Genomic DNA, 57,671 nt, shown 5'->3' on the forward strand with positions numbered 1-57,671 from the left:
AATGAATTTAAATCTAAGACGAAAGCGAAAACGAAGATTGCCGGCTCGCGAAAAAGAATCGTTAAGCCGGCCACAAGAGATAAATAATACCTGGTCAATGGATTTTATGAGCGACAGTTTGGTTTTTGGACGAAAATTTCGGGTATTGAATGTTATCGATGATTATAATCGAGAAGCCTTGGCCATAGAGGTTGATTTTTCAATGCCCGGAGAGCGCGTAAAACAAATATTAAATGAGGTTATATACAGTCGAGGGAAGCCTAAAAAAATACGAGTAGACAATGGTCCTGAATTTATATCAAAAGCCCTTAAACAGTGGGCGCAAAAGAATGAAATTGAATTGAAGTATATACAACCCGGCAGTCCTACGCAGAATGCCTATATAGAAAGATTTAATCGTTTGTTCAGAGAAGATATTTTGGATGCTTATCTGTTTAGTGATTTACATCAAGTCAGAGAATTAGCCTGGGAGTGGATGGATGATTACAATGAAGCTCATCCCCACAAGTCACTAGGTGGCATAAGTCCAATTGCATATTTAAAAAAGATGAAACGAGCATGACCAAGTAGGTTTCCCACAACAAAAATTATGTATAAAGATTAGGTCATGCGAGTTCCATTCGACCATAGTGTTGGTAATTTTTATTCGAATGAAAAACAACCAAACTCTAAATAGCAAAGGAAGTTCGCAACCTGAACCTGTCAAGGGTATATAAACGGCTTCGTGCCTCAGCCGCCCTTGACAGAACCACCTTGCTCACTGAATATGCATTTAGAATTTTGGTTTCAAAAAAAGAAAATGTCTATTTTAGAGCTGTCTTATAAAGGGTAAGTCTACAGTAATGGTAAACAACTGCATGGCTTCACCTTTTTCTCCAAGGATTCGAACCTCCACATCCGCCAAAGCTTCCCGAATAACAGAACCTTGTGTAGCTGCCACATAAAGACTGTGTTTTTCAGGGTCCCATACAGTATCATAAAACCGACCCTTAACCATGGGCCGCAGATAAACCAGACCGGTATTGACATTCCGACCTGAGGCGGCCAACTCAGCAGACTTCTTATTAAAACGAGTGATCGAAGACTTCAGAGTAGCTTCTGAGGTCTCTACCCCGTCTTCTTTAATGAGACGAATAATGTCGTCCACATTGTAACTCCCGTTGCTCACAGGGTAACCACGGAAGTCATCGGGATCCTCTGTCATGAAATTAGGTCCCAGCTGCACATTTAGAACATATTTCATAACATATGAGATTTAGTTATCGGGCTCTTCAACCTCCGCCACCACCACGTGCCGGTACAGCTGAAGCTTACCCGCCGTTAGCTTTAATATGGGTGGTCATTGGATTATTAAAAACCTGATCCTATTATCTGCCAATATAAAGAACGTTTCTCCTATAAAAGGACAATTATTACGTCAATTTTGCTTTTATAAATGATCCCCGAATCATTTCTTTCATTAAAACCTTATCATCGACTGATCATCTTTTCTATTTATCATCTTTAATCAATGTTTTAGCAATTCCGGTCTAATAATAAGGTTTTGTTAATCCATAAATTATTTATATCACTATTTGTATCACACCGCGACTATAGCAAATTAATCAATTACCTCTTTGAATTACAGCCATAGTCAACAACAAACTTTTTAAAAACACAATGTAAATTTAATTCATCTCTAAAATTTTGTCAATACTTTTTGAGTATTTTTTTTATTCTATTGATGATAACCATTTACATTTAAAAATATATGAAGCGTTATTCCTACAACTTAGAAAAGTAGAATTAAATTGGAGATTAAATTATATTGGAAATTTCTCTTCACTTGAATCAAATTGATCAGAAAGACATTTAGAAATAATTCCTGTCTGTTTCCATATAAAAAATTGTTACTAATCAATTGAGAAATATTAAAATATTTCCATGTAAGAATTGCATATCTTTAATGTTTTCAAAGAATTGCAACAAAAAGAGGATTGCCAAATAAATGACAATCCCCTTCCATATTCTAAACGGTAAAATTAATCAATACTCATCTTCAGAAAAACCAGTATAACGGGTTCCTGCAAGAATCACAATAGAATCAGGCTCGGAGTAATAGGAAAAGCTACCTGAATCCCATACATATTCATCGTTTTCATCATCATAAACACTATTGTAAACAATTTCTCCAGCAAATAATTTCATTTTTAAATAAATGCTATCTACCGCTGAACCAGATTTAGAAGAACCTGCACCTTCCAAAATTTTTCCTTCCATAATAAAACCTTTATTAAAGAAATTTGGAATTACTTTGGTATCACCTTCTCCTGAAGGATCTGCATTAGGCAAAGGAAACGAACTAACATTTTCCAAGGCATCTTCAAACGTTTGGTCGACAGAGCTAAATTCGGCAGCAGAACCAACAATAATGTTCATAATTTGAATCCCTTTAACATTAACTGTTGGCGCTCCATCTAAATCCTCAACAGCTGCAAAAACATTATTTGCATCGTAAATCCAAAGTTCGTTTGGAACATCAGCTGCAGAATTAAAGGTATGAAGTAAATGACTGCCATATTCTTTTACAACATGGCCATCTTCACCCGTCACTTTAAAGTACCATCTACCAGCATAGTCATACGTAGCACTATCCCAAATATCCAAGTCTTCCTGACAGGAAAAGAAGACACCGGTAAATAATATTGATATAATTAACAAATAGTTTTTCATAATTAAAACCTTTTAAGATTTACTCTAGTTTCAAAGCAACATTATAGGACCAACCATAACTCCCTTCAATTGTAACAATATACGACAGAGTGTTAGTTTCCGGATCAAAAGTTATATTTTCAGTTGTAATATCTGCTAAAAATCCATCACTATACCCCAATTCGGTTCTTAAGTTACCATTTTCGTCTATAATAAGGATACCAGGCCCCCTAAGATCAGGTCCATAACCGGCATATTGATCATAAAGACCAGCAATTAAATCACTTACGCTATAAATACCCGTCGTCAATTTCTGAATTTGAATACCAGTACCAAGAATTCTATTATCCCGATCTGTCCACAAACCAGTATAACTACCTGTTGGGATTTCAAACACATCGTAACCAGTATAATCAACAACACTTACAGTTCTGTTAATATAAAAGGATACGCCTTCCGTATTTTTAACTTCATAAGTCAATTTATAAGTACCTGGAACCTCAGGATTAACAGAACCTAAAACTTCATATTCTGCATCCTTTGTAGTATCACCCGTTGAAGTATAAATTTCTGCATAAATCCCGGGATCTACAAATTCAGCTCCCTTAATGACAACAATTGGATTAGCACCCTTTAATTCAAGATGGGGGGCTAATGTAGTCCAAGAAACATCCTCTGTTTCCTTATCTTCACAAGAAAACAGGATGGGGAATATTAAAAGTAAAAAATAATATATTTTCTTCATAACGATATTAGCTTTAATTATTTACCTTGTTTTTGATTCCACCAAACTTTCTCAAGTAAATCTGTTTTCTGATCAGGAGCATTAGAGTTCCTAGTCATAACAGAAGAAGGATAAATTGGAGAAGCTGGTAATTGACCATTGGTTTTGGCCCGGCCGTTAACGGAAACAGTTAGTTCTCCAACCGGAAAATTATCATTAGCAAAAACCCTATTTGCAGCAACATCAATATTACTTACAGAAGGATACTTGGTTCTATTTCTTTCTAGAAAAGCTTCAATATGTTGATATTTTGCAAACGCTACCCAACGTTGCATAGATATTTGTTTAATTTCCTCTTCAATAGTTCCATCAACCCACTCAGCATAACCACCAGCATCTATGATATCGGTTACATCAATACCATGTTGGGCTAAAGATTCTTCAACACCATCGTCATAAAATTCCTTAGCTTCTGCATGGCTTCCAGCTCTCGCATAAACTTCAGCAATATTAAAATTAACTTCCCATGAAGACATCAACACAAGTGGTGTTTCGCCATCAAAGTTGGCGGTACAGTAATCTTCTTCATCATCGTAGGTCCCATCCATATCTGAATCCTCCTTGGAATCAAAATCGCCAAAAAAAGCGCCTATAAACCCTGCTCCTTCATCAACAAAAAGGGCATCCAACCGAGGATCATTATTTATATTCAAATAATCAACAAAGGATTTACAACCAATAACATTGGTTGATAAATAGGATGCTCCTCCCTCTTCAAATTCCAACATAGGATGTCGTTTCCCTTCTTGATCATTAGTCCAAGTAGATCCAGAAATGGCAGCCGAAGAACTGGTCAAAAAGCCATTTGGATTAGCTTCGATAAAACTAATAACCGCAGAATTATTATACTCATCAGTTTCTGATAATCTGAGCATTAACTTCAGCTTTAAGGAATTGGCAAATTTCATCCAATTATCTAGATCCCCGGAAAAAACAAAATCAAAATCGGAATCCAAAGAAGCATCGGTAAGATCAACCTTTAATAAGTTATCAATTCTGGTTAATAAATCAGAATAAATATCTTCCTGAGGATCAAAAACAGGGGAATCAATTCCTTCATCCCCTCTTAGCGCTTCAGAATAAGGAATATCACCCCAAACATCTGTCAGTATCTGCCAGGTAAAAATCGAAAGCGCTTCAGCCACAAAATATTTCCCAACACTTTCTTCATCATCTGCAGAAAGATCTTTGATCCGCTCAAGATCATTCAATACCCCTGCGGTAAGTTCAGTGTAGGCTGTACCAAACTCAGTTTCACGATACTCACACAAAGATTTGAACTGGGAGGCAGTATAATTTTGGGTCCAATACTGCACCCAGTATGCACCACCAAAACCAAAATCCCATCCCATCAGCTGATTGCCAAGACCAACCTGAGCAGCAGGAAGTAACACCTTCGCATCCGGGATATCACTCAAGACGTTGGGGTCTTTATTAACATCAAGATAGTCATCGCAGCCCCACAATGATACAACAAAAAAGGCCAGTGCGATTTTAAATATGTTAGTCTTCATAGTATAATCGAATTAATATGTTACAAACTAAATGCAAGACCAAAGGTGTAATATTCATTGGTAGGAATAGCACCAAACTCACCAAATTTCGCAGAAATATCATTCCCAAATGTAGTCGTTTCAGGATCGATATAAGGATTTTCGGCCGGTGTCCATAGCAAAATATTACTTGCATTGAAAGAAATTCTCACGGTATTAAGTTTTAACCTATTGGTAATTGCTTTAGGAATCTCATAGGACAAACTCAAGTCACGAAGTTTCAAATAAGATCGATCAATGACAGCATAATCATCGCGTTGCATCCCCCCATTACTATAAAAAGTATGCAGCGCTGTTGGATTAACAGGAATATAATTCTCACTATACGTTCCATCGCCATTATCAATCACTGAATTGGGCACGATAAAAGGTCTCCGGTCATTTAACACACTTTCAGGAGAACTACCAGTCCAATGCAAATAATCTTTGGTGTAGGAGAAAATATAGCCACCATATCGTAAATCAAAGGTCGCTCCAAGTGTTATACCCTTAAATGAAAAGGTATTGGTAAACCCTAACCTAAAATCCTCATTGATATCTTTATCCAAATATACTTCATCAGCGGTGGCTTGAGGCATACCACTTCCGTCAACAATGGTTTTCTCTACGCCATCAATTACCACAGTTTTGGCCTTAGCAAATTTGAATTGACCCAAAGGTTGTCCTTCCACGGCATAAATACCACCTCCGCCAAAACCAGCGAGAAATACTTCGTCAACATCAAGGCTCTCAACCATATTATCATTGGTCGCATAATTCACAGACATATGCCATTGAAAATCTTTTCCTCTAATGGGGTATCCATCAATCGTGATTTCATAACCTTTATTCCTCACATCCCCAAGATTGGCTTGCTGTTGCGTGTAACCAGTCGAAGGATCCTTAGGAAGCGTCGCAATCAAACCGTCAGTAAAACGATTATAATAGGAGAAATCTACCCCAATCCTATTATTTAGGAATCTACCTTCAAAACCAACTTCAAATTCACTGGTAAGCTCTGGTTTCAATTCTGAATTTCCAAGCCTGTTAGAAACCATGTATGAATTGGTCCCAGCTAATGGAAAATCTAAATCATCAACTTCCGGATAACCAGGATTATCTGAAAAAGCGGAGACATACCGATCATACACATAATATGGATCAGTGTCACTACCTGTCATACCATAAGCTGCCCTAATTTTAGCAAAACTAATGAATGATGGCAGAGAGCCTCTTTCCTTAAGAAAATCAGATAATATAAAACTGGTAGTTACCCCAGGATAAAAATATGAATTATTGTCTATTGGTAACGTTGAAGACCAGTCATTTCTGGCAGTAAGGGTAAGAAATAAATAGTTCTTAAAACTAAAATCCGCATTTCCATACACCCCGACCAAACGTCGTTGTTCAGAGTACTGACTAGAAGTGGATGGTGATAAACTATTGTATAATCTGTAAACACCAGGAACATCAATAGAGGTAATACCACCTGACAACCAATTATATTTCCGTTCGTTAACGTTTAATCCGGCCACAAAATTTAATGAAAAATCAGAAGAAAAATCATGGTTAAAATTAGCCATAAAATCATGATTGAGCTGAGTCCGTGTTCTTCTAAATTCTGTATAGCTACCGGGATTGGCGGTACTTGAACCTGCATTGGGAGCATCTTCACTAAATTCAATAATGGCCGTATGGGACTCTGAAGTAGAAGTTTCATAATCACCACCGAAACGATAGGTCAGTTTAAGATTATCCAGCAAATCAAAGTCCAGTTGGAACTTACCAAAGATTTTATTTTTTCTCTGTTCAGCTCCATCCTCGTTTAACACATAGTATGGATTCACACCATAAGGTGTAAAATAGTTATCCAAGTTGTAAAAGGTACTTTCATAATCTTCCATATCGACTACAGAAATATCTTCCGGAATCTCATACAGAGATCGAAAAACGGAAGTTCCTTGCCCGGATGGGACAGTTGAAGTCTCTTCCGTACTGAAATTAACCGAAGTGCTAACCATTAATTTCCCTGCCTTATGAGAACCATTGGTGGCAATGGTATAACGATCATAAGAATCGGCGTCTGTAGGAAATACACCATCCACGGCATTTTGAGACAAAGAAAGGAAATAGTTGGTCGTAGCATTACCACCACTCAAAGAGAGAGAATTCTGTAAATTAGTACCGTAGTCGAAAAAATCTCTTACTCGATCTTCTAAAAACACATAAGGCTTGATCAATTGGGAATTATCAATAATATTTCCCCAAACACGATCTTTGCCGTCATATGCTGGTCCCCAGTTTCCGTTTTCGTCCAGAGCTCTGTCTCCGCTCCAACCTTGACCAAACTGATCTTGAACGTCCGACAAACGACCGACTCGTGAGATGGTATACCCCCCATCATAACTTACCATCATTTTGCCATCCGTATTTTTCCCGGATTTGGTCGTAATCATCACAACGCCGTTGGCCGCTCTAGAACCATAGAGTGCCGTAGCAGCAGCCCCTTTCAAAACAGTAAGTTCTTCAATATCATTAGGGTTAAGCGCATTAATACCAGAACCAAAATCAACTTGGGAATTCAAATTATCCCCGCTTCTGTTTTGCTCATTGGTAATAGGCACTCCATTTACAATAAATAATGGCTGATTGCTTCCAAAAGAAGAAGCCCCCCGAATAATTACGTTTTGTGTAGCACCAGGTCCCGGGGCAGTGGAAATATCAACTCCGGCGACTTTTCCCTGAAGTGCATTCATAGGATTTATGGCCTTAGATTTGGCAATTTCTTCACCATCGACTGAAGTAGTGGCATAACCCACAGCCTTTTTATCTCTAGAAATTCCCAAAGCAGTAACCACAATTTCATCCACCATCAGTGCATCACTTTCCAGCTGCACATCAATAGTTTCCTGTCCTGAATAGGCAATTTCTTGAGTTTGCATACCTACAAAAGAGAAGACGATGGTTTGCGCATCTTCAGGTACGCGTAATGAGTAGGTACCATCAGGTTGGGTAACGGTTCCTACAGTAGTTCCTTTAACGAACACAGAAACACCGGGTATCGGCATTCCGTCTTCACTTCCCGTAACAGTTCCTGTGACAGTTCCGGACTGAGCAAACAAATGCCCTAGTCCGATAACCATAAGGAACGAAAGCGCTAAAAGTACTTTCTTCATAGATTAAAGGTTTAAAATTAAAAAATAGAACAACAAATAATTATAACATCAAAATCACACCTAAATTAATAAATATTTTGCATTGTTATACAATATTAACAGTGTAATTTTCTTTTAAAATTCCCGATCAAAAGACTTACATGACATTTATCATGCAAATTAAAGCCTTTCTTTAAGGGCGAAGGGGGTTAAATCGAAATTCTGTTACAAAGATAATACTTTTTACTTTCAAAAAATAACCTCACTCATATTTTTTTGATTTTTATCAGTCATCCACCCTCATGACACTCCGGGAACACACCTCAAAAGTAATATATTTTTCCCAATACCCCCCATTAGAGATAGGGTCACTATATTTTTTTATATTTTTTTAAAAGTATATTCCCCAGATATACCTATTCTTGAGTAACAGCAACCATATTTTCAGAGATTACCCCCCTAAAAATAAAGCAGGAGGAATGTCATTCAATTGTGGCATGCCGGTAGCTAAAAGTTTATAATTTCCAGAGGGTAAGAAATAGGTTTGTCTAGTTCTACAATTTATTTCTATCTACATCGTCCTGTTTTTACTTATTTTAATTTATCACTCCTCAAGTATTTATATTTTAAAAGATGAACCTTACAGTTTTTCTCAACTGTTATATGAATTGTATTTATGCACATCAGATTTATTTCTATTATATTTCTCAAATTCAGCAATCATTTATTTATTCATCATAAATCCCCTCACAAAAAATTATGGAAAGAGACTGATATCTGGTGCATAGGTCAACAATTTATTCCCACATATATTAACATTCATCGAGTCTATTCCGACTTATTAGCGTGGCCTATAAAATCCCGTCTACTATCCCCATCAGTCTAAAACCAAATGAACTTCATCCTTCCAATATATTTTATTTTATATCTATTTCTTTTCGGGTTGGAATATCAGTTACAAACCAACCAAGTGCAAACTTTCACTTTCTGCCATATCGCTAAAAAACGCTTTGTATCGTTATATAATATCCCTTATATTTGCAGGTCATATTAATATATAGTGTAAAAACAGATCCAATGATAAAAATAACACTCCCCGATCAATCGGTGCGTGAATATCCGGAAGGTATCACAGGAGAAGGTATTGCCCGAGATATCAGTCCTCGGCTGGCAAAAGAGGTGCTGGCCATCACCGTGAATGATCAGTTGTACGATCTTCACCGACCGATCCAAGAAGATGCCACCATAAAACTTCATAAATGGGAAGATGATGAAGGGAAACATGCCTTTTGGCATTCCTCGGCCCACCTGATGGCCGAAGCACTGGAAGCCCTCTATCCAGGCATTAAATTTGGCATTGGTCCAGCCATTGAAAACGGATTTTATTATGATGTAGATACAGGCGACCGAACGATCAGCGACACCGATCTTCCTGAAATTGAGAAGAAGATGCAGGAGCTGGCCCGACAAAAGGAAGTTTATCAACGACGGGAAGTATCCAAAAAAGAAGCTCTTCAATATTTTGAAACAAAAGGAGATCCTTATAAAGTGGAGTTACTCTCCGAACTGGAGGATGGCACCATCACCTTTTACGAACAGGGCAATTTCACCGACCTGTGCCGTGGGCCCCACTTGCCTGACACTTCTCCCATCAAAGCCATCAAACTGCTAAGTATTGCGGGAGCCTATTGGCGTGGCGATGAGAAGCGCAAACAGCTGACCAGGATATACGGCATATCTTTCCCGAAACAAAAAATGCTGACAGAATACCTTCAAAAGTTGGAGGAAGCTCAAAAGAGAGATCACCGTAAGCTGGGCAAAGAGTTGGAACTGTTCGCCTTTTCGCAACGTGTAGGACAGGGATTACCATTGTGGCTTCCCAAGGGTGCCAAACTAAGAGAAAGACTGGAAAATTTCCTCAAGAAGGTTCAGCTACAATATGGATACGACCAGGTCATTACGCCCCATATTGGCCAAAAAGAACTTTACGAGACATCCGGTCATTACGCCAAATATGGTGCCGACTCGTTTCAGCCCATCAAAACACCGGCCGAAGGGGAAGAATTCTTACTGAAACCGATGAATTGTCCTCATCATTGTGAAATTTACCGAATAAAGCCTCACTCCTACCGAGATCTTCCGGTACGTCTGGCCGAATTTGGCACCGTTTACCGCTACGAGCAAAGCGGCGAATTACATGGCTTAACCCGAGTGAGGGGATTCACTCAGGATGATGCTCACATTTTTTGCCGTCCGGATCAATTAAAAGAGGAATTCAAAAAGGTTATCGATATTATCTTTTACATTTTTAAGGCCTTAAAATTTGATGATTATACAGCCCAAATTTCATTACGTGATCCGGGAAACAAAGAAAAATATATCGGTAGCGATGAAAACTGGGAAAAAGCTGAACAAGCCATCATCGAGGCATGTGAAGAAAAAGGACTTCAGACCGTAGTAGAAACCGGCGAAGCCGCATTCTATGGACCAAAACTAGACTTCATGGTACGTGATGCGATTGGTCGTAAATGGCAGTTGGGAACCATTCAGGTGGATTACAATCTTCCCGAGCGGTTTAATCTGGAATACATTGGCAAGGATAACCAACCACATCGCCCCATCATGATCCACCGGGCTCCTTTTGGAAGTATGGAACGTTTTGTGGCGGTATTAATAGAACATACAGCAGGGAAATTCCCGCTTTGGCTAACTCCCGAGCAGGTAGTCATATTACCTATTAGTGAAAAATTCAACGAATACGCGAAAAATGTTTTAAATTTGCTGAATAATTCCGATATTCGCGCTGTAATTGACGACCGTAACGAGAAGATAGGTAAAAAGATACGCGACAATGAATTAAAACGGATCCCTTACCTGTTGATCGTAGGCGAAAAAGAAGCCGCAGATCATTTGGTCGCAGTACGTCGTCAAGGCGAAGGGGACAAAGGGGTAATGAGTATTGATCAGTTCATAGAATTTATCCATGAAGAAGAACGAAAAAGTCTCCCCTGACACTTTAAAGAGCAATAAGAAAGATAGACTTTAAAGCATGAAGTGTTAGCAGACACCAAGCTCTGCAAAACCAAGTTTAATGAAATAAATCAAATGTTTAACTAAATTAAAGGAGGGTAAAGATATAGGAAGACCAAGAACACATACCGGACGTCACCAAAAAGATGAACTAAGGTACAGGATAAACCATCAAATAAGAGTGCCACAGGTACGTTTGGTTGGAGAAAACGTTAACGAACCGGGGATCTATCCGACAAATGAAGCGTTGAAACTGGCAGATCAACAAGAGTTGGATCTGGTAGAAATTTCTCCCAACGCCGACCCGCCGGTTTGCCGGATTATCGATTATCAAAAGTTTCTCTATCAACAAAAGAAAAGGCAAAAAGAGCAAAAGCAAAAGCTAGCTCAAGTTTCGGTAAAAGAGGTTAGGTTCGGACCAAATACCGATGATCATGATTACAATTTTAAATTGAAACATGCGGAAAAATTCCTGAAAGAAGGGGACAAGGTGAAAGCATATGTCTTTTTTAAAGGACGCAGCATCCTGTTTAAGGAAAAAGGCGAAATATTATTGCTGCGCTTGGCTCAGGACCTTGAAGAAGTTGGGAAGGTAGAACAACTCCCTCGTCTGGAAGGAAAACGAATGACCATGTTTCTTTCACCCAAAAAGAAAAAGTAATTTGTCATTTTTTATTACCAAATATATAGTAAGATGCCAAAAATGAAGACCAATTCCAGTGCCAAGAAGCGTTTTGTGTTGACCGGTACAGGAAAAATCAAGCGTAAACACGCTTTCAAAAGTCATATTTTGACGAAAAAATCTAAAAAAAGAAAACGGAATCTCACCTACTTTGGAGAAGTACATGAGGCCGATCGCAACAATGTAAAGTTGTTACTCGGAATGAAGTAATTTCCCGATTTTCTTTAAAGATTAAAAAAAAATTATTTTAACAAACCTGAATGACTTAGCAGTAAAGATCCTCAAAAAGGACGCTAACCATTCGAAAAAACAGTAGAATCATGCCAAGATCAGTAAATGCTGTTGCTTCAAGAGCAAGAAGAAAAAAGGTGATGAAACTCACCAAAGGTTATTTTGGCCGTCGCAAAAACGTATGGACCGTTGCCAAAAATGCCTGGGAAAAAGCAATGCTTTATTCCTATCGCGACCGTAAAGCTAAAAAGAGAAACTTCAGATCTCTCTGGATTCAGCGTATTAATGCTGCTGCACGTCTCGAAGGCATCTCCTATAGTCGCCTGATGGGACTTATGAAACAGCAAAACATAGATATCAATCGCAAAGTTCTGGCCGACCTGGCAGTGAATCACCCGGAGGCTTTCAAAGCAGTCGTAAAAAAAGCAATGAGTAAGAACTAAGCATTTCAGATAATTTTTTCAAAAAAGCCGTATCAATTCATTTTGATACGGCTTTTTATTTATGCGACCATCCTATCTTGGTCTCAATTCTATAAAAAAATAAATTACACCTCCTACCCCCCAAAGGTTATTGCCGCAGCAACTTATCCGTCAGACAGTGAGCGTCGCCCAAATATTGAGGTAAAAGATCCGGGTGACTCGCCCTTACCGGACAAATGTCAATTCCTCCCCGCCTAGTATAAATACATGCCACCATCAATTGATCAGGCGAAAAACGATCCCATAATCTTTTAAAAATCATTTCACAAATCTCTTCATGAAAATGATTTTCATTTCGAATAGAAACCAAATATTTCAATAATCCAGTTTTATCCGGCATCTCCGCACCTTTAAAAAATATAAATGCGCTGCCCCAATCAGGCTGAAATGTCACCTTACAATTGCTCCGCAAAAGATTAGTAGCCACTTTAAGTCCAGTGTTGGATAATTCCGAATCGGTAATAAGCAGCCCCGGATCTTCTGTGAATTGAGAATATACGGCCCTTTCCATTCCGTCTAGATCTTCAAGAAACACATATTCCGCAAAATCAAATTGATGACACGGCTGATTAGTAAAGAAATGCAAGTTGATGGAAGTCTTCAACACTTCTTCAAGGTCTCGATGAATAATATCCAATACCATCTTCACCCCTTCTCTGGGCGAAGCGCCAAACCGCTCCATATTGAGCGAATTAAGGTACAATTTCAGGGATTTACTCTCTACCAAAAAAGGACTGTCGGCAGAATATACTACTTTAAGAAGACCGGTTACAGGAAGCCCATTTTGGGTGAGAAAGCTTAATTCGTAGGCATGCCAGACGTCAACCCCCACAAATGGTAAACTTTCGTCTCTAAGCCCGTATTGTTGACGATTAAGATGACGTGGGACGGGCACCAAAACCTCCGGTGCATATTGCTTCGGGTATTTCGTTGGCTTACCAAGAAATTTTCCTTCATCCATAATTCAATGCTTTTATATGCGTCTGCAACAATAAACTCGTCCTAAACACCTGCCCCTGCGCCAAACAAATCTATATGCATTCGAGGTGCAAAGCGCCATCCGTTTTTTATGGCCATTTCTACTACCATTTTGGAAGTAGTAATCAATTCCTTTGCATTTGCACCCAGGGGCATCAGCAAGATATCTTCCGGTTGCCAATGCGCAAGATGCGCAAGAAAATCATTTTTTATTTCTGAAAAATCATTAGTCTGGCCTATGACAAACTTAAGCTGGAAATCTTTCCCTGTATCTCTGCAATAATTGATAAACCTTTGCAGTACTTCAATATTTTTCCGTTTCTGAGCGTGATAAATGAGAGGTCCGGATTGTCTGAGCTTATAATGCTTCATTTTCGCACCGGACGGATTGGAATTGGATAGTTTTGGAGAAATACTAAAAAGGTCAATATACTGCGCAAAATCTTCATCGAAAAGTGTTCCATTGGTTTCTACAGACAGATGTAAATGTTCCTTTTCCTTCAACCTTTTACATAGAACCTCCAATGCATTGTGCTGAAGAAAAGGTTCGCCCCCACTGATGACGACATGCCTCATGTCTCCCAGGTTTTGATGGACCAGAGCAGCAACGTCATCTGTTTCCGCCAACAATTGATTATCAGTATTAAATGAAGCATAGGGTGTGTCACAACGACAGAAGGAACCGTCAGGAAGCGTCCAGATACATCTCAAATTACAACCGGACAACCGTATAAACAAAGAAGGTATCCCGGCCCATTTTCCCTCTCCCTGGATGGTCCCCGGTATGGACAATCCTGTGGCCGGGGGTTTCGATAAAGGATGGCCAAATTTATCTTTAGTAATTGGAAAAACCCCTTCACCAGCCAAGACTAATTTACTCATACTGTCAGTGCTTTATCTTCAACACCGGCTTCCGCAAACGCTTTGGCTCTTAAAAGGCAGCTATCACAAGTGCCACAAGGTTTTTCTCCGCCCCGGTAACAACTCCAGGTCAGATGGAAAGGCACTCCCAGTTGTTGGCCCAGACGAATCTCATCTGCTTTCGTTTTGTAAACAAACGGTGCATGAATACGTAAAGGACGATTTTTCTCGGCCCCCATAACAGTTCCCTTGTTTATGGCCTTTTCCATAGACTCAATAAACTCTGCCCTACAATCCACATAACCTGAATAATCGACCTGACTAACACCAATGAAAATATCCTGAGCATCTATTGCCTCGGCATAAGAGGCGGCTACCGACAGAAATATCATATTCCGTGCGGGTACATAAGTATCCGGGATGTCCTCGCGATCTACATTCCCATCCTCTACAATTTGAGTACGATCGGTCAAAGACGAACCGCCCCATTGATCCAGCTTCATGGAAACCACTTGGTGTTCTGTAACACTAGCCTCTTCAGCAATAGCTTTAGCAGCCTTTAGTTCTCTGGCATGTCGCTGCCCATAATCAAAAGAGAGGACATATAGATCAAAGCCTTTCGATTTTGCCAAATATAGTGCAACCGCACTATCCAAGCCTCCAGAAAGTAATACAACAGCTTTTTTCATTTCTAAAACATTTGGTTAATTAATGAGTCCCCGAGACAATCTGTATGGTTAAAAACCAGGACGAACTCTAAAAATGATAAAAGCCACAAAAACAACAAAAGGGAAACCAATCCGACAACAAAACAGAGGAGTCAATAGAAACAGAATAGAAAAAACCTTATTTTGATGAATTTACCGGCTTCGCCGAAAAACACCAAACAGGCATTTTTGCACATGTATTCCACGGCCCATAGTTTTGTTTATAGACAGGATGGTTTCGAACTGTCTTTGGGTTTCGATCGCAAAGATACTAAATTTCGTACCCCAATGGATGAGATTCGGTCGAAAATGTGCATTTTTGCATAATTAACAAGACATCAAAAAGAAGTTCAAAATTCAGGTTTCCAAAACTCTAATCTAAATACGCCCATAAAGTGAAAGAAAAACATTTCATTACTATAAGGTTTATCGTATTTTTTGGTCTTTTAAAAAGCACAAGACAATATTTTCATAGTCTCCCAAAAGAATCGGAACAAGGAATAACATTTTGCCTTAGTCGTGTTCGATTCATGTATTTTTTGATACTTTCCGCGTTGTCAAATTACATTACCCCGTTAAACGCTCAAGAATCGCAAGGTGAAATACCTCCACCTCAACAAGATGTGACTGTATTATACCACCATGGGATTGTAATTCCTCACCATGCCAATATGATCTATTTTTTAAATGACTACTCCCGCGGTGTGGAAATCAATTATGGTTTACTGAAATTTGAGTCCGATGGATGGCAACAATATTATAACTTCCCCGAAGCTGGCATAGGTTTATTTTATAATTCATATGGCAATCCTGATATTTACGGCCAAGGCATAGCGGTGTTTCCCTATCTTCATTTTCCCATAATAAGAACTTCCAAATTTTCTCTAAAAAATAAGGTAGCCATGGGAATTGGATACACCAATAAACCCTTCGATTATAAAGAAAACCCGTGGAATCAGATTTTTGGTGCCCATTTAAATGTGTATGTCGGTTTTGGATTATACACGGGCTATCGCATTCTGGATAACTGGTCAATTTATGGGTCTGCATCGTTGAACCATATGTCCAACGGCGCTCTGCGAAAACCCAACAATGGAATAAATACCCTGACATTTAGCATTGGAACCCGATATCATTTTCAGAAAGAACTTTTACCGGATTTAAAAAAAATTCCGGCACCCCCATCCAATGCAAGAGACTTTCAGGTATTCATAAATTACGGACGAAGCCAGGCCAACGATTACAATTTCAACATTTATTCGTCCGGCAGCTTAACGATCAATCATTTATGGTACCGATCGGCTAAGTCAGCCTGGAGTGCAGGTATTGACGTTCTTTATTTTGGTGCAGCACCATATGCTTATCCTGATAATAATGAGTATATTACGCACAGTCACAGAATGTTTTATGGCCTATTTGGAGGACGCCATTGGATAATGGGCAAAACATCTCTCTTTGCACAGGTTGGTGTTTACCTATATTCTTATATTGACCCTCCTCAGCCAGTATATCCCCGGCTGGGGATTAGACGTCAAATCACGGAACGTTTGCTATTTAACTTCAGTGTCAAAGCAAGTTTTTTCCGGTCAGAATTCATTGAGATAGGACTGGGATACAGAATCCCATATAAGAGAAATATCCTGTGGATTATTAACCATAGAAGAACAATGATCAATCAACTTTGTCTAAAAATGATTTAGATCTTGAATATTATGTCAAAAGAATCAAAAAATAAAACGACAAAATTTAAAGTGGTCCGAAAGGATCTCATCAATCGTTTATTCATTTCTCTGACCCCCTTAATAACCCTAATATTAGGTGCATGTGATTATACCGATGCGTTATCAAAAACAGGCGAGATAACAACCAAAAAATTTTCGGTAGATGCTTTTGACCAAGTAATAATTGAAACTTCGGTGCAGTTGGTACTAGCCAATGACACCATTATGAGTGCAAAGGCTGAAGGGCTTGATTTTATATTACCACGTCTCGAACTTAATCAGGATGGCAAAACACTAATAATTGAATCGAAAGGCGCAATAGGTTTTCGAAAGGAACAGATGCCCCGCCTCCTTCTTTCAGCCCCCAATAAGCTTCTAATCACATCCAATTTCCCCGCAGAAATATCTACCCTCGACACGCTCTCCATCGAACAATTATCCATTTTGGTGAATGGGCGCGGCACTTTCACACAATGCAATATGCTGGTGAATGCAGAAATGATTTCGATTTCCATATACGGCAGCAACGTTGGCAATCATATTTTTAAAGGTAAGGCAGATAAATTGCACGTCGTAGCCGAAGGATTATCAAGTGTTAACGCATCAGCAATGGAAACCAAGGAAGTTAAATATATTCAAAGGTCAGTGAATAATTCATATGTGAAAGCCGAGGAACAACTCTATGTAGAGATCGCTTCTTCCGGAAATCTTTACTATTATGGCTCCCCAGACACCACAATAATAAAAGGAGAAACATTATATGAAGTGGATTTGGGGAGAGTCATTCATGCCGACTAGCCGATCAGTCTTCCTTAACGACTGACACATTGGCTATTTTTTCCAGTTCAACCTGCTTGTCGAGTAAATCCTGCAAGGTGCTAGATTTAAAATAATTGACAATTAAGTCATTCAATTTTTCCCAAAATAGCTTAGCCGCGCAAAAGCTTTCCCGATTGCATTTATAGTTCATCAGACAATCGGTAATACATATTCCGGGCTCAAAAGCGTTATAGATATCCAAAATAGCAATTTCAGATGCCGATTTAGCCAGAATGTATCCACTCTTTTTGCCTTTCACATTGGTAATAAGGCCGGAAACTTTAAGCGCATAGATAATATGATCAAGATATTTGTTGGATAGATTTTGCCTTTTTGCAATTTCTTTCTGAAAGATACCGTTGTTTTCAGTTTCCCTGGCAATTTCAATCATTGCCCTAAGGCCATATCTTGTTTTGGTATTAAATTTCAAAATAAAGTGTATTTTATTGTTCCAAAGTAAGGGCAAAGTTAATAAAAACCTCATTGCTTACCTTTACCATCCCAAGAAATTTAGTGGGTGGTTCCAGCCCAAAGTCTTTCAGATCGATATTTACCCTACCTTTTATGTGTAGCTCTTTATCCAGGCATTCTTCCAGGTATCCGGGTATTTTGTAGGTTTTGGTTTGCCCGGCAAGACCAACTTTAATTCTCGGAACAACAGCAGTGGCATTTCCAGCCGGTAATCTGAAATTATCGAAAAAAATGGTTATGTCAATATAAGGAAATTCGTGTGCTTTTATAAAATCAAGAAAATCTTTATACATCATTGGATTGGATGGCTCAAAGTCGTGAGCAGGGATTTTCAAGACAAGGGTCTCTCTTGACGGATCTCTGCTTATAACAACGTTTGGATTCTTATCTAGTGTTTGAATAAAATAGAAATGATTAACATTAGTAGATCCATCAATTTTTATATAATCATCGCAACCCTTGTTTTCCAGTTGAGAATGATGTGGTATCCGCTTTTCAAATTTAGGCTGACCGGAAGCAGAAAAAGCAAAAAAAACAAAAACCATAGCGATCATCCCTCCTGAAACGTTACTAAAAAAAACAAGTAGCATTCCCCAAAAGTCTGAATAACGGTCAGACAACCATGGTTTTTGTTTTTCTATATTACTTGCCATCATAATAGTTTAATATAATGGACGAAGATTAAACACGATCAGAAACTTATCACCGCTTCAAGTATCAGACCGTTGAATTTTCCTTCATGAAGAATGTTGTCGGAAGGAAATCCATCGTATGTCTGGTTCACATATTCGAGCTTCGCTAAAATGTTGTTGGTCATAAACCATCCACCTCCAAGTTGAAGTCGTTTTATATCCACGTCATCACCAGTATTGGTCTCGCCTGAAACGGTATTGTATCGCGTACCAACATAAAAGTTCTCGTCACTCCCAAAGCGATAAAGCAATTCTCCGGAATATTGATTGAATTTTCTGTTGGATGTCTCACCATCTGCTTTTCCTTTAGATTGTTCCACCACACCAAAGAATTCCAAACCTTTATATTTAACAAAAGGATTCAACATGAAGGATGTGAGCTCATTAGTAAAACCAGGATCCCATCTTCCGGACCGAAAGTTGGATGAAGCGGAGGCGCCGGTTGGTTCCATAATATAATAGTAACGTGATCCAGCTCTATCTCCACTATAAAGGTAAGTTCTGGCACTTTCCCCTGTGGTATAAATTGACGCGGTCAATCTTAACCGGAAATCGGGATTTATATAATCGTCGTACCCAAGTTTCGCAAGAAATGAAGCTTTTGTAGCACCCGGCGATGTAACGGCTTGATTCAATTTACCATTGGTTAATCCTATCATACTGATAAATCCGTTTTTTCGATAGTAAACCTCACCTCCCACTTCTGTAGTGAACCCATCCATAATCAGATTTCCCACAAAAGGATTATAAAAAGCTTGTGCATTATCAGATCTGCGAAAATGTGCATCTCCGTAATTGTTTTCCATATGCCCGATCCGAACGGTAACATATTGCATTAGGTCTTGCAGAAATCCTTCCCGAATAAAATCCAACTTGTCAATTTGAAAATATCCACCTTTCACATAAGTCTCAGTATGATGACGAGAAGAAAGATACGTTCGTAGATGCATTCTCACTCCATCATAAAGCTGAACATCCAGATCCAGGTTGGCTGTTGCCAAATTGAAATTGTCACCAATCTCTATTAATTCAACACTCCCTGAATTTTCATGATCCAGAGCCTGAAACTGAAGCGTGGAAGCTCCACCGATACGCACCTTAACGCCATCAAAAGACGTAGAACTCTCTTTAGGGGCTTCAAACAGGCTGATCCCTCTTTTGTCGGTAAACTTGTAATTATTCAAATCTCGCTTCCCCTGAGCAGTTAAAGAAACAGCAGGCAAAACCAAAAAAAGAACTATGTACAAAAAATTATTTCTCATAACAGTAGCCATTTGAATTTAAATTATTGATAACTAACTCTATTTTAAGGTCAAATTAAAACTAACTTTTACCAAATCATCGGTATTAATGGTACCAAACATCACCGACGGTGGCTCCATGTCAAAGTCAGTCATTTTCAATGAGGTTTCGCCACTTATTGACAATTCATTTTGAGCGGTTAATGATATTTTCAAAGGAATGGTTACCGACTTTCTTTTTCCGGCAAAAGAAAGCTCTCCCAAAATGGAATATTCATCTTCACCTTCCTTGATTTCAAAAGCCTCTTTCTGATAAAATGAAATTTCCGGAAAGTCATCTACTTTTAAAGCTTCATGGGCTTTATTATTCATCATTGATTTGTCGCCCTTCAGGTCAGCTCCTTTTGCCGTAAACTCTGCCTTTGAAAGAAAATAAGTACCATCGTCTTTCTTATCTAAATGGGCAGAAGCTTTAAATGTTGTGAGACTCATTTCCCAGTCATGGAGTGTTGAAGTACCCGATACTTTTACGGAACTGGCTTCACCCGTAAGATTAACAACCTGTCCTAAAACCAGTTGACTTCCCAGCATTAATATCAACACCAGAAGAGCCATTAATGCATTTTTACTCATGTTTTATTTTTTTTAATTCCTTTCCTATCGCAAAGGTAGTATAAAATACCAAAGTACAAATATTTCAGCATTAATTTCTTAGGTTTTTTACTCCTCACCAGAAACACCAAATAACAACCTAATAATTACATTTACAGATTATTACAACACAGACATTAACAAATAAAAGCAGAAAAATAAGCTACCCCATGAAGATTAAGGCATATCCTTTCTTTCCTAATTTCTTTCAGTTAAGCCTCGGATCATCGAACACAAATTAGGACATCCTGATAAGATTCAATTAAGATCCACAAATTAACTAAAGAATGATGCCTTAAGCTAAGTGCCGCGAACAACTATCATCAAAAAAATTACTGAAAACCATGTTAAATCCCTAAGGGAATCATTTCCATTATTGGCTGTAAGAGATGAGTAGTTTCTCGTAAATCATCGGGAGGAATAATCACATTGAGAGAAAGTGGCAATATTTCGATATCAGCGTCTCTCCCAAAATGAACAGGTTCTCCATCAATATGACCAAGCAAAGGACTTGGATGCTGGATTTTTATTTTACGAGCCTTAAGAATAGTATCATATTTACTCTTATCGATGGATTGATCCAATAAACTGAACAATAAAGCCGGTGCAGAAAATTTCGGAAAATCCTTAATCAGGCAAACATCAATAAGCCCGTCATCAATGAGGGCCCCTGGTGCAATATGAACGTTATTCCCATATTGACTGGAATTGGCAAAGCTGATAAGAAAAGCATCCATTTCAATAGATTCACCATCTACTGTTAGTGAATAGTGCTCAGATTTGTATTTGGGAAACTCTTTGGAGATTAATTGCAAATAAGCCAACGGTCCACGCTTTTTCTTATGGGCAAACTGGTGACTAATATAAGCGTCGAAGCCAACTCCAGCAACATTAAAAGAATAAAAATTATTAATTCGAATGACATCTATTGATTTAACCGACCCTTTCCGGATTACTTCCATGGCCCGATTGACTTTCAAAGGAATTTGGAGAAAGCGAGCCAACCCGTTACCCGAACCGACAGGTACTATTCCAAGCGAAGTGGAAGAATGAAGAAGCCCTCGGCCCACTTCATTCACCGTTCCATCCCCTCCAACAGCCACCACAATATCATACTCTCCAGCAGCTTGTGAACTAAGACTAAAAGCATGTCCCGGTTTTTTAGAATAAACCACATCAAATCCCAAGATTTCAGCTTCCTTTAACAATGCATTTTTTAATTCTTTACGCCGTCCTGGCCCTGAAGCGGGATTTATAATAAACAATACTTTTTTGGTCATTCTTCTATCGTTACTTTTGAAAGGCAAATTTATACATAATATCTTTGATACGACACGAGTGGTGCTGATTGAAAAATTTTTATTTTCTTTGAAATAAAAAAAGTGGAAACAATAATTCAATTTGATCAAGAACTGCTTCTCTATCTCAACTCATTTACCTCACCGTTATTTGATAATTTTTTTTGGGTGATAACCAGCAAAATCATATGGGTCCCCATGTACCTTACGCTCCTATATGTCATATTCAAGGACCAAGGTAAAAAAGGAATTATCACACTTCTTGCTCTAACTCTTTTGATTGTTTTATGTGATCAGATTTCTACGAATATTTTCAAAGAAGGTTTTGAACGTTTAAGACCCTCTCGGGAACCGGCCTTATCGGGTTTGGTAGATCTTCTCAACGGCAAGAGGGGGGGGAAATATGGTTTTGTGTCATCTCACGCTACTAATTCTTTCGGTTTAGCCGTATTTTCATTATTATTATTCAGAAACCGTTGGTATTCCATTTTCATTCTATTTTGGGCTACGCTAAACAGCTATTCCCGGATATATATGGCACTTCATTATCCAGGAGATATTATGGGCGGGCTTATACTCGGTTCATTGTTGGGATGGTTTGTTTTCTGGCTTTACACGAAAGTGTCAAAACGTTTCACTATTGAAAAAGAAAATGGATATTCAAAAAGTAACGGAACTGATAACCGATCATCAAAAACCACCCCGATAATATTTACGGGAATTCTAACCATAATTCTTGTTTTTATTTCCGCGCGCCTGATTCTTGATTTAATGTAAAACCCCAAGTTTTTTTTCATTTTCAACTTAGTATCAAACAATTGACAAATCATCTTCCTCTTTGATCAAAACAGCAGAATATAATAATTGTTAAAACCCATAGCTTGAATGTTAATTCTATTTTAAATCTATTTTTTTATTCCTATTTTTAAATTCTATCAATAACCTTTAAAAACATTTTCAATTATGGGTACAACAATAACGTTCAATCAGCTCAGGAAGATCAAGGACAGTCTTCCTGAGGGAAGCATGAGAAGCATTGCTGAGGCCTTAAACCTCGATGTAGAAACGGTAAGGAACTATTTTGGAGGTGCCAACTACGATCGGGGTAAAAGTATTGGAATTCATTTAGAACAGGGCCCGGATGGTGGAATCGTTGAACTGGATGACACGACCATTCTTGAAATGGCCCGGGAAATAATAGAGGGCAAAAGAGAAGTCAATATGACTAATTAATTTAACTCCTTATCTAAGAACAGATAGGGATTTGTTTTTTATGGACCATCAAAAAGGGTGTTTTCTTTAACGGAAACACCCTTTTTTTTCCTCTTTAAACAGAGCCTTGTCAGAATCCTTGCGTTAAACAATATTAAAATGCCCCAATCAGGAAATAAAAAAAAATCTAAGATGTACATTTGCCTCCCTGAAAATAAATCCCTGTTAAAAATTATACTATGATTCTTTTTTACGCCATGATTGTAGTCTTTGTGATAGGCTACGGGTTTATTGTCTTTGAGCACGTTAATAAGATTGACAAAGCTGCTTCCGCCCTTGTGACCGGGGCATTACTGTGGACCTTATTAGTAATTGATGGACCAGCCATTTTGCAATTGGGTTTAAATACCAATTGGCTAGATTATTCGGCAGAATTTGGTAAAGAAACAGCGAAGACTGCAATGGACTTCATTACCCATCACGCGGCCATTGAGCATTTGGGTGATGTGGCATCCATCATATTCTTTCTGCTGGGCGCCATGACAATAGTTGAGGTAATCGACCGTTATCAGGGCTTCAGAATCATTACTGACCGCATTCATACCACCAACCGAATTAAATTATTATGGATCATTAGCTTTATTACTTTTTTCATATCAGCGGTATTGGACAACCTAACCACGACTATCGTCATGATAACCCTTTTACAAAAGCTATTAAGTAAGCAGGATAACAGATGGTTATTTTCAGGAATGGTAGTCCTTGCGGCCAATGCAGGAGGAGCCTGGTCGCCTATGGGAGATGTAACAACCATTATGCTATGGATTGGGGGGCAGGTGACGGCAGCAGGAATTGTTAAATCACTTTTGCTGCCAAGTTTGGTATCAATGGTTGTTCCTTTGAGCATTTTCTCATTAGTAATGAAAGGAGCCACTTCAAGACCCTTACTTGAAGCAGAAGAAACGGCTGAATTCATCCCCTATAAAGATCGGTTAAAAATTTTAATCATTGGAATTTCAGCCCTGGTAGCTGTGCCCGTATTTAAAGGCCTCACCCAACTTCCTCCCTTCCTCGGCATGCTATTGGGACTCGGTGCGCTTTGGATATATACAGACCGACATTTGAAACGTAAACATTTTCTGGACAAAAGGAAATTAAGTATTGTTAAGATACTAGAAAGAGTGGATGTGGCATCTATTCTTTTCTTTTTGGGGATATTACTTGCAGTTGCAGCATTACAAACGGCCGGTCATTTAAATTTGTTGGCTCAATGGTTGGATAATAATATTTCCAACATCTTCGGAATAAATTTAATCATTGGCTTTCTTTCATCGGTGGTTGACAATGTTCCGCTCGTAGCAGCCTCCATGGGGATGTACGACATTTCTCAAGTATCAGATCCGGGCTTTATGGCTAATTTCGCTATAAATGGACATTTTTGGTCATTCTTGGCCTATTGTGCGGGTACCGGTGGAAGTATATTAATTATAGGTTCTGCAGCCGGAGTTGCAGCCATGAGCCTAGAGGGCATTCCCTTCTTCTGGTATCTAAGGCGGATTTCTATTCCGGCACTGATTGGTTATTTGGCAGGAGCAGGGACCTACATTTTAATGTTTTCCTAAGTAAAATTAAGCATCAAAAAAACGTTTCCATTCACCAGGTGAAAGTAATTCTATTCTTTCCCTGGTATTTTCCAATTTTTCGGGCGTACCTATATCAAACCAAATATCATCTTTGGTTTCGTATCCTTTTATTATACTTTTTCTCCCAAGGTTCAGATAAAGTTGCATAATGGAGAAGACCTCTTTTTTCGCAGGGAAACCAAATAATTCCGGACTCACTATATGAATCCCTTGAAACCCGAAAGGTTTAACTATAGGTTGAGGCCGAACAACAATTTTTTCTCCGGTGTTAGCATTTTCCCACCCAGACAAGACCATCTTTTCATTAAATAATAAATATCGACTTGTTGGTCGATGCTTTACCATTAGGCAAACAAGAGGTTTCTCCTTTTCGTAGAAACGAATAAAAGGAATAAGGCTCGCATTGGTAACAATATCAACATTGTAAAGGAGCACCGGCGTATTGGCATCGAATAAATTTTGCGCTTTAAACAACCCACCCCCCGTATCAAGAAGTCTTTCTTTTTCATCAGAAATAACTATCTCCATATCGGATGACTCGTAATTTTTTAAAAAATCAATGACCTGTGTCCGATGATGATGAACATTAACAATGGTTTTTGAAATTCCTGCATTTTCAAGTTTTTTCAATGCAAGTTCAAGCATCGTAATTCCTTTAATTTCCATCAAAGCCTTGGGCTTATTATTGGTTAGGGGACGAAGACGGGAGCCGAGTCCGGCGGCAAATATCATTGCGTTCATGGAAGATTTTTTCTTGTTCATTTCGGGGAAACAACCCCCTTCAAAATAAATACTATAGTTCGTGTCTGACAGCATCCAAAGCTCTTAATTATACATTAAGCAAAAAGGAGCTATGTCATTTCAATAGGCTCTATCGACCACTGCCAAAAGAATTCAGACGCAGGCAATTTTCAAGCGATATAATCCTATCAGAAATCTATTCAGTCCGGTTAGTTGTTCCGGGAATTTTTACAATTCGAGCCGCTCTCGCTATAACATGTACAGCCACAGGAGATAAGAATACCAACACCCCAAAAATAATGGCCGACTTAAAAAATATATACCAGTCACGAAACAACAAATTTACCCCTGCCAGTAAAAGCAGCAAACCTAATGAAGACACTTTGGTGACCACATGCATACGAGCATAAAGATTTTTAAACCTCCATATACCCACAGAAGCAATTAATACAACCAAAGCACTCAAAAACAAAATAATTCCAACAATTATTTCTATCATTATTCTTCGTTTTGCTTATACAAGTATCTAGCTATAATCATTGAGCTAAAAACTAATATAACTGATACAATCATCACAACATCCAGCAACAATTTCTCTCGAGTGTAAACAACCTCACATATCATCATCCCTACAATAATTACTCCGATCTGATCGAGAGCCACCACCCTATCGGGTAATGAAGGTCCTTTAAATAATCGATAAAGAGGAAAAACCAAACTGAAAGCAAAAATATATAAAGCCAATTGAGCTGCATACTCCAAAAAAAATTCAGAATTTTCCATATCACATGGTTTTTAATAATAAACGTTCCAATTTCCCAGTGGCAGCCATAAATTGTGATCGATCCTTCCGATTCAACAAATGCACCAGAATCGTATTGTCTTCTCTTTTGATATCAACACTCATTGAACCTGGCGTCATACTGATAAGATTAAAGAGCAACACCACCTGCCAACTCTTTTTTACAACCGGATGGTATTCAATCAGAATGCCATCAGCCCCTCTACTCCCCTTGAGAATCTGAAAGGATACGGCAAACCCCGATTCCACCACCTTATAGGCATAAAAAACAAAAAAATATAAAATATAGAAAAGCTTCATCCGTCTACGATTTATCTAATTCATAGGTCTGAGAAACACGCAAGGCTTACCTAAATTTGACACATATTCCTTTGGGGGAAACGTATGGCCATGCTCGTTTCATTTCTTCAAGTTTACTCGCAGTATTTTTTCATGGTAAAATAAAATCAATATACTGCTGAGGATTTAACAGGCTTTCGGATGCCAATGTGCAATATTGCACTATTGGAGATGCAAAGATGCCTCCCAAAACGATAATTAAAGCCATTGCTCCGGTAGCCAGAGTCATCCATACCACCTTAATCCCATCACCATTCTTATATTCATTATTTTTTTTGACTGCCCCTTGGTTTTCCGTTTGAGGTTTCCAAAATACCTCCATCCATATTTTTATCATGGAAAAAAGCGTAAAAAAACCTACGAAAAGAGCCACCAAACTAATGCCAATCATCTTTGCTTCAATCCCTGCCTTGATAAGCAAAAATTTTCCAACAAAACCACTCAACGGGGGTAATCCTGCCAGACTAAATGCTGAAACAAAGAAAAACAACGCCCAAAGTGGGTGATCTTTGTAATAACCCCCAAGGTTTTTCAAATTGAGCGTTCCCTTTTGGTGGTGCACATAACCCGCTACCAGAAAAGCATTGGTCTTGGAAATCATATTATGTGCCAGGAAGTAGATAGCTCCGGCCAAACCTGCAATGGTAAAAAGGCCCAACCCCATGATAACATAACCCATTTGGCTTATGATATGAAAAGAAAGAATTTTACGAAATTCAAACTGCGATGTAGCAGTTATCACTCCAATAACCATGCTCAATCCTGCCCCCCATAGAATTAATGGTTGCCAAAATGCATCAAACCGAAATAAAAACAACGTATAAAAACGTATTAACGAATAGATGCCTACTTTGGTCAAAAGTCCGGCAAAAAGAGCTGTAACAACCGGTGGAGGCGTATGATACGACGCCGGAAGCCAAAAGAAAAAAGGTACCAACGCACCTTTTATGGCAAATCCTACAAAAATCAGAATAAATGAGGGATTTATTTCTGTAGAAAAATGAGCATCGTACTTCATCAATTTTGATGCAATATCTGCCATATTTAAAGTCCCTAATTTTCCGTAAAGTAATCCGATTCCGGCAACAAAAAAGAAAGAGGAAATAAGATTTAGAATAAGATATTTGACAGATCCTTCAAGCTGGATGCGCTCACCACCATGGCTCATCAATATAAAGGAGGCCATAAGCATTACTTCAAACCAAACATATAAATTAAAAATATCTCCTGTTAAGAAACTGCCGTTTACCCCCATTAGGATGCCAAATGAAAACAGATAAAATCCAAAACTTTTGTGTTTCCACCTTAGAGAATTGACAGAATAGGCCATGGAGGCCAAAAAAACAATCGCCGCTACCAAGACCATCAATGCGCTAAAACGATCTGCTACAAGCGTAATACCGTAAGGTGCAGGCCAATTCCCCATTTGTAGTTTCAACATTCCTGCTTGGTCGGTTTTTGAAACCAAAACAATTGCAACAACTAAATTCAAGGCAGCAGCGCCAACAGCAACATACTCTCTCCCATGGTAATGTCTAAACAGAAAAGCAAAGATCATAAATGCCAAAGGCAAAAATATAGGTAACGATATTATCATTTTTGGTCTGTCTTACTAAGTTGATCTAAATCGTGTGTTCCTGTTTTCTCAAAATATTTGTATTTCAATGCAAGAATATAAGCAGCAATTCCTAGTCCAATGACAATAGCAGTTAGCACCAAGGCCTGCGGCAAAGGGTCTGTCATCGTCTCAGTTGTTGCTTGTTGTGCATCTGTACCAATGAAGCTAATTCCACTCCGACGGACAGCTCCGGCCAAAAAAATAATGAGATTGGTGGCATTGCTAAGCACAAAAACACCTAAAATAAGCTTAACAATGCTGCGTCGTAACAACAAATAGACGCCTAATGCATACAGCATTCCAATAAATATCGCAATTACAAATTCCATTTTAAAACATCCATTATGTTGGTAATGATGGATACGATCATGCCTGTCACTAAAACAAACACCCCCGTATCAAATAACAAAGGGGTCCCTAGATGATAACTTCCGATCGAAATCCACAATGCGGTCATTGGCGGTTTCTGAAAAAAAATCGGAAGGATAGCCGATACAAACGCAAGGAGCAATCCCGCCCCTATCACATAGCGAGGGTTGGTTCCCAACTTTTTCAAAACTGCTTCAGACCCAAAAACAATACCATATAACAAGAAACCGGATGCAGCTATGATGCCTGCAATAAACCCCCCTCCCGGATTATTATGCCCTCTTAACAGCAGAAAGACGGCAAAGCCATTTAATAAATACAGAAACAGGTTGACAATTTTCTCCAGTATCAGGTTTCTCATTTTTTCTTTTCCTTTTTGGTCAGATCTAATCTCAACAAGGTAAAAACACCAGCTGCCGCCAATGCAAGTACGGTAATTTCTCCCAACGTATCGAAAGCCCTAAAATCCACTAATATGACATTGACAATATTTCGCCCATACCCTTTCAAATAGCTGTTTTGTGCAAAAAAATCCGATATGGGTGGCTCCAGATTAACAAATCGAGTTTTCAGCAATAGCAGAGTAATCATTGTCCCAACTCCGGCAGCAATAAAGGCATCTCTAATCCTTGACTTCCTCTTGGAGAGAATTGCGAAATTAGGTAAATGATATATCACCAATACAAAAATGACCATAATTATGGTCTCCACCAGAAATTGAGTGATGGCTAGATCTAAAGCCCCATAAAACATATAAAAAACGGAGATTCCATAGCCTAGGACACCCAAAGACACAATAGCAGATATGCGAGATTTTGTAAATACGGCAAACAACACCGCCATAAGCGAAAAGCCAAAAACCATTACCACATCCCATTTTATGGGTTTACTATCCTCCATAGAGACCCAATCGCCTCTTAATCCCATTAAATGATACATCACCAATAGAAAAGTAACCATAAAAAAGGTGATCAAATAATAGCGATGGTAACCGTGCTGTATCCGATTGGTTTGCCGTCCCGCAATCCTCAGATACCGCTTAATCAACTGATTGAAACGTTCAGGAAGATAATATTGATCGGTCCAGCGGATAATAACCTTAACCAGTTCTCCAACAGGTTTTCTAGCCACAAAAATAACAATCCCCATTGCAACAGTGAACACGCTCAGCAGCAACACCTGATTAAAGCCATGCCATAGCGATAGATGCACATCCACACTTTCTGATTGTATGTAAAAGAGAGCATTCGAGACTATTTTTTCAAGCCATCCGGGAAACATTCCAAGTCCCAGTCCTACAAATGCCAATGCCACCGGCCCCAGCAGGAAATTTGCCGGCAACTTTTTTTCAGATTGCTTAAGCACTACGCCCTTCTTATTCCGTGGGGTAAGAAATATTTCATAAAAAATCAACAATGAAACAGCCACCATAATCATATTGGCTGTAACTCCCAGTGGAATCACCAACCAGGCAAGCTCCGGCATCTGTATTTTTGCATCATAAATCAGTTCCTTTCCAATAAACCCTAACATAGGGGGAAGCCCTGACATACTCAGCAATGAGAGAATACCTGCAATACCTGTAACAGGCATTTTTTTTAACAATCCTGAAAGCTTGTCTATATCTCTTGTCCCGGTATTTTTATCGATAATCCCGGTCATCATAAAGAGCCCTCCTTTATAAAGACCGTGAACGATGAAAAAAATCAGGGCCGCCTGTATCGATGCAGTACTATTCATCCCTATCAGCAAAACCATGGTGCCTAGCGCGCTGATGGTCGTAAAAGCCAAAATCCGTTTTAGATCTTTCTGTCCAAGAGAATAAAAGGCGCCGAGAAACATCGTAATACCGCCGGTAAGAACAAAGGCTGTTTTCCAGATAATGGTACCACCCAAAATAGGGTTCAGACGAAGCAATAAAAAGATGCCGGCATTCACCATCGTAGCAGAATGAAGATAGGCACTTACCGGAGTGGGCGCATTCATAGCGCCAGGCAACCAAAAATGAAAAGGAAACTGAGCCGATTTGGTGGCTACCGCAATAAATATCAAAATAAAAACAAGATAGTAATTAGAATGAGCTCCAAACCGAAATCCCTCAGCATAGATTTCGCTGAGACTGTAAGTGCCAGCCATATTGCCAATCATTATCAAGGCAAACAGCAAGCACAAACCGCCAAAGGCTGTCAGTAAAAGTGCCTGCAAAGCAGCCTGACGTGCTTTTTCTTTTTCATGCTCAAAGCCAATCAGAAAAAATGAAGTAATGCTGGTCAATTCCCAAAAGACGAACAAAATCATCAGGTTATCCGAAAAAACCAACCCCAGCATACTAGCCATAAACAATACCAGGAAGAAGTAGAACTTTGTCTGACCAATGTAGTGGGCCATATAAAATGAGGAATAGCCCAAAACCAGGCCTCCGATACCACTCACCATGATCCCGAAAATCAGACTCAGACCATCAATCCTGAAAACCAAAGACAATTCCGGTACAACCTGTAAACCCGTATCCAAAATTCGGGAGGTTTCATCCGGCAAAACGAAAAACAAATACATTAAGACTCCAAACAAAGCAAAAGGAACGAGAGCCATAATGCGTCCGGTGTAATCTTTTAAAACCTTCCGCAAAAAGGGAACCATGAAACCCATTAGAAAAATCAGGCCGATAATAGCTATTGTCACTTGCCCCATATAGAATTCGTTATGAATTAAATTTTAAAGGGGTTACAAAGTTTGACTTTCTTTTTGGCCGTTCGTCCGCATTTGGAACATTCAAACTTATGGGAGTCTTTGCGTTTTATTTCTTTGTTACTCTTACACTTCTTTGCCATACTGGTTTCTTTTTGTATAAAATTCCTCAAAGTAATTTATCCCTCAACACAATCCATCAAAAAACAACGAACTTAACAGAAAACTGAAATCCTTTCAATCATAGAATCAGCAACTTTATCCTTTGCACCAAATCTCTATGCCGGTTACCGCTCAACACTATCGTCGGGCCAGGTCAATATTTCCTGATGTTTTAGTATTACATTAACCGGAAAGTGTTTGCGCAGGTAGGCAGACAGTTTTTCAGCAGCATAAACCGACCGATGTTGACCACCTGTACAACCAAAATTAAACATTAAATGTTTAAAATTTCGTTTCAGATATTTTTGAATGGATTGATTAGCCAGGGAAAAAACATCGCTTAGAAAATTTTCCATTTCCTTTTCTCTTTCAAAAAAGGCAATAACATCAGGATGGCGTCCGGTCTTGTTTTTATATTCATCATACCTGCCCGGATTGTGAATACAACGACAATCAAAGACAAAGCCGCCACCATTACCGGAGGTATCCACCGGTATACCACGCCGAAACGAGAAGCTGGTAACCATTACCGTCAGGTTGGCTTTTTCACTAATTTCCAGAAGTTTTTTTGACGTGGTTATCTGCTGCAAGGCATCTGTCAGTGCCGGCAAAGAAACCGGCAAATCCACTTTTGAAAGAAGAAATTTAAGATTATCAATAGCATAAGGAATACTCTTCAGAAAATGTTCTTTCTTCTCATAAAATCCCCTGAAACCATAAGCCCCCATAGCCTGCATGATACGTATTAAAACATACCCATAAAAGTAATTTCGAAACGCTGTTTCATTGACATCAATTCTTTTTTTGAGTACCGAGATATAATAATCGAGCAACTCTTCTCGAATCTCCGCAGGGATATCCGCCTTGGCATCGAACAGCAAAGAGGCCAGATCGTATTGAAGTGCCCCACGACGTCCTCCCTGATAATCTATAAAGGCAGGCCCATCAGGGGTAACCATCACATTTCGCGACTGAAAGTCCCGGTATAGAAAATAATCATTTTCTGCCTGTTGCAGATAGTCTGCAAATCGATGATAATCATCCTCCAGCAATTGTTCATCGAATTGAATATTGGCAAGTTTCAGAAAATAATATTTAAAATAGTGCAAATCCCATAACATGGATTGTTTGTCAAAGCTATGCCGTGGATAACATAACGAAAAGTCCAATCCCTCTTTTCCTTCGAGCTGAAACTTCACCAAATTATCAATCACCGATTTATAAAAGCTGACAATATCGGAAGGCATTTCTTTCCCCGACCGGCTATTGGAAAGCCAATCATAAAGTGTAGTATTTCCAAAATCCTCGATCAGATAGTACTTTTCTGATTCATCAACGTAATATATTTCCGGAACTTTCAGTCCCAAGGTTTTAAAATGCCTGCTGAATCCGATAAATGCACGGTTTTCTTTCACATTTCTATTGACAACCCCTAATGCATATCTGTCTGATCCGGTCATACGGTAGTATATACGGTCAGACCCAGATGGCGGAAGCGGTGAAACCACCTCTACTACCTCTCCTGCCCATTTTTGAAAAATCTTCTTTAATTGATTCAGATCGTTTTCTTTCAATGCTTACGTTTTTTTTTAATTTATACTGAAAGATCTTTTTTTATTTTTTTTGATGGGTTCTTAGGCAAAAAATTTACACCTCCCCATTGTGGTCTGCCACGCTATCTCCCAACCTTTACGGATCCACTCCTTTTAAAGCAATAAGCAGCTTTTAAAGCTTAAAAATCCATTACAAAAGGAAATAAATTCTGGTATTTCATCCAGCCAAATAAAATGACAAACAGCAAGGCCGGTATTAACTCAATAACTTTAATTTTAGCAAGATTAAGGATATTGATGCCTAGTCCGACCAACAAAACACCACCGGTGGCCGTCATTGCATCGATCATCGACCGAACAAAAAAATTACCCAACCACATGGATAAAAGCGTGATACCACCCTGAAACAGAAATAAAGGAAGCACTGAAAAAACAACTCCTGTCCCCAATGCAGCCGACAAAGCCATTGCGGAAAAGCCATCAAGTACCGATTTTGTTATAAGCAGTTCCGGACCATTGCCCATCCCCTCTTCAATCGCGCCCAGTATGGTCAGCGACCCCATGCAAAACATCAAAAAGGCGGTCACCAAACCTTCGGTAAACCGCTCATCACTAAACCTTAAACTTCTTTTGAGTCGTTCGGATAAACGATCGGTTTTTTCTTCCATTCTCAATAAACTACCGGCAATACCACCAAAAACCAGTGATAATATAACCACCAACAGCCACTGACTCTTGAGAAACATAGATATCCCAAGTCCCAATGTAAACAGGCCGACACCTTGAAACACCACTGTCACTACACGTTGCGGAAGACGATGTCGAAATATCAAACCCAAAATACTTCCTGCCAGAACTGACACCACATTTACTATAGTACCTGTCATCTATTACATCTTAACAGATGAAACGAGCATGACAATTGGGGATTATTCCAAAAGAATATGAATGAAGCACATTGTCATGCGAGTTCCATTCGGCCAATAACTTAAATTAGTTTTATACGAATGAACTACAAAAATACTTTTCCCAACCTGAAGAAAAAAGAAAAATGATGGAAATCGAACAAAGAAATATTCACACAACCTTATTTATAACATTGTAACCCAAGGTCCAAATCAGCGTGAGAACCAATTGTTTTGTGATCGTAAAAAACTAATATTTCGATAAAGGTCCGGCAACTTCATTTTCTGAATGGTTGGCCGCCACAAATTCTCCCCATTTGGCAATGGATTTAAGAAGAGGAATCAATGTTTTCCCCAATTCGGTTAAAGAATACTCTACCTTCAACGGCGGTTTGGAGGCATATACATCCCTTCGGACAACCCGATCCTCTTCCAGCTGTTTTAACTGCAAACTCAATGTTCGCTCGGTCACCCCCTCCATTTTTCTCTTTAATTCACTATATCTAAGAGGACCTTCCATCAGGTGAAATAAAATTACCGATTTCCATTTACCTCCAATAATGCCCATAGTTATGCTGGTGCAGCAGGGATATTCTTTGCCGTTGATTCGATACATGGTTTGCGGTTTTAATCAATATTCAAACTATCCTTTTAGACCGTTATTGCAAAGATATATGACTATACTTATTTTTGCAACTATAATTTTTATAGTACAATTACACCAATAGAGGTATTCTAAAAAATGAACGCAGCGGATATATAGGCAAAATTCCATCAAATTAATGAGTAGAATCTGAACAAAATAAAATTTTAAACAAACAAAACTAATTACTTCATGAACTTAAATGCAATACTAAACAGACGCTATTCAACAAAAGACTTCGACCCTTCCAAAAAGATCTCCGAAAGCGACTTTCATCAATTGAAGGCATTACTTCGTATGAGTCCTTCCAGTACCAACATTCAACCCTGGCATTTCATCATAGGCCAAACACGGGAAGGAAAAGAACGAATCGCAAAAGGGGCTCAGGGAATGTTTCAGTTCAATCAGTCAAAAATCATCAATGCCTCTCACGTCATTGTTTTCTGTTCCAGAACAAGTACCGATGAAGATTACATGCAAGAATTAATTTCACAGGAAGAAATAGATGGTCGTTTCCCCAATGAGGAGATCAAAAAAACAGTTTTTGCAGCGCGCAATATGTTTGCGGATATCCACCGCTACGATTTAAAAGATTTCCAACATTGGATGGAAAAGCAAGTTTACCTTAACATGGGATCTTTCTTGTTGGGCGCTGCGTTTCTGGGACTGGATGCCGTACCGATGGAAGGGGTCGATTTGAAAGTCATCGATGAAGAGTTTGAGCTGCGTCAAAAAGGTTTTACAGCAATTGCTGTTGTTGCAGTAGGTTACCACAGCTCATCCGATTTTAATGCACCGGACAAAACACCCAAATCAAGATTGCCGGAAGATAAAATCATTACACTCTATTAAATCTTCATTCTTTGGAGAAAATCTTTTATGAGGGCGAAAAGTTCCGACCTTGTCTTAGACCAATTTCGGACTATAAAAAGCTCTCTTTAATTTGACGCACAAGCTTGGTTCCATCAGGATCAGCTTGTGTTTTGAGTTGACAAAAATCTTCAGCCCATTTGGAAGTTCGAACTCGCAATGGGGGGTTTTCATTTTTCGCAACCGAGAAAACCACCTGCGCTACCTCTTGCCCAGTCTGATAAACTTGCTGTTCACTCTCGTTCGCCCGTTTCATGTTTCCTGCCATATATCTTTCAAAGATGGGCAAATATTCTCCTTTGGACAGCTGTCCCTCTACGGTGGTTTTAGCGACGGCGGAAGACATAAATTCGGTGGAAATACCGCCTGGTTCCACATTCGTAATTTTAATATTAAAAGCATCCGTCACATAGGTGGCCAATGCTTCAGCAAATCCTTCAACCGCAAATTTGGCACCACAATACAATTCATTAAAGGGTTGTCCCACAAGGCCCCCTACAGAAGATATATTGATGATATGTCCCTGCTTTTGTTTCCGCATAAAAGGTAAAACTGCACGGGTGCAAAATACCACACCCAAATAATTAGTATCGGTAATCCACCTAATCTCTTTCTCAGTGGATTGCTCTACAGTCTTACCAAATCCGGCCCCGGCATTGTTCACTAAAACATCAATTCTTCCATCTTTAGCTATAATACTGTCCACCGCCGATTGAATCGTGGATAGGTCCGTAACATCCAGAGGTATGATCTCCATATTTAAATTCTCCTCCTCAATTATTTTTCGCAGTTTATCTCCCTTGTCGGGATTACGCATCGATGCATATACTTTATAATGGTTCCGGCCAAACAAAACCGCACACTCAAATCCTACTCCCGAGGAAGTTCCCGTAATTAATACATTTTTTTTCATTGTTTTGGTATTTATAAATCCTTTTGGAAATCTTAAACGAATCTTTATCTCTTTTCAATATCGTCACATTCCTAGTGTACAACGCTTCCGACAGACACTATTGATATCCGTTAAAATCGGTGGTATTGGTAAATTGAAGGACTACGGCATCAATTTTCTTGTGGTATAAGCCAACGCTCTGGTTGTCCGAAAACAACCCCGTATGCAGGTAAACATAGATGGATGAGTAGATTTTCTATTTTCTTGCATGCCCTCCGCGGCATGAATCTCCGGTGGACCACCAGCCTTATCAACATAAACCACAATGCCGGCGACGCCCCAAAAAGAACTTCATTCTGCTGTTCCTGAATCACATCCGGAAGTGGACAAATCCAGACCGATACCACTATTCAGGGAGCCAAAAACGACGAAATTATGGTTCCGGCAAACAAGACCATTCTGAAAACTTGATTGGTTTTCATACGGTCGGACTCCTGGTAAAACATAATGGCATCAAACCCTATCCAAACACATGGAACAGGGGGGGGGTAAAATCTCCAGGAATAAGACCATTATATCCAATTGGGGAAAAGTTCTATGCGCCTGCACCCACAGGGTTGATTCAGATAGATCCGTATAGCAATTACGGAAATATTTTTCACAAAAGCGAATGATCCAATCTCAAGTCGTCACAAATTGAAGAGTATTGCTTTGTTTTCAGACAATATAAAAGTATTCGATAAGGGATAGGGCTTGTTACCATTCTTCAACTTTAATCTGTTTTTTGTCGGCCATTGCCTTTTTATCTTTAGATCTTCCGATGGCCAATCCCAATGTGAGTCCTATGGGTAACCCAAGAGCCAGAAAGACCATATTCCCTGTAATGGTTGACATCATGACGCCAAGTGGTAATCCGAAGATGGCCATTCCAAATGAGAGCCACATGTTTTGATAATATTTTTGTGGTGTGATACCCAGTCTTTCTTTGATTAATTTCAACACCTCCACGTAAAGTTTTTCCAAAAGCTTCAAAAGGTCTTTATCGCTTCCTTCATATGCATTTATTTCAACAATCTTATTATTGATCGTTTCTTGTAAATCGGCCGGGATCTCTCTTTTTTGCAATTCCGACAATAAAGACCCGACAACATCCCAGGCTCTTTGAAGTCTTTTGATGTCTGAAGTTCGTCTTTCAAGCTTTATAATCATAGTTTTTATTAAAAAGGGCAAATATGCCGCTTGGCGAATCAATTAATTTAGGGTCCAAAAATATAAAAACAAATGCATCTGACCTTTATTTCCAATATTCAAATTCCAAACGGGTGTATATCTATAATAACTTTAATAATAACAACAACTGATTAAAGCTTGTAATTTGATTTTTCTTTTTACCTATCACTTCTCAGGGAAAAAGGACTTGATTGGCCGCATTACTTTTTCACACTTGAAAGCCAAACATTTTTTCTACGGCATAAAAAGGTTCTTTTACCAGCAAGCACCATCTCTTATCCAATCCCATTACTTTTTTTACCTTTGCGCTCTTAAAACTATCATCAATGAACCGACCGACAAATATCCGTGCCGTATTTTTCGATATGGACGGCGTTTTATACGACAGCATGAAACACCATGTGGAAACATGGGTTGTCGCTTTTAAAAAATTCGGAATAGATTTCCCCGAGAGGGCTTCCTACATGAACGAAGGCAGAACAGGAGACGATACAATACAAAAGGTGATCCGGGAAGTCTCCGGCAGGGAAGCCACCTTGCAAGAGACAGAAGCAATATATGCTGAAAAAACGCGCCTGATGAATAAGATGCCCCCGGCAGCCATGATTCCCGGTATGCAGGCTCTAATGCAGGAAATATGCAATAAAAATATCAGAGTGATAGTGGTTACAGGCTCGAAGCAACCGGCACTGCTCAACCGCCTCAAAAACGATTATGGTGTTGAGAAGGAGGATTTAGTTACCGGCTGGGATGTCAATCGATGCAAACCCGACCCGGAGCCATATGAAAAAGCGCTGCACAAAGCAGGCTGTTCTCCGTCGGAAGCTGTTGTCATTGAAAATGCACCATTAGGTGTCGAAGCAGCTGTTCAGGCAGGAATCTTTACAATTGCCATTAATACAGGTCCTTTGCCCGATGAGATTCTTCACGAATCGGGAGCCGGCACGGTGGTTAAAACAGCAGATGAAATTCGAAATTTTCTAAAGGCCATCTAAAGAACCGCGGTAGCAAAATCGTTAGAAATATAATTGTCTAGCGAAAGGCACACATTGGTCGAGAATTCAACAGCACCTTTGAGAATCTCTTTCCAGTGAGATAACTGCAGACCGGTATCTCTCGACCGAATCAATCCATGGGCCATACCGGCATTAAAATTATCGCCGGCTCCGATGGTGCTCACCGGATCTATGGGATGGGCTTCCACAAAGATGCGCTCTCCATCAATCAAGGCATGAACACCATTGGCATTGGCGGTAATGATGGCATGCGCACCGCCGAATCGGATTTTATCCAAAGCCTCCTCTATGGTAATATCTCCGTAAATGGTTTGGAAATCCTCATCACTGCCCCGAACCAAATGTGCCAACTTGAAATTATCTTCTATGATGGGCCGGTAAACATCAATGCCATCCATATGGTTTTTCCGGAAATTAGGATCATAGATTAGAAAAACGCCACTGTTTCGGGCTTCTACAAGCAGCTCTCTGACTTTCGGACGCAACACCGGATTAACCGCAAAAAAAGAGCCGAAAAGTAAAATATCTCCTGCTTGAAAGTCGGGCGTTTCAATTTGGAATCGATCATCCGGAAAATCTTTATACACCTGATACCGGGCATTATTGTCCTGATCGAGAAATGCCAGTGCAACGGGTGTTTTTCCGGATGAGAAATGGTGAATCCACCGGGTACCCACCCCATTTTTCTCTAAAAAAGACAGAATGTTTCTCCCCACCTGATCGGCTCCAATCTCGCTAATCAACTCCACCTGATGACCTATTCTGGCCAGAGAAACCAATGCATTAAAAGCCGACCCGCCTGGCTGACTCGAGACAGGTCGATCCTCTTTAAAAACAACGTCCAATACAGTTTCGCCCAAGCCAAATATCCGTGCCATCCTTCTATTTTACCAGTTTGGAAATGGCTTTAAACGAATCTGTTCCGGCGACCCGACACAGCTCAAACAGCAAAGATTCAGCACTGGTAACAAGCACTCCTTCCTGCTGCATACGAGTAATCGCGATGCGTTTGTTCTCCGGATTTCGTGAGGCCACACAATCCTCCACAACGACAGGCCTATAACCTCTTTCTATGAGATCAATGGCCGTTTGGAGCAGGCATATGTGCGCTTCAATACCTGCCAGAATAATAAATCTTTTGGTCGAAGTCTCAATCTTCTCCATGATGGCCGGGTCATCACAACAGCTGAAAGCGAGTTTCTCAAAGTGAGGATCCACTTTAACCATAGTCTCCAGCGATGGAATCGTATCGCCCAGTCCTTTTTTATACTGCTCGGTTACCACAAAGGGAATTTCCAACACTTTTAACCCTTTGACCAATAATTGCATATTTTTCTCCAACAATTCGTAGTCGTGAATATGAGGAAACAGCCGCTCCTGTACATCCACCACCATAGCCAGTGACTGATCTTTTAATATTCTCATACTTTTTTAGTTTATGTTTTTTAGTGGTTCGTTCAAAGTTTCTAGTAATTGGGTTCGGGTTTCAGAATTGTGAATTCCATCTCCTGCCAACCCAATCGCCGAACAATCTATCTCCCGATCACTCTAATCCTGCTGCCTTTCGGGATTTGTCACCCAGATATCCACCGTGGTGTCGCAGGGCATAATCGTGATTGGAAAAACCGATACGTTTCATCATCAGGACAACGAGAACATCGCCAATCACAGTCATGGTGGTAGTAGAGGTCGTAGGTGTTAGTCCCAATGCACACACTTCCGGGGGATTGCCGGTAAAGAGGCATGCCGAAGCAGCTTCGGCCAGTAAAGATTCCTTATTCCCGGTAATAACAATAAAAGGGATACCTGGACGAAGCCCCTTGGCCAGATCAATCAGCTCTAGAATTTCTCGTGTCTTACCCGAATTGGAAATCAACAACATGACATCATTTTCCTGGACCACCCCCAGGTCGCCATGCTGCGCTTCGCTGGGATGCAGAAAAACAGAGGGAGTTCCCGTACTGCTAAAGGTGGTGGCCATGTTAATGGCAATTTGCCCGGCTTTCCCCATCCCGCTGGTAATGAGTTTGCCTTTTCTGTTGTGCACATATTCGTAAATAAGGTCAAGCGCTTTTCCGAATTCGTCGGTAATGGGAATAGAAGCAACCGCCTGCGCTTCAATGTTCAAGAGTGACTGTATTTCCTGTTTATGCATTATAAAGATTTTAAGTTTATGAGTAAAGAACGAAAGGTAGCCTGACCACCTCACTGAAAATTTAAGGTAAAAATAGGAAAAAGAAAGGGAATAACTGTGACGTATGGCATTACTCCAGATAAATGGACTTTCGTGTTTTGGGCAGGACTTCTCCAATTATGGCCGCCTGAGAAAGCCCCTTACTCGCTTTCAGTTCGTTGAGAACCGCCTCTGCTTTCTCCTGGGGTACGCACATCAAAAGACCGCCTGAAGTCTGAGCATCCGTAGCCAGCATTTTCAGGTGGGGTTCGGCCGATTTGGCCACATGCAGTGAGGATTGAACAAAATCAAGATTCCGGAAGGCAGCACCGGGGATGCAACCATCATAAGCCAACTGTTCGGCCTGACTGATTATTGGCAACGCCTTGCTTTTGATGGCCAAACTCACCCCACTGGCCTGTGCCATCTTAAGGGCATGGCCCAACAATCCGAAACCGGTGACATCGGTAGCACATTTAATACCATGACGCACCATGACATCCCGCCCCACATTATTGAGCATTTTCATCTGATCGAGCGCAGTTCTATATGCCTCTTCGCGGGCCATATTCAACCGTTTGGCAGCCACCATAACACCAATTCCCAAAGGCTTGGTAAGAACCAGGATATCGCCCGGCCGTGCCGCCGCATTAGTTATCAGCTTTTCTGGATGAATCGTACCGACCACTGCAAGCCCGTATTTGGGCGGATGATCTTCAATGGTATGACCGCCCATAATCAGCGCTCCGGCCTCTTTTACTTTGTTATAACCACCCTCCAAAATCTTCGCAAAGACCGACAAAGGCATCTCCACAGTAGAGAACATCACCAGATTCAAAGCCAACAAAGGGGTTCCACCCATGGCATAAACATCACTCAAAGCATTGGTGGCAGCAATCTCGCCAAATTCAAATGGATCGGAACAAATTGGAGGGAAAAAATCGGTCGTAAAAATCAGTGCCGTTTCATCATTGAGTTTGTAAACCCCTGCATCATCATGCGTCTCTATATCAACCATTATATTAGGATGGTGCATCTGTGGCAACTTGGATAAGATACCGGCCAGTTCTCCTGGGGGCAATTTGGCGGAACATCCACCATATTCAACGGTTTTCAGCAAATCGAAATCCATACTTTTCATCCGTATAAATTTTATCTATGTTATTGGTCGAATGGAACTCACATGGCTTAGCCAAATTTATACATGTCCTTTTGTGGCAAAAGTCGCCATGCTCGTTTCATCAGTATAAAAATTGGTTAATCCATTGGTCTGATGGAACTCGCATGACTCGGGGTTTATACATACTCTTTTGTGACAATCTCATACTGTCATGCTCGTTTCATCCCCAAAAACTACTCTTTGCAGTTTATGGTTCTTTATTTTCTTCGTTCTCCGCATGAATTAAAAACAAACTCAACCCAAAGCATTTGCATATCATATCCACTCTGTTATTCCACCATCAAGGCTAGGAATCCGATTAAAGTTCCCTATAGCTCACGACAATTCCTCATCATGCATTTCAAAGGGGATGTTATTTTCTACAAAAAGAGCTGAGCATTTTTCCACATCCTTGGCATCAACCAAAACACACATGCCACACTCTGACGATATATGTTCAGGCACCGGGATAACCCGACTCTTAATACCCTTTGCTTGACAAATTTTTTCTGCTTTCATCACTTTATGCACATTGGGAAAAAGAAATAGTTGCATGAACGAAAAAATTTAAAAATTTATTATGACAAAACCAGTTCCAGCACTTCAGCGAGGCTCTCCAAGTCGCCATCCGTATGCCAGGGGGACAGTGCAAAACGTGCGGAGCCAGCCGGGAATGATTTTAAATACCGATGGGCCATGGGAGCACAATGCAATCCTGATCGTATTTCGATCCGGAACCTGTCATAAAGGCGTCGTGCCATCGTGGAGGGTGGCACAGATGGATGCACAATGGAAAAGACACCTCCCTGATGCTGAAAATCCTCGGCGGCAAGCACTCGCACACCTTTTATATGGGCAATGCGTTGCAGCATCATCATGAAACCATCGGCCGACCAAAACTTGTCCGGTTTATGGCTCAGCGCTGCCAGCAATCCGGCAAGACCTACCGTATTGGGCGTTCCCGCCTCATACTTATCCGGCATAAAGGAGGGCATTTCAAAGCTTTCGGAACGACTACCCGTACCACCAAATATCAAAGGGGATAACTGTTCGGGATTTCTCACAAAAAATCCGCCTGTGCCGGTGGGGCCCAACAGGCCTTTGTGTCCCGTAAAAGCAATATAATCAACTCCCCATTTGTCGCCCTCAACGGTCACTCCTCCCAACGATTGCGTAACATCAACCGCCAATGGGATCGAGCCAATATAAGAACGGATCTCCTGCAGGGGTTGAATCACACCATTCACATTACTTTGATGATTTACTATTACCAACCGACAGTCAGAAGACAACACTTCGGGGATCTTTTCAGGTATAATACGGCCATCTTTTCCTGCCGGCAACACTTTCCATCGTATTCTGCCGGCTTGAGCCAACCGCTCAAGGGGCCGCATCACAGCATTATGTTCCAGAGGTGAGATTAATACTTCGCATTGGTTCAGCTCCAAACCCGTAATGATGGTATTTAAGGCCGTGGTGGCATTGGGCGTAAACGCAATGTTTCCTGATTCGGAAACGCCCAACACCTCGGCCATGGCATTGCGGCACTCTTCAACTATGCCGGACGTTTGAAAGACTCGTCCATAGGCCGCCCTGCCGTAGGTTCCACCGATCTCACGAAGAAAGCGACTCATCGCTTCTCCCACTTCGACAGGCTTAGGCCAGCTGGTGCTGGCATTATCAAAATATGTATTGCTAAACTCCATGGCAGTCTATAAGTAGACGACGTGCCCTGCTTCGGCTAGGAGCGTGGCAATCTGATACATATTACTGATTCGACCGACACCTACTTTGCTTTTCACCTGGTAAAAATCAACACATGTTCCGCAAACAATAATGCTCACCCCCCGGTCTTCCAATTCTCCCAAGGCCAAAGCAGTATCCGACCCTTCCAAGGTCAAATGAATTCCACTGTTATACATAATGATGTGGGTAGGCAAATGCTCCATCCCCTTCAACGCATTTAAATAACCTCTGACCAACAAATTCCCCAAATCGGCATCTCCCTCTCCCATTTGAGCGCTCCGGGCCACCACAACATAATCGGTGGAGGGTGCCGGCACCCCCGGAACGGAGCAATACGCTTCCGGATTGTGATCTGCCTGATCTGAAGTCTCGGCCGGCTTGGTCACTTCAATAAAATATTCTTTTCCTTTTTGTTCTGCCACGGGATTTGCACCCAAATCGGAAAGAAAACTCATCAAATTTTGATAGGACGTTTCATTATCCGTGATAATCAACGCTTTTTCACCTTCTTTCACCTCTCTCAAGCCATTTCTGGCCATAATAAGGGGTTCAGGACAAAGATGTCCCTTGGTATCTATTGTAAACATAGCTCCAGTTGTTTAATTAATTTTTCAGCAGTAGCTTCCGGATTATCTTTCTCTTCCGTGAAAGACCATACCGGCTTATTTCGTTTGGACAAAGAGTTGGCATAACTCTTATCGTAGTATTGAAGAGTGATATCGGCTACTTTTCGGTAATCACCTATCTCCAACGCATCTAGGGCTTCTTGGGTACGTACCCCTCCCAATCTTTTTTGAATTTTCAGGACCGACTGCGCCAGCAGGTCATTTTGAAAACAACCATACTCCTTCACCAATCTATCCAGCCGTCTTTCCCGGTTCAACTCAAACATTATAAGAGGAGCCTTCATCAGCCGATCGAACAGCAGATCCGGAATAAAAACTCTTCCAATGCTATTACTTTCTCCCTCCACCCAGATAGGCCGGTGAGGATCAAATTTTCGCAGCACTTCATGGATATCGTTCTGAAATTGTTCGGTGGTGGGTTGCTGGTCTTGTCCCAAAGCACCAAACGCCGAGCCCTTATGGTTGGCCAGTCCTTCCAGATCGAGCACTTGCTCACCAAACTGTTCCAAAGCTTTTAAAACATCGGTTTTTCCACTTCCGGTTGGGCCCCCAAGCACTACAAAATTCCATTTTTCGTCGAGAATCATCTCCCGGAAGGATGCCCGATAAGCTTTATAGCCACCTTCCAGTATCAAGCAGGAGATACCGACCGTTTCGAACAACCAGGCCATACTGGCACTCCTCATACCTCCTCGCCAGCAATGAACCAGCAGTTTGTTCTCGACGGCCAGACCGGCTGCCTCTTTAGCCATGGCTGCCATCTTTGGTCCAACGAATTCCAGGCCCTTCAGTACAGCCGCATTACGTCCCTGCTTTTTATACAACGTGCCAACCACAGCCCTTTCATCATCAGAGAAAAGCGGCAGATTCAGTGCGCCGGGAATATGTCCTTTGACAAATTCGGAAGGGGTTCGTACATCCACCACCGGATATTTCTCAGCAGCCTTTAAAAATTGATATGGTGACAAAGATTCGGCCATTCATCTGATCCTCCGATATAATATTTCACACCCCATCCCCACGCTTCTTTACAAAGTCAGGCTCCAGGTGTCGTCAATATGGTTTTTCCAGTCGCTGTATTTTTCATCACCACCCCTCACTTTCCAGTCCGAATCAATGGTCAGCCGCGAACTGATACCACCACGCGGATTGCATATCATGACGATGCGTATCCGGTCGGGTTGATAAACTTCCACCAGGTGATCATAAAAGATATTAATCAGTCGCTCATAAGAAACAGTGATATTACGCAGGGCATGCACATACATCTTCAACGATTTGAGCTCAATTATTTTGTCGGTGGGATAAAAGGTGATGTAGACATCTGCAAAATCGGGTTGGTCTTTGACGCCCAAGAAGGTAAATTCAGGAATTTTTATCTTGATTTCGTAAGCTTTCTTAACGGGATTGGGCAAGGATTTTAAAATACTTTTATCTATATCCTTATAAGTCAACACTCTTTCTGTCATAAGTCATCTATTTAAAAATACAGACGCAAAGTTAACAATTTAAGAGAAACAAAAAGTTTGGTGGATGTATGGTGTTTGGCATATCTTTGCCAACGCAAACCAGAAAAAAATATAGTGGGACGATCAAGAAGAAACAAGCCTTTATTGGAAAGGCTGGTAATAAGCGACATCGCAGCCGAAGGAAAAGCGCTCGGAAAAATTAATGACATCGTGGTGTTTGTACCACTGGCCGCACCAGGCGACATCGTAGATGTTCAGGTCACCAAAAAAAGAAAAAAATATTTTGAAGGTCGGCCGGTGCGCTTTCACCATCTCTCCGAGATGCGCAGTGAACCCTTCTGCCAGCACTTTGGCACCTGCGGTGGCTGCAAGTGGCAACACATTCCCTATGAGGAACAATTAAAGTTTAAGCAGCGGGAGGTGTGGAACAACCTTCTACGAATAGGCAAAGTGGAACTGCCTGAAATATCTCCTATTTTGGCCTCGCCACAGGAACAATACTATCGTAACAAACTGGAATTCACCTTTTCGAACAAGAGATGGCTGACCACCGAAGAGATGGAATCAGACCAGGTGATAGAAAATAAAAACGGTCTGGGTTTCCACATTCCGGGAATGTTCGATAAAGTGATCGATATAGAAGAATGCCATCTTCAACCTCATCCCTCCAATGCCATCCGATTGGCTGTTCGCAATTTTGCAATAGAAAACAACTGGCCATTCTTTGATTTAAAAGCGCAGGAAGGATTGCTCAGAACAATGATCATCCGGACCAGCACCACGGGTGAAACAATGGTCATCGTCGCCTTTTATGAAGATGATGAAGAAAAGCGGCAGATGCTGTTTGAACATCTTTCCAAACAATTCCCTGAAGTCACCTCATGGATGTATGTCATCAACGGAAAAGCCAACGACACCATCACCGACTTGGAAGTGCAACTCTATTCGGGCCGCGATCACATTTTCGAAGAGATGGAAGGACTACGATTTAAAATAGGTCCCAAATCTTTTTACCAGACCAACTCGCGCCAAGCCTACAACCTATATAAAGTGGCCCGCGATTTTGCCGGGCTAACGGGGCAGGAAACAGTCTACGACCTCTATACCGGCACCGGCACCATTGCCAACTTTGTGGCCCATAAAGCAAAAAAGGTTGTTGGCATCGAATATGTGCCTGAAGCCATTGAAGATGCTCAGGAAAATTCCAGAATCAACGACATTTCAAACACCTTGTTTCTGGCAGGCGATATGAAAAACATTTTGACCCATGATCTGTTTGAAAAAGAGGGGTACCCCGACGTCATCATCACCGACCCGCCAAGGGCCGGAATGCATGAAGATGTGGTAAAAACCATCCTGAATGCAGCCCCCGAAAGAATCGTCTATGTTAGTTGTAACTCGGCGACTCAGGCGCGCGATATCAACCTGCTGGATGTACGTTATAAAGTGATGGCCATCCAACCCGTGGATATGTTCCCCCACACCCATCATGTGGAGAATGTGGTCCTTTTGGCAAGAAGGTAAAAATTAACAGGAAAGAAAGAAGATGTGTACAAACAAAGGGGAGCTTGAAAATATGGACAAAAATACAATTTAAATAATATGGTAGAATCCCACATAACCCATTGACATCTTAAGATCTCATGTCTAACCATCTATATTAAAAACCTTTATGTTAGCCATTCTTTCTCCTGCGAAAAAACTTGACTTTAAGAAACCGTTTCCCTACCCCAACCACACGCCAATTCTCTTTCCGAAAGAGGCTTCCTTATTGGCTGAACAACTGAAGAGCTATTCTCCAACACAGCTCATGAAACTGATGAAAATAAGCAACAGCCTGGCAGAGTTGAATGCCGAACGTTTTTTTAAGTGGCAATGGCCATTCGACGAAAAAGAAGGACGACAGGCCATCTATGCCTTCAATGGAGAAGCTTACAACGGCCTTCAGGCACGAACTCTGAGCCCGGAAGAGATCGACACCGCACAGCAACAGCTCCGCATCCTATCCGGCTTATACGGATTGCTTCGTCCTCTCGACCTGATCTTACCCTACCGCCTGGAAATGGGTACAAAACTGGAAACGCCAAAAGGAAAAAATCTTTATCAATTTTGGAATGATAAAATAACCCGCCAACTCAATGAAGATCTTAAAACAGAAGGACACAAAGCGCTGATCAATCTGGCCAGTCAGGAATACTTTAAAGCTTTAGATCCAGACAAAATAGAGGTCCCCATTATCACCCCAATATTTAAAGAGTTCAAAAACGGAACCTATAAAGTCGTTTCCATATACGCCAAAAAAGCCAGAGGTAGGATGACCCGTTTTATCATTCAGAACAGACTCACAGATCCGGAAGATCTTAAAGCCTTCGACCTGGAAGGTTATCACTTTAACAATGATCTATCCCAGGGAAGAGAAATGGTTTTCACCCGTCATTAAGGCCTCAAGCCCATTGTTTTGGTGGAAAAATGAGTTCTTCACGGTTGCGCTTCAGCAAATTTTCACTACCTTAAGAGCAACAAAAACGATCAAAACTATGAGCAAAGAACCTTACATCGAACGTTACGGTAACCTGTTGAAACAGGAAACCCTCAAAACCCTGGAAGATAAGATTTGGCCCAACACGTTTGTACTGGAAGCCCCCGAACCGTTTCCCGGATTCTACAATTACTATTCCGATCATCCGGTCGAGAGCAAGCCCCTTTATATCTATCTGGTACTCAAAAAACTGTACACTCTGGAGGACATCACCCGGGCAACACAAAACATTAAGAGTTATTTTAAAACCGATTTTAATGCCACGCCGGGAGTTGTGAATATTTTCAACAAACGATTTGATGTGATCAGGATTCGGCATCTGGACAATTTCTCGGAAATTATCGACCTACAGGCCGGATATATGGACCAAGGCATTGAATTCAGAAGCAAACCGCCCAAAAAGGTGGAAGGCCCGGCAATCATTAGGATTAAAAAGTTTTTTATTATGGAAGAAAAAGAAGAAGGGGTCTTCTTCGACCTGATAGAAAAAGATCATGGTTATTTCTCTATTCCCAGGCATCTCACGTGGAAACATTTCGAGAATATCACCCGACAAGTGAAATTCAACTGGGAACGGCCCTTCTTCGATGCGGCCATCGGCCACTTCCATGTGAAATTCGGCATACAGGACATGATCCGGATCTACTACCCTGAAATCAACGAAGACTTTATTTCTGAAGTAAGAAAAAAGTTCCTGGAACGCATAAAATAAAATATTTACAGTGCAGCAATGACAAATTCATTGCTGCATTTTTAACTATGAACAACTTAATTCATTAACATGCAACGCCTTCTAACAATTTTCCTGATATCGGGACTATTGGTCGTTTCGTGCCACCGTCAGGTTCAGCCCCGCTTTTCTTCGGCGGATCTTATAAAAGTAGAAAATACCATTGAGAGTGATTCTCTCGTGGAGGCTTATATGGCCCCGCTGCGTGACTCCATAGAATCGGTCATGAACGAAGTCATTGGACAATCACAAGCGCAAATGGTTCCGCAAAAGCCGGAATCTCCCCTCTCCCATTTTGTGGCTGACTTGCTGCAAGAAGAAGCTTTAAAAGAGATCCGGAAAATTAACAAAGATCCTTTGCCCACCCTGACGGTTATCAACATCAAAGGATTACGAGCTCCTCTCCCCAAAGGCGACATTACCGTCAGAGATATTTACTCGTTAATGCCTTTTGAAAACCAACTAATCATTTTAAAGCTTTCAGGAAAAGAGATCTTTCAACTTTTCAAGCATATGGGCAATTCGTGGGGCGACGGTCTTTCCGGGGCTTCCTTTTCTTTTAAAGACCAAACAGTGATCAATCCCATGGTCGCAGGCGAACCCTTACAAGAGGATCAATACTATTATGTGGTTACATCCGATTATCTGGCCAATGGAGGTGATCATTATACCGTTTTTGCCAAAGCCCGCGAAAAATATACCTCATCACAAAAAATCAGAGATATCATTATTTACCACATCCGAGAGTTGACGAAGAATGGTAAATCCATCGATCCACCCCATGACACGAGAATTCGGTTGCAATAGCAGCAGGGCTTCGAACATGAAATATAGGAGGAATCATCGGCAGGTAAGAGGATAGAATATTTTTTTATCCCGGTATTTTACCTTCTTCTCCAATCTGACCTCGGCCGTCTAAAGCTGAAACATGGCGGTTAAGATCTGAGAAGGAAACTTAAAAGAAGACAACGACACACCAATAAGAGAATTCAATTCGTAATTTATAATGGATAATTGAACCTGAATATTATGAATACCGATCGGCGCAAATTTCTGAAGACACTCATTGCCGGGGGACTGGCTGTATCCCTTCCCATTCCTTTACCGGCCAAGAATAGCAAAGAGATTCTTACCATACTGCATACCAACGACGTTCACAGCCACCTGGAACCCTTTCCGGCAGATCATCCACGATATCCCAACATGGGTGGTTTTGCACGTCGGGCGACACTCATAAAGCAATTGCGGAAAAAACATACGCATATTCTTTTAGTGGATGCAGGCGATATTTTTCAAGGGACTCCCTACTTTAACTTTTTTGGTGGTAAGCCCGAGTTTGAACTTATGTCCACGATGGGATATGACGCCGCCACCATCGGCAACCACGAATTCGACAACGGCATGGGACATCTGGCACAACAAATGAAGTATGCCAACTTCCCCTTTATCTGCACCAACTACGACTTCAGTCAAACGGTGCTAAAAGATCACACTCAGCCCTGGAAAATCATTGAAAGAGGTCCGTTCAGGGTAGGTATTCTCGGACTGGGTATCAACCCCAATGGACTGGTCTCTCCCGCCAATTACGAAGGGATGAGATGGCTCGATCCCGTTATTACAGCAGAAAAAACGGCCCGTTTCCTGAAGGAAGAAAAAAATTGCAACCTGGTGGTAGCCCTCTCGCATCTGGGATATAAAAGTTCGGAGGATAGGCCGGAGTCGGATGTCAAAGTGGCCGCCCAAACCACCGCCATCGATATCATCATCGGAGGACATACCCACACCTTCATGCAGGAACCCGACATTATCAAAAATAAAATCGGCCAACCCGTTGTCATCAATCAGGTGGGTTGGGGCGGCGTGATGCTGGGACAAATCAATATTGTTCCCGATCAAACCCAGCCGGCTATGCTTTGCGCTACGCAACACTTCATAAAATAAAAGAAAGCGGGACAGGTAACATTACCTATCCCGCTTCTGATATTAACATCCCATCCAATGGTCATTCAATGGGCAATTGACGTTTAAAGGATTCATCCAGCGATATAATGGTTTCGGTAGATGCGATGCCCGGAATATTCTGAAGTTTATCGTGCAATATACGCTTCAAATGCTCATTGCTTTTGGCAAATATTTTCACAAACATGGCATACTCTCCGGTGGTATAATGACATTCCACCACCTCCGGAATCTCTTCCAGCATCTTAACCACCTTATCAAACAAACTGGCTTTCTTGAGAAAAATACCGATAAAAGCACAGGTGTGATAACCAATTTTGGCAGGGTTAATAATAAATTCCGACCCTTTTATAACCCCCATATTCATGAGTCGCTGGATTCGCTGATGAATGGCAGCACCGGAAACTTTACATTCGCGGGCAACCTCAAGGAAGGGAATTCGGGCATTTTGCGTAATCATTGACAAGATTTTCTTGTCAAGACTATCAATTTGTAAATGGCTCTCCATATCAAAAAATGACAAATGTTAGAAATTAAAAGTATTTTAGCTCATTTAATAATGATTGATGTCGAAATTAGGATAAATAACCCAAATTTCCAACACTATAGGCGCAAAAATACCAAGTAATAATTTCAAACCTGTCAATTTCACTTATAATTTGAAAAACCTTCTACCAAATCTTTCAAATCATCTCCACTGGGATTTTGGAAAATACGAAGTTCAAACAATGGAACAATGGCAAAAATATGGTCGAAAATATCGGCCTGCACCCCTTCAAATTTGGCCCACTCCACATCCTTCGAAAAAGCATAGATTTGTATGGGAATCCCTTTTTCATTGGGCGTCAGATGACGAATTATAAGCGTCATCTTTTTATTGATCTTGGGATGGTTGGAAATATAGTTTTCCAGGTATTTTCGGAAAACACCAAGATTGGTCATGCGTCGCCCGTTCACCGGCAATGACTCATCCACATCGTGCATCCGGTTATAATCTTCAATCTCCTTCTGCCGCTGGTCAATGTACTCCTTGAGGTGATGTATTTTGCGAAACCGCGCCAACATTTCCGGGGTACAAAATTTTACGCTCCGAATATCAATATTAACAGCCCGGGCAATTCTTCGTCCTCCCGACTCTTCCATCCCCCTCCAGTTGATAAACGAGTCGGAAACCATCGCATAGGTGGGAATGGTGGATATGGTTTTATCCCAATTTCTGACCTTAACGGTGTTCAACGTTATTTCCATCACGGTACCATCCGCGTTATGTCCGGGCATGGTAATCCAATCGCCCACCTTCACCATCCTGTTGGCCGACAGCTGAACGCCCGCTACCAACCCCAGAATGGAATCTCTGAATACCAACATCAGTACGGCTGCCATAGCTCCCATACCGGCCAGGATATTCAACACCTGTACATTAAATAGGATGGATATGGCCACCAGTGCACCCACAATCACCGCCAACAGATGAATCACCTGGAGATACCCTTTTATGGGCCGCTCATGAGCAAAGGGAAAAGTATTGTAAATATCTTCAAAAGCATTGAGCAGGGCGCTAAAACTCATCACCACCACCACAGTCAGATAGAGCAAAACAACATCCTGAAAAAAATTCAGGGTGTGCGGATGATGTCCCATAAACCACCCGGAAAAAACATACATCGTCATGATTGGCACCAGATGTATCAGCCGGTGGAAAACTTTTCGACGAATCAGGTAATCATCCAGGTTGGATTTTGTCCTTCGGATGATCTTGATAATGGCATAGAGTAAAAAGCGCTTGGCCAGAAAAAATGCCAGATAGGAAAGCACGACGATGATCAGAAACGAAAATACGATTTCCACCATTCCGACCCAATGGTCCGGCATGTTCAACTTCAATGATTTTAAGATGGCACTCACCCATTGGGAAAACCAGTTCGTTTGGGCACTTACTTCTTCCATATTTCGAAAGTTCAATAGTTTTTATAAATTTGGTTGTGATTATAAATTACCGTTGCAAAAGTAATTAAACAAATATAGAATCTCCGCAATGAATTTAATTCCTAAATCTTTCTTCATCGGCCTGCTCTTTTTTCCCTCATTCATCACTATCGGTGGACAAAAAAACGCTTTTCAATACGATCAAACATTGAGAATAGATTTTGTATTGTCGGGCAACCAGAAACAACAACAGGCTACCATTGCCCGGTATAAAAAGGTTCCGGGCTACAGCGGAGGCCCTCATCAGAACCTGCCGACTTTCGATTTTGGGTCTTACCGGCTTGTGCTCCTCGAACCGCACACCGGAGATACCCTATTTGTGAAAGGCTTTTGCACCCTCTTCGAGGAGTGGCGTGCGCTGGAACAAGCCAAAGAAAACAGCAGAGTTTTCGAACAAACACTGGAAGCACCATGGCCCCAAACCGATGTCAGATTATTTATTGAATATCGGCAAAAAGACAATCGATTTATTCCCCTGGTCAATGAGGTTTTCTCGCCCCAAAAAACAAAAGCCGAATTTACGGCGCCCCCCGCTGAAGGAATGGTCCAAAGAATTCACGGCAACGACCAGCCTTCCCAAAATGCCGATCTTCTCATTTTGGCAGAAGGCTATACTGCTCCTGAAGCGGATCGTTTTTTTAGGGACTCAGAACATATCACCGACTATCTTTTCAGCCTGCAACCCTATAACCACTTAAAAGATCACATCACCGTCAGAGCCCTCTTTATTCCCTCCTCACAGTCGGGCACCGACATTCCGGAAAAACAGATCTGGAAAACCACCGCTTTTAACAGCTCCTTTAGCACCTTTGGTTCCGAACGCTATCTTGAAAGTTTCAGCACCTGGGCCATCTTCGATTACGCCGCCGGAACCCCGCACGACCATATCATTGTTCTGGTTAATTCAGACAAATATGGCGGGGGTGGTGTCTATAACCATTTCTCCATTGTTTCATCAAGCCATCACCTCTCTCCAAATGTTTTCGTGCATGAAATAGGCCATGGTTTGGCCGGACTGGGAGATGAATATTTCTACGACGACGATTCCGACTTTTACGATTTATCTTATGAGCCCTGGAATCCCAATCTCACCACCCTGAAAAATTTTCATACCAAATGGGAACATTTAATCCCGGATACAGTACCTGTTCCGACCCCTCCTACTCCGCCCTACCAATCGGTAACGGGCGTGTTTGAAGGTGGCGGGTACGCGGCAAAAGGCATTTACCGTCCCGCCATGGATTGCAGAATGAAAACCAATACCGCCGACGGTTTTTGCCAAGTATGCCAAGAGGCCATTTCCAGGGTTGTAAAATTCTATTCCGGACAAGAAAAGAGCAATTAGGCCTAAATAGTTCCTGAGATTTTTGGTCTCAGTTTCGGGACCAAAACATGAAGGCAAACTGCTTATCTTTGCTGGTACAACACCGTTAGAAAATCAAGAAAAATCATATACGATATTATTAAATTCAAAACAGTTATTATGAACTATCAAGCCGCTCAAACCAGATATGATGACATGCTTTACCGCCGGTGCGGGAAAAGCGGCATCAAGCTGCCGGCCTTGTCGTTAGGGCTATGGCACAACTTCGGATCGGTAGATGTCTTTGAAAACGGACGAAAGATATTGCGTTATGCTTTCGATCACGGCATCACCCATTTCGATCTGGCCAACAACTACGGTCCCGTCCCCGGCAGTGCCGAAGAGAATTTCGGCCGCATCTTAGCCTCAGACTTCAAGCCTTATCGTGATGAAATGATCATCTCCACCAAGGCCGGCTACCTCATGTGGCCCGGACCCTATGGTGAATGGGGCTCGCGCAAATACCTCCTGGCCAGTCTGGACCAGAGCCTGAAACGCATGGGACTCGACTATGTGGATATCTTCTATTCGCATCGTCCCGACCCTGATACGCCGCTGGAAGAGACCATGGGCGCATTAGCTCATGCCGTGAAACAGGGCAAGGCTTTATATGCCGGGATCTCCAACTACAATGCCGAAATGACCCAAAAGGCAGAAACCATTCTGAGAAACATGGGGGTGCCGCTCCTTATTCATCAGCCTCGGTACAGTATGCTTGACCGATGGGTAGAAGACGACGGCCTCCTGGAAGTCTTGGGCCGGAGAGGCGTTGGTTCCATTGTCTTTTCCCCCTTAGCTCAGGGATTGCTTACCAATAAATACCTGAAGGATATTCCGGAAAATTCCAGAATGGCCAAACCACACGGATTCCTGAAACGTGAAGCGCTAACCCCCGAAGTTCACAAAAAGCTGATAAAACTCAACGACCTGGCAGCCGAAAGAAATCAATCGCTGGCCCAAATGGCCATCGCATGGTTGCTGAAAGACAAGCGTGTCACTTCGGTTCTCATCGGGGCCAGCCGTGTCGATCAACTCCAAAACAATCTGGAGGCACTCAACAACATCACCTTTTCTGAGGAAGAACTCCATAAAATTGAAGAGATTCTGAAATAAGGTATTAGCGGATAGAAGCGAGGAGCCAGAGCACGGACGTTAGATCCATAGAAGAACGTGAATAGAAAACACAATTCCAGACACTCATCCCGGCATTCTAATTTCCTGACTCTGACTTCTGGCTTCTGAACGCACCAACTGCGAAGATAAGACCACTAAGCCTGCATCAAGATCGGAGGCCTTCGCACAAAGGTCGCCTCCCAGGTCTCTCCTGACTACTCAAGGGAAGTATCCACTTTTTTGCATAAAACACATCGTGGGCCTATTCGGATATTTCAATAGCCCAAACCGGAGTAAATCGGAATGGGTTAATAAATTGTGCCATGTTTTGTGTAAGAAATTGAACATGATAATATAGTTTTGTCACAAAAGAGCATGTAATAGCCCTGTGTCATGGAGTTTCATACCCCCAAAGAGTGTTTAAACCCGAATAAAGCATTAAAACTTCGTCATGAGAATTAAAAGTGCAATCAATCAAGAACTTGTTGAAATGAGGCATAGCACCGCTATGGTGAATGGAAACAAGTTAGCCTGCGCCTTGATTGGCAGCAATTTTAATTCGTAATAGATTTTCTAATGCATTTTTCGGGTTAAACATTTAGATATTAAAACATCTCACAGAACGATAGAAGTTGAGCAGGCAGAAGGAAGAAATAACAGATTTTATTGGACTTAGAATAAGATAAGAGTGGATAAAATATGAAAGAAAAAACGATTCAATTTATTGCGGCCGGACTGGTAATGATGCTTTTTGGCATTACAATGGTTGTGGTTGGAACCATCAACAACTATTTAACCGTAAATTTCGGGGTTGATAAATTTTTCATCGGTTTTTGTGCTTCCGTTCTGGCGGCTGGAATACTTACCGGATCATTCTCTTTTGGCCCCCTGGCCGAGCGATACGGCTATCAACCGGTGATGCTTGGAGGGGTCTTTCTGGTCATTCTGGGGATTTGGGGAATAACGCAAACCGAAACCGTTCGTTTCGTTCCCTATCTGTTTTTCGCCATAGGCCTGGGAGGCGGCAGCATTAATGGAGTGACCAATATGCTGGTAGCCGATGTTTATCCTGAAAACAACAGCGCATATCTCAGCCTACTGGGCGTTTTCTATGGTATTGGGGCTTTAGGCTTTCCTTTACTCACCTCATTACTTTTAAAGAAGGAGATGGATTATCAGACCATATTATCAATTGTGGCCATCATCTTATTTCTTCCGTTTATCCTGGTTCTATTCATAACGTTTCCGGGCACAAAAAAGGCGGAAGCAATTCCTCTAAGCCAATATTTTAAGTTCTTTTCCAAGCCGTTGATTCTTTCGATTGGTATGTTTCTTTTTTTTGAGAGTGCCGTAGAAGCGATCATTCCGGCCTGGACGCCAACCTATCTGATGGAGGTATTTGAGGTTTCCTACGACAAAGGGTTGTATGCGATAACCGTTAGTGCCATCGGAATTACGATTACCAGAATATTTCTCAGCCAGCTTTTAAAACGGTTATCCGCAATAACCGTTGTTTTTATTAGTATGGCGGTAGTTCTGGCAGGGGCCATCGTGCTTCAGGTCAGTACTTCATGGTTGATGGGAATGGCAGGTATTGCAATCATCGGTGTGGGGATGGCTTCATTTTTTCCTGTGATGTTGGGATATACGGCCAGTGCCTTCCCCGAAAATTCCGGCACCGCTTTCAGTATCGTTATCGGAATATCTTTGATCGGTAATATATTGCTCAGTTCATTGGCCGGCTTTGCACTGGAAGTACTGGGAATCAAACTACTAAACTTATTGATAATTGCATTTGTGTTAATAATGACGGCAATATTGAGCATGGTCAAACATAAAATTTTATCCCGATAATTATCTCTTCAAGAAAAATTGACACTATTGAAGTAAGGAGAAATTGCCTAAGCGATTTCTGCCGGCAGGACAACACCCAATAATCGCAACACCCCGTCGAGGATGGTGGAAGATCTACGCCGACGGAGTGTTGATTGATATTGTAAGATATGGGGCTTTTTCACACCCCTAAACGTTTAATACAACCAGTTATTTAATTTCTAATCTCCTTTCAGGATATTTGATGTAGGAATTATTATTATTTA

The 57,671-nt window shown here is 40.9% G+C and carries 58 protein-coding genes (1 of these 58 running past the window's edge); 20 read left to right on the top strand and 38 right to left on the bottom strand.

Translation table 11 applies throughout. The annotated features are described in order from the left end of the window. On the top strand, positions 1–562 hold a 562-nt coding region (locus ACT29H_RS11825), incomplete at its 5' end, for an IS3 family transposase (RefSeq protein ID WP_444821840.1). 246 nt (positions 563–808) lie between these two features. Here the strand turns inward: ACT29H_RS11825 and ACT29H_RS11830 are convergent. The 5 genes from ACT29H_RS11830 to ACT29H_RS11850 form a co-directional block, all read right to left on the bottom strand. After that, positions 809–1,243 carry a DNA-binding domain-containing protein gene (locus tag ACT29H_RS11830; RefSeq protein WP_444821841.1) on the bottom strand — a complete coding sequence of 145 codons (435 nt, stop codon included), beginning with the start codon at positions 1,241–1,243 and terminating at the stop codon, positions 809–811. A gap of 782 nt (positions 1,244–2,025) precedes the next feature. After that, the gene (locus ACT29H_RS11835) at positions 2,026–2,712 is read right to left on the bottom strand and encodes a lipid-binding protein (RefSeq protein ID WP_444821842.1); all 687 of its coding nucleotides are present in this window, start codon (positions 2,710–2,712) and stop codon (positions 2,026–2,028) included. A 19-nt stretch (positions 2,713–2,731) separates the two neighbouring features. Further along, on the bottom strand, positions 2,732–3,436 hold the full coding sequence (locus ACT29H_RS11840) for a BT_2262 family domain-containing protein (protein ID WP_444821843.1): 705 nt from the start codon (positions 3,434–3,436) through the stop codon (positions 2,732–2,734). 17 nt (positions 3,437–3,453) lie between these two features. Continuing rightward, positions 3,454–4,827, bottom strand: coding sequence for a SusD/RagB family nutrient-binding outer membrane lipoprotein (locus ACT29H_RS11845; RefSeq protein WP_444821844.1), 1,374 nt, complete (start codon positions 4,825–4,827; stop codon positions 3,454–3,456). Between the two features lie 182 nt (positions 4,828–5,009). After that, the gene (locus ACT29H_RS11850; protein WP_444821845.1) at positions 5,010–8,183 is read right to left on the bottom strand and encodes a SusC/RagA family TonB-linked outer membrane protein; all 3,174 of its coding nucleotides are present in this window, start codon (positions 8,181–8,183) and stop codon (positions 5,010–5,012) included. A gap of 1,056 nt (positions 8,184–9,239) precedes the next feature. Here ACT29H_RS11850 and thrS point away from each other — a divergent pair. From thrS to rplT, 4 genes are all read left to right on the top strand, one after another. Further along, on the top strand, positions 9,240–11,174 hold the full coding sequence (gene thrS, locus ACT29H_RS11855) for a threonine--tRNA ligase (protein ID WP_444821846.1): 1,935 nt from the start codon (positions 9,240–9,242) through the stop codon (positions 11,172–11,174). A gap of 181 nt (positions 11,175–11,355) precedes the next feature. Continuing rightward, entirely contained in the window at positions 11,356–11,853 is a 498-nt protein-coding gene (gene infC, locus ACT29H_RS11860; RefSeq protein WP_444822023.1) for a translation initiation factor IF-3, read from the top strand. Positions 11,854–11,886: 33 nt separating this feature from the next. Then, positions 11,887–12,084 carry a 50S ribosomal protein L35 gene (gene rpmI / locus ACT29H_RS11865; RefSeq protein ID WP_444821847.1) on the top strand — a complete coding sequence of 66 codons (198 nt, stop codon included), beginning with the start codon at positions 11,887–11,889 and terminating at the stop codon, positions 12,082–12,084. A 110-nt stretch (positions 12,085–12,194) separates the two neighbouring features. Then, the gene (gene rplT, locus ACT29H_RS11870; RefSeq protein ID WP_444821848.1) at positions 12,195–12,548 is read left to right on the top strand and encodes a 50S ribosomal protein L20; all 354 of its coding nucleotides are present in this window, start codon (positions 12,195–12,197) and stop codon (positions 12,546–12,548) included. A gap of 127 nt (positions 12,549–12,675) precedes the next feature. On the opposite strand, the gene ACT29H_RS11875 is transcribed toward rplT, so the two are convergent. From ACT29H_RS11875 to queC, 3 genes are read right to left on the bottom strand one after another with little or no spacing between them, the layout of a single operon-like run. Continuing rightward, positions 12,676–13,548, bottom strand: a complete 873-nt coding sequence (locus ACT29H_RS11875; RefSeq protein WP_444821849.1) for an NADPH-dependent 7-cyano-7-deazaguanine reductase QueF — start codon at positions 13,546–13,548, stop codon at positions 12,676–12,678. 41 nt (positions 13,549–13,589) lie between these two features. Next, on the bottom strand, positions 13,590–14,447 hold the full coding sequence (locus ACT29H_RS11880) for a 7-carboxy-7-deazaguanine synthase QueE (RefSeq protein WP_444821850.1): 858 nt from the start codon (positions 14,445–14,447) through the stop codon (positions 13,590–13,592). After that, positions 14,444–15,115: a 7-cyano-7-deazaguanine synthase QueC gene (gene queC / locus ACT29H_RS11885; RefSeq protein ID WP_444821851.1), complete on the bottom strand. Its 672-nt coding sequence runs from the start codon at positions 15,113–15,115 to the stop codon at positions 14,444–14,446. The genes ACT29H_RS11880 and queC overlap by 4 nt, the downstream gene beginning before the upstream one ends. A gap of 572 nt (positions 15,116–15,687) precedes the next feature. Here queC and ACT29H_RS11890 point away from each other — a divergent pair. Beyond that, positions 15,688–16,833 (top strand): acyloxyacyl hydrolase, encoded by a 1,146-nt coding sequence (locus ACT29H_RS11890; protein WP_444821852.1) that lies wholly within the window; start codon positions 15,688–15,690, stop codon positions 16,831–16,833. Positions 16,834–16,845: 12 nt separating this feature from the next. After that, entirely contained in the window at positions 16,846–17,652 is an 807-nt protein-coding gene (locus ACT29H_RS11895) for a GIN domain-containing protein (protein ID WP_444821853.1), read from the top strand. Between the two features lie 4 nt (positions 17,653–17,656). On the opposite strand, the gene ACT29H_RS11900 is transcribed toward ACT29H_RS11895, so the two are convergent. From ACT29H_RS11900 to ACT29H_RS11920, 5 genes are all read right to left on the bottom strand, one after another. Further along, positions 17,657–18,103, bottom strand: a complete 447-nt coding sequence (locus ACT29H_RS11900; RefSeq protein WP_444821854.1) for an RrF2 family transcriptional regulator — start codon at positions 18,101–18,103, stop codon at positions 17,657–17,659. 13 nt (positions 18,104–18,116) lie between these two features. Further along, positions 18,117–18,800, bottom strand: a complete 684-nt coding sequence (locus ACT29H_RS11905; RefSeq protein WP_444821855.1) for a YceI family protein — start codon at positions 18,798–18,800, stop codon at positions 18,117–18,119. Positions 18,801–18,835: 35 nt separating this feature from the next. Continuing rightward, entirely contained in the window at positions 18,836–20,098 is a 1,263-nt protein-coding gene (locus ACT29H_RS11910; protein WP_444821856.1) for a hypothetical protein, read from the bottom strand. A 39-nt stretch (positions 20,099–20,137) separates the two neighbouring features. Further along, on the bottom strand, positions 20,138–20,710 hold the full coding sequence (locus tag ACT29H_RS11915; protein ID WP_444821857.1) for a YceI family protein: 573 nt from the start codon (positions 20,708–20,710) through the stop codon (positions 20,138–20,140). 365 nt (positions 20,711–21,075) lie between these two features. Further along, complete coding sequence (locus ACT29H_RS11920) at positions 21,076–22,008, bottom strand: diacylglycerol/lipid kinase family protein (protein WP_444821858.1); 933 nt, start codon at positions 22,006–22,008, stop codon at positions 21,076–21,078. A 102-nt stretch (positions 22,009–22,110) separates the two neighbouring features. On the opposite strand from ACT29H_RS11920, the gene ACT29H_RS11925 reads away from it, so the two are divergent. The 3 genes from ACT29H_RS11925 to nhaD all read left to right on the top strand — a co-directional run bounded on the left by ACT29H_RS11925 (position 22,111) and on the right by nhaD (position 24,860). Then, positions 22,111–22,803, top strand: a complete 693-nt coding sequence (locus ACT29H_RS11925) for a phosphatase PAP2 family protein (RefSeq protein WP_444821859.1) — start codon at positions 22,111–22,113, stop codon at positions 22,801–22,803. 186 nt (positions 22,804–22,989) lie between these two features. Next, the gene (locus ACT29H_RS11930; RefSeq protein WP_444821860.1) at positions 22,990–23,259 is read left to right on the top strand and encodes a DNA-binding protein; all 270 of its coding nucleotides are present in this window, start codon (positions 22,990–22,992) and stop codon (positions 23,257–23,259) included. A gap of 218 nt (positions 23,260–23,477) precedes the next feature. Next, entirely contained in the window at positions 23,478–24,860 is a 1,383-nt protein-coding gene (gene nhaD / locus ACT29H_RS11935; protein WP_444821861.1) for a sodium:proton antiporter NhaD, read from the top strand. 6 nt (positions 24,861–24,866) lie between these two features. On the opposite strand, the gene ACT29H_RS11940 is transcribed toward nhaD, so the two are convergent. The 11 genes from ACT29H_RS11940 to ACT29H_RS11990 form a co-directional block, all read right to left on the bottom strand. Further along, on the bottom strand, positions 24,867–25,622 hold the full coding sequence (locus ACT29H_RS11940; RefSeq protein WP_444821862.1) for a sugar phosphate nucleotidyltransferase: 756 nt from the start codon (positions 25,620–25,622) through the stop codon (positions 24,867–24,869). Between the two features lie 196 nt (positions 25,623–25,818). After that, positions 25,819–26,121, bottom strand: a complete 303-nt coding sequence (mnhG, locus tag ACT29H_RS11945; RefSeq protein ID WP_444821863.1) for a monovalent cation/H(+) antiporter subunit G — start codon at positions 26,119–26,121, stop codon at positions 25,819–25,821. Continuing rightward, entirely contained in the window at positions 26,121–26,405 is a 285-nt protein-coding gene (locus ACT29H_RS11950) for a monovalent cation/H+ antiporter complex subunit F (RefSeq protein WP_444821864.1), read from the bottom strand. Before ACT29H_RS11950 ends, mnhG begins: the two co-directional genes overlap by 1 nt. Before the next feature lies 1 nt (position 26,406). Beyond that, positions 26,407–26,724 carry a Na+/H+ antiporter subunit E gene (locus ACT29H_RS11955; RefSeq protein WP_444821865.1) on the bottom strand — a complete coding sequence of 106 codons (318 nt, stop codon included), beginning with the start codon at positions 26,722–26,724 and terminating at the stop codon, positions 26,407–26,409. A 130-nt stretch (positions 26,725–26,854) separates the two neighbouring features. Then, a complete protein-coding gene (locus ACT29H_RS11960) occupies positions 26,855–28,360 on the bottom strand; it encodes a proton-conducting transporter transmembrane domain-containing protein (protein ID WP_444821866.1) in 1,506 nt (501 codons plus the stop codon). After that, positions 28,357–28,710, bottom strand: a complete 354-nt coding sequence (locus ACT29H_RS11965; RefSeq protein ID WP_444821867.1) for a sodium:proton antiporter — start codon at positions 28,708–28,710, stop codon at positions 28,357–28,359. Before ACT29H_RS11965 ends, ACT29H_RS11960 begins: the two co-directional genes overlap by 4 nt. Further along, entirely contained in the window at positions 28,698–29,111 is a 414-nt protein-coding gene (locus ACT29H_RS11970; protein ID WP_444821868.1) for an MnhB domain-containing protein, read from the bottom strand. Before ACT29H_RS11970 ends, ACT29H_RS11965 begins: the two co-directional genes overlap by 13 nt. Beyond that, positions 29,108–31,441 (bottom strand): hydrogen gas-evolving membrane-bound hydrogenase subunit E, encoded by a 2,334-nt coding sequence (gene mbhE / locus ACT29H_RS11975; RefSeq protein ID WP_444821869.1) that lies wholly within the window; start codon positions 31,439–31,441, stop codon positions 29,108–29,110. Before mbhE ends, ACT29H_RS11970 begins: the two co-directional genes overlap by 4 nt. Positions 31,442–31,725: 284 nt before the next feature. Beyond that, positions 31,726–33,174 carry a RapZ C-terminal domain-containing protein gene (locus ACT29H_RS11980; protein WP_444821870.1) on the bottom strand — a complete coding sequence of 483 codons (1,449 nt, stop codon included), beginning with the start codon at positions 33,172–33,174 and terminating at the stop codon, positions 31,726–31,728. A 158-nt stretch (positions 33,175–33,332) separates the two neighbouring features. Next, entirely contained in the window at positions 33,333–34,040 is a 708-nt protein-coding gene (locus tag ACT29H_RS11985; protein WP_444821871.1) for a DUF554 domain-containing protein, read from the bottom strand. A gap of 268 nt (positions 34,041–34,308) precedes the next feature. Then, positions 34,309–34,674 carry a winged helix-turn-helix transcriptional regulator gene (locus tag ACT29H_RS11990; protein ID WP_444821872.1) on the bottom strand — a complete coding sequence of 122 codons (366 nt, stop codon included), beginning with the start codon at positions 34,672–34,674 and terminating at the stop codon, positions 34,309–34,311. Between the two features lie 219 nt (positions 34,675–34,893). On the opposite strand from ACT29H_RS11990, the gene nfsB reads away from it, so the two are divergent. Continuing rightward, positions 34,894–35,553: an oxygen-insensitive NAD(P)H nitroreductase gene (gene nfsB, locus ACT29H_RS11995; RefSeq protein ID WP_444821873.1), complete on the top strand. Its 660-nt coding sequence runs from the start codon at positions 34,894–34,896 to the stop codon at positions 35,551–35,553. A gap of 70 nt (positions 35,554–35,623) precedes the next feature. Here nfsB and ACT29H_RS12000 read toward each other — a convergent pair whose 3' ends face one another. Both ACT29H_RS12000 and ACT29H_RS12005 read right to left on the bottom strand, forming a co-directional pair. Further along, positions 35,624–36,484: an SDR family oxidoreductase gene (locus ACT29H_RS12000; RefSeq protein WP_444821874.1), complete on the bottom strand. Its 861-nt coding sequence runs from the start codon at positions 36,482–36,484 to the stop codon at positions 35,624–35,626. Positions 36,485–37,219: 735 nt separating this feature from the next. Then, positions 37,220–37,672 (bottom strand): hypothetical protein, encoded by a 453-nt coding sequence (locus tag ACT29H_RS12005; protein WP_444821875.1) that lies wholly within the window; start codon positions 37,670–37,672, stop codon positions 37,220–37,222. A 347-nt stretch (positions 37,673–38,019) separates the two neighbouring features. Between ACT29H_RS12005 and ACT29H_RS12010 the strand changes: the two genes are divergently transcribed. Beyond that, entirely contained in the window at positions 38,020–38,688 is a 669-nt protein-coding gene (locus ACT29H_RS12010) for an HAD family hydrolase (protein WP_444821876.1), read from the top strand. On the opposite strand, the gene ACT29H_RS12015 is transcribed toward ACT29H_RS12010, so the two are convergent. The 9 genes from ACT29H_RS12015 to queF all read right to left on the bottom strand — a co-directional run bounded on the left by ACT29H_RS12015 (position 38,685) and on the right by queF (position 45,882). After that, positions 38,685–39,587, bottom strand: coding sequence for a carbohydrate kinase family protein (locus ACT29H_RS12015; protein WP_444821877.1), 903 nt, complete (start codon positions 39,585–39,587; stop codon positions 38,685–38,687). The two genes, ACT29H_RS12010 and ACT29H_RS12015, sit on opposite strands and share 4 nt — an antisense overlap. A 4-nt stretch (positions 39,588–39,591) precedes the next feature. Beyond that, entirely contained in the window at positions 39,592–40,134 is a 543-nt protein-coding gene (locus ACT29H_RS12020; protein ID WP_444821878.1) for an isochorismatase family protein, read from the bottom strand. A 118-nt stretch (positions 40,135–40,252) separates the two neighbouring features. Next, positions 40,253–40,864 carry an SIS domain-containing protein gene (locus ACT29H_RS12025; RefSeq protein WP_444821879.1) on the bottom strand — a complete coding sequence of 204 codons (612 nt, stop codon included), beginning with the start codon at positions 40,862–40,864 and terminating at the stop codon, positions 40,253–40,255. A gap of 109 nt (positions 40,865–40,973) precedes the next feature. Continuing rightward, the gene (gene selD / locus ACT29H_RS12030) at positions 40,974–42,014 is read right to left on the bottom strand and encodes a selenide, water dikinase SelD (RefSeq protein WP_444822024.1); all 1,041 of its coding nucleotides are present in this window, start codon (positions 42,012–42,014) and stop codon (positions 40,974–40,976) included. A gap of 363 nt (positions 42,015–42,377) precedes the next feature. Next, positions 42,378–42,596: a DUF3343 domain-containing protein gene (locus ACT29H_RS12035; RefSeq protein ID WP_444821880.1), complete on the bottom strand. Its 219-nt coding sequence runs from the start codon at positions 42,594–42,596 to the stop codon at positions 42,378–42,380. 23 nt (positions 42,597–42,619) lie between these two features. Further along, positions 42,620–43,747, bottom strand: coding sequence for an aminotransferase class V-fold PLP-dependent enzyme (locus tag ACT29H_RS12040; protein WP_444821881.1), 1,128 nt, complete (start codon positions 43,745–43,747; stop codon positions 42,620–42,622). Positions 43,748–43,753: 6 nt separating this feature from the next. Next, complete coding sequence (yedF, locus tag ACT29H_RS12045) at positions 43,754–44,374, bottom strand: sulfurtransferase-like selenium metabolism protein YedF (protein WP_444821882.1); 621 nt, start codon at positions 44,372–44,374, stop codon at positions 43,754–43,756. Beyond that, positions 44,362–45,393, bottom strand: coding sequence for a tRNA 2-selenouridine(34) synthase MnmH (mnmH, locus tag ACT29H_RS12050; protein WP_444821883.1), 1,032 nt, complete (start codon positions 45,391–45,393; stop codon positions 44,362–44,364). The genes yedF and mnmH overlap by 13 nt, the downstream gene beginning before the upstream one ends. Positions 45,394–45,441: 48 nt before the next feature. After that, positions 45,442–45,882: a preQ(1) synthase gene (queF, locus tag ACT29H_RS12055; RefSeq protein ID WP_444821884.1), complete on the bottom strand. Its 441-nt coding sequence runs from the start codon at positions 45,880–45,882 to the stop codon at positions 45,442–45,444. A gap of 114 nt (positions 45,883–45,996) precedes the next feature. On the opposite strand from queF, the gene rlmD reads away from it, so the two are divergent. From rlmD to ACT29H_RS12080, 5 genes are all read left to right on the top strand, one after another. Further along, positions 45,997–47,406: a 23S rRNA (uracil(1939)-C(5))-methyltransferase RlmD gene (gene rlmD / locus ACT29H_RS12060; protein WP_444821885.1), complete on the top strand. Its 1,410-nt coding sequence runs from the start codon at positions 45,997–45,999 to the stop codon at positions 47,404–47,406. 148 nt (positions 47,407–47,554) lie between these two features. Next, the gene (gene yaaA / locus ACT29H_RS12065; RefSeq protein WP_444821886.1) at positions 47,555–48,322 is read left to right on the top strand and encodes a peroxide stress protein YaaA; all 768 of its coding nucleotides are present in this window, start codon (positions 47,555–47,557) and stop codon (positions 48,320–48,322) included. A gap of 97 nt (positions 48,323–48,419) precedes the next feature. Next, complete coding sequence (locus ACT29H_RS12070; RefSeq protein WP_444821887.1) at positions 48,420–49,133, top strand: hypothetical protein; 714 nt, start codon at positions 48,420–48,422, stop codon at positions 49,131–49,133. A gap of 69 nt (positions 49,134–49,202) precedes the next feature. After that, on the top strand, positions 49,203–49,958 hold the full coding sequence (locus tag ACT29H_RS12075) for a 5'-nucleotidase C-terminal domain-containing protein (protein WP_444821888.1): 756 nt from the start codon (positions 49,203–49,205) through the stop codon (positions 49,956–49,958). Between the two features lie 222 nt (positions 49,959–50,180). Then, positions 50,181–51,092 (top strand): bifunctional metallophosphatase/5'-nucleotidase, encoded by a 912-nt coding sequence (locus ACT29H_RS12080; protein ID WP_444821889.1) that lies wholly within the window; start codon positions 50,181–50,183, stop codon positions 51,090–51,092. A gap of 61 nt (positions 51,093–51,153) precedes the next feature. Here the strand turns inward: ACT29H_RS12080 and ACT29H_RS12085 are convergent, their stop codons facing one another. Then, positions 51,154–51,618 carry an Lrp/AsnC ligand binding domain-containing protein gene (locus ACT29H_RS12085; protein WP_444821890.1) on the bottom strand — a complete coding sequence of 155 codons (465 nt, stop codon included), beginning with the start codon at positions 51,616–51,618 and terminating at the stop codon, positions 51,154–51,156. Positions 51,619–51,758: 140 nt separating this feature from the next. Continuing rightward, positions 51,759–53,057: a mechanosensitive ion channel family protein gene (locus ACT29H_RS12090; RefSeq protein ID WP_444821891.1), complete on the bottom strand. Its 1,299-nt coding sequence runs from the start codon at positions 53,055–53,057 to the stop codon at positions 51,759–51,761. Positions 53,058–53,145: 88 nt separating this feature from the next. Here ACT29H_RS12090 and ACT29H_RS12095 point away from each other — a divergent pair, with 88 nt between their 5' ends. From ACT29H_RS12095 to ACT29H_RS12105, 3 genes are all read left to right on the top strand, one after another. Then, positions 53,146–54,441 carry a M64 family metallopeptidase gene (locus tag ACT29H_RS12095; RefSeq protein ID WP_444821892.1) on the top strand — a complete coding sequence of 432 codons (1,296 nt, stop codon included), beginning with the start codon at positions 53,146–53,148 and terminating at the stop codon, positions 54,439–54,441. 138 nt (positions 54,442–54,579) lie between these two features. Further along, positions 54,580–55,572: an L-glyceraldehyde 3-phosphate reductase gene (gene mgrA, locus ACT29H_RS12100; RefSeq protein ID WP_444821893.1), complete on the top strand. Its 993-nt coding sequence runs from the start codon at positions 54,580–54,582 to the stop codon at positions 55,570–55,572. Between the two features lie 699 nt (positions 55,573–56,271). Then, positions 56,272–57,426 (top strand): MFS transporter, encoded by a 1,155-nt coding sequence (locus ACT29H_RS12105; protein ID WP_444821894.1) that lies wholly within the window; start codon positions 56,272–56,274, stop codon positions 57,424–57,426. A gap of 189 nt (positions 57,427–57,615) precedes the next feature. On the opposite strand, the gene ACT29H_RS12110 is transcribed toward ACT29H_RS12105, so the two are convergent. Beyond that, positions 57,616–57,671, bottom strand: partial view of a hypothetical protein gene (locus ACT29H_RS12110; RefSeq protein ID WP_444821895.1) — the final stretch only. The gene runs 958 nt beyond the window's last position; only the last 56 of its 1,014 coding nucleotides appear in the window; its start codon lies off the right edge, out of view — the gene reads right to left on this strand; it ends in the stop codon at positions 57,616–57,618.

This window comes from Thermophagus sp. OGC60D27 (assembly GCF_052400625.1).
Taxonomy (GTDB): domain Bacteria; phylum Bacteroidota; class Bacteroidia; order Bacteroidales; family Marinilabiliaceae; genus Thermophagus.

Bases quoted from the DNA above. Each gene is read 5' to 3' on its own strand.
- ACT29H_RS11990 (WP_444821872.1), bottom strand. From the start codon at position 34,674: ATGTATCGAATCAACGGCAAAGAATATCCCTGCTGCACCAGCATAACT.
- ACT29H_RS11940 (WP_444821862.1), bottom strand. From the start codon at position 25,622: ATGAACGCAATGATATTTGCCGCCGGACTCGGCTCCCGTCTTCGTCCC.
- ACT29H_RS11965 (WP_444821867.1), bottom strand. From the start codon at position 28,710: ATGGAATTTGTAATTGCGATATTTATTGGAATGCTGTATGCATTAGGC.
- queF (WP_444821884.1), bottom strand. From the start codon at position 45,882: ATGACAGAAAGAGTGTTGACTTATAAGGATATAGATAAAAGTATTTTA.
- ACT29H_RS11835 (WP_444821842.1), bottom strand. From the start codon at position 2,712: ATGAAAAACTATTTGTTAATTATATCAATATTATTTACCGGTGTCTTC.
- queC (WP_444821851.1), bottom strand. From the start codon at position 15,115: ATGAAAAAAGCTGTTGTATTACTTTCTGGAGGCTTGGATAGTGCGGTT.
- ACT29H_RS12090 (WP_444821891.1), bottom strand. From the start codon at position 53,057: ATGGAAGAAGTAAGTGCCCAAACGAACTGGTTTTCCCAATGGGTGAGT.
- ACT29H_RS12105 (WP_444821894.1), top strand. From the start codon at position 56,272: ATGAAAGAAAAAACGATTCAATTTATTGCGGCCGGACTGGTAATGATG.
- mgrA (WP_444821893.1), top strand. From the start codon at position 54,580: ATGAACTATCAAGCCGCTCAAACCAGATATGATGACATGCTTTACCGC.
- ACT29H_RS12010 (WP_444821876.1), top strand. From the start codon at position 38,020: ATGAACCGACCGACAAATATCCGTGCCGTATTTTTCGATATGGACGGC.
- ACT29H_RS11880 (WP_444821850.1), bottom strand. From the start codon at position 14,447: ATGAGTAAATTAGTCTTGGCTGGTGAAGGGGTTTTTCCAATTACTAAA.
- ACT29H_RS11905 (WP_444821855.1), bottom strand. From the start codon at position 18,800: ATGATGGCAAGTAATATAGAAAAACAAAAACCATGGTTGTCTGACCGT.
- thrS (WP_444821846.1), top strand. From the start codon at position 9,240: ATGATAAAAATAACACTCCCCGATCAATCGGTGCGTGAATATCCGGAA.
- ACT29H_RS11955 (WP_444821865.1), bottom strand. From the start codon at position 26,724: ATGAAGCTTTTCTATATTTTATATTTTTTTGTTTTTTATGCCTATAAG.
- ACT29H_RS11895 (WP_444821853.1), top strand. From the start codon at position 16,846: ATGTCAAAAGAATCAAAAAATAAAACGACAAAATTTAAAGTGGTCCGA.
- ACT29H_RS11910 (WP_444821856.1), bottom strand. From the start codon at position 20,098: ATGAGAAATAATTTTTTGTACATAGTTCTTTTTTTGGTTTTGCCTGCT.
- mnmH (WP_444821883.1), bottom strand. From the start codon at position 45,393: ATGGCCGAATCTTTGTCACCATATCAATTTTTAAAGGCTGCTGAGAAA.
- ACT29H_RS11985 (WP_444821871.1), bottom strand. From the start codon at position 34,040: ATGACAGGTACTATAGTAAATGTGGTGTCAGTTCTGGCAGGAAGTATT.
- ACT29H_RS12005 (WP_444821875.1), bottom strand. From the start codon at position 37,672: ATGATTATAAAGCTTGAAAGACGAACTTCAGACATCAAAAGACTTCAA.
- ACT29H_RS11875 (WP_444821849.1), bottom strand. From the start codon at position 13,548: ATGGATGAAGGAAAATTTCTTGGTAAGCCAACGAAATACCCGAAGCAA.
- mbhE (WP_444821869.1), bottom strand. From the start codon at position 31,441: ATGGGGCAAGTGACAATAGCTATTATCGGCCTGATTTTTCTAATGGGT.
- rplT (WP_444821848.1), top strand. From the start codon at position 12,195: ATGCCAAGATCAGTAAATGCTGTTGCTTCAAGAGCAAGAAGAAAAAAG.
- yaaA (WP_444821886.1), top strand. From the start codon at position 47,555: ATGTTAGCCATTCTTTCTCCTGCGAAAAAACTTGACTTTAAGAAACCG.
- selD (WP_444822024.1), bottom strand. From the start codon at position 42,014: ATGGATTTCGATTTGCTGAAAACCGTTGAATATGGTGGATGTTCCGCC.
- ACT29H_RS12000 (WP_444821874.1), bottom strand. From the start codon at position 36,484: ATGAAAAAAAATGTATTAATTACGGGAACTTCCTCGGGAGTAGGATTT.
- ACT29H_RS11970 (WP_444821868.1), bottom strand. From the start codon at position 29,111: ATGAGAAACCTGATACTGGAGAAAATTGTCAACCTGTTTCTGTATTTA.
- ACT29H_RS12070 (WP_444821887.1), top strand. From the start codon at position 48,420: ATGAGCAAAGAACCTTACATCGAACGTTACGGTAACCTGTTGAAACAG.
- ACT29H_RS12035 (WP_444821880.1), bottom strand. From the start codon at position 42,596: ATGCAACTATTTCTTTTTCCCAATGTGCATAAAGTGATGAAAGCAGAA.
- yedF (WP_444821882.1), bottom strand. From the start codon at position 44,374: ATGTTTACAATAGATACCAAGGGACATCTTTGTCCTGAACCCCTTATT.
- ACT29H_RS12040 (WP_444821881.1), bottom strand. From the start codon at position 43,747: ATGGAGTTTAGCAATACATATTTTGATAATGCCAGCACCAGCTGGCCT.
- ACT29H_RS11920 (WP_444821858.1), bottom strand. From the start codon at position 22,008: ATGACCAAAAAAGTATTGTTTATTATAAATCCCGCTTCAGGGCCAGGA.
- ACT29H_RS11950 (WP_444821864.1), bottom strand. From the start codon at position 26,405: ATGGAAAATTCTGAATTTTTTTTGGAGTATGCAGCTCAATTGGCTTTA.
- ACT29H_RS12025 (WP_444821879.1), bottom strand. From the start codon at position 40,864: ATGCATAAACAGGAAATACAGTCACTCTTGAACATTGAAGCGCAGGCG.
- ACT29H_RS11850 (WP_444821845.1), bottom strand. From the start codon at position 8,183: ATGAAGAAAGTACTTTTAGCGCTTTCGTTCCTTATGGTTATCGGACTA.
- nfsB (WP_444821873.1), top strand. From the start codon at position 34,894: ATGAACTTAAATGCAATACTAAACAGACGCTATTCAACAAAAGACTTC.
- ACT29H_RS11830 (WP_444821841.1), bottom strand. From the start codon at position 1,243: ATGAAATATGTTCTAAATGTGCAGCTGGGACCTAATTTCATGACAGAG.
- ACT29H_RS12080 (WP_444821889.1), top strand. From the start codon at position 50,181: ATGAATACCGATCGGCGCAAATTTCTGAAGACACTCATTGCCGGGGGA.
- ACT29H_RS11845 (WP_444821844.1), bottom strand. From the start codon at position 4,827: ATGGGATGGGATTTTGGTTTTGGTGGTGCATACTGGGTGCAGTATTGG.
- nhaD (WP_444821861.1), top strand. From the start codon at position 23,478: ATGATTCTTTTTTACGCCATGATTGTAGTCTTTGTGATAGGCTACGGG.
- ACT29H_RS12095 (WP_444821892.1), top strand. From the start codon at position 53,146: ATGAATTTAATTCCTAAATCTTTCTTCATCGGCCTGCTCTTTTTTCCC.
- ACT29H_RS12020 (WP_444821878.1), bottom strand. From the start codon at position 40,134: ATGAGAATATTAAAAGATCAGTCACTGGCTATGGTGGTGGATGTACAG.
- ACT29H_RS11840 (WP_444821843.1), bottom strand. From the start codon at position 3,436: ATGAAGAAAATATATTATTTTTTACTTTTAATATTCCCCATCCTGTTT.
- ACT29H_RS12085 (WP_444821890.1), bottom strand. From the start codon at position 51,618: ATGGAGAGCCATTTACAAATTGATAGTCTTGACAAGAAAATCTTGTCA.
- mnhG (WP_444821863.1), bottom strand. From the start codon at position 26,121: ATGATAGAAATAATTGTTGGAATTATTTTGTTTTTGAGTGCTTTGGTT.
- ACT29H_RS11930 (WP_444821860.1), top strand. From the start codon at position 22,990: ATGGGTACAACAATAACGTTCAATCAGCTCAGGAAGATCAAGGACAGT.
- rpmI (WP_444821847.1), top strand. From the start codon at position 11,887: ATGCCAAAAATGAAGACCAATTCCAGTGCCAAGAAGCGTTTTGTGTTG.
- ACT29H_RS11915 (WP_444821857.1), bottom strand. From the start codon at position 20,710: ATGAGTAAAAATGCATTAATGGCTCTTCTGGTGTTGATATTAATGCTG.
- ACT29H_RS11960 (WP_444821866.1), bottom strand. From the start codon at position 28,360: ATGATAATATCGTTACCTATATTTTTGCCTTTGGCATTTATGATCTTT.
- ACT29H_RS12015 (WP_444821877.1), bottom strand. From the start codon at position 39,587: ATGGCACGGATATTTGGCTTGGGCGAAACTGTATTGGACGTTGTTTTT.
- ACT29H_RS12075 (WP_444821888.1), top strand. From the start codon at position 49,203: ATGCAACGCCTTCTAACAATTTTCCTGATATCGGGACTATTGGTCGTT.